Annotated in this window: 58 protein-coding genes; 31 read left to right on the forward strand and 27 right to left on the reverse strand. The window is 67.3% G+C overall.

The annotated features are described in order from the left end of the window. The first annotated feature begins 166 nt into the window (after positions 1-166). From rpsB to BJ987_RS14995, 5 genes are all read left to right on the forward strand, one after another. Positions 167-1024 (forward strand): 30S ribosomal protein S2, encoded by an 858-nt coding sequence (gene rpsB / locus BJ987_RS14975; protein WP_209889756.1) that lies wholly within the window; start codon positions 167-169, stop codon positions 1022-1024. Positions 1025-1119: 95 nt separating this feature from the next. Next, entirely contained in the window at positions 1120-1944 is an 825-nt protein-coding gene (gene tsf, locus BJ987_RS14980; protein ID WP_209889759.1) for a translation elongation factor Ts, read from the forward strand. Between the two features lie 200 nt (positions 1945-2144). Beyond that, positions 2145-2885 carry a UMP kinase gene (gene pyrH, locus BJ987_RS14985; RefSeq protein ID WP_209889762.1) on the forward strand — a complete coding sequence of 247 codons (741 nt, stop codon included), beginning with the start codon at positions 2145-2147 and terminating at the stop codon, positions 2883-2885. A gap of 68 nt (positions 2886-2953) precedes the next feature. After that, complete coding sequence (gene frr / locus BJ987_RS14990; protein WP_209898414.1) at positions 2954-3511, forward strand: ribosome recycling factor; 558 nt, start codon at positions 2954-2956, stop codon at positions 3509-3511. A gap of 67 nt (positions 3512-3578) precedes the next feature. Further along, positions 3579-4502: a phosphatidate cytidylyltransferase gene (locus BJ987_RS14995; RefSeq protein WP_209898417.1), complete on the forward strand. Its 924-nt coding sequence runs from the start codon at positions 3579-3581 to the stop codon at positions 4500-4502. Here the strand turns inward: BJ987_RS14995 and BJ987_RS15000 are convergent. From BJ987_RS15000 to BJ987_RS15010, 3 genes are all read right to left on the reverse strand, one after another. Beyond that, complete coding sequence (locus tag BJ987_RS15000; protein ID WP_245365972.1) at positions 4499-4975, reverse strand: LapA family protein; 477 nt, start codon at positions 4973-4975, stop codon at positions 4499-4501. The genes BJ987_RS14995 and BJ987_RS15000 overlap by 4 nt on opposite strands. A 47-nt stretch (positions 4976-5022) precedes the next feature. Further along, entirely contained in the window at positions 5023-6285 is a 1263-nt protein-coding gene (locus tag BJ987_RS15005) for a lipase family protein (RefSeq protein ID WP_209889765.1), read from the reverse strand. Between the two features lie 147 nt (positions 6286-6432). Then, positions 6433-7977, reverse strand: a complete 1545-nt coding sequence (locus BJ987_RS15010; protein WP_209889768.1) for an acyl-CoA synthetase — start codon at positions 7975-7977, stop codon at positions 6433-6435. Positions 7978-8168: 191 nt separating this feature from the next. On the opposite strand from BJ987_RS15010, the gene BJ987_RS15015 reads away from it, so the two are divergent. From BJ987_RS15015 to BJ987_RS15045, 7 genes are all read left to right on the forward strand, one after another. Beyond that, complete coding sequence (locus tag BJ987_RS15015) at positions 8169-9356, forward strand: lipid-transfer protein (protein ID WP_209889770.1); 1188 nt, start codon at positions 8169-8171, stop codon at positions 9354-9356. Positions 9357-9371: 15 nt separating this feature from the next. Beyond that, entirely contained in the window at positions 9372-10202 is an 831-nt protein-coding gene (locus tag BJ987_RS15020; protein ID WP_209889773.1) for an SDR family NAD(P)-dependent oxidoreductase, read from the forward strand. After that, entirely contained in the window at positions 10202-11389 is a 1188-nt protein-coding gene (locus BJ987_RS15025) for a TetR/AcrR family transcriptional regulator (RefSeq protein WP_209889776.1), read from the forward strand. Before BJ987_RS15020 ends, BJ987_RS15025 begins: the two co-directional genes overlap by 1 nt. 283 nt (positions 11390-11672) lie before the next feature. Beyond that, positions 11673-12785 (forward strand): dual-specificity RNA methyltransferase RlmN, encoded by a 1113-nt coding sequence (gene rlmN / locus BJ987_RS15030; RefSeq protein WP_209889779.1) that lies wholly within the window; start codon positions 11673-11675, stop codon positions 12783-12785. A 182-nt stretch (positions 12786-12967) separates the two neighbouring features. Beyond that, a complete protein-coding gene (locus tag BJ987_RS15035) occupies positions 12968-13765 on the forward strand; it encodes a hypothetical protein (protein ID WP_209889782.1) in 798 nt (265 codons plus the stop codon). A 32-nt stretch (positions 13766-13797) separates the two neighbouring features. Next, positions 13798-14658, forward strand: coding sequence for a fructosamine kinase family protein (locus BJ987_RS15040; RefSeq protein WP_209889785.1), 861 nt, complete (start codon positions 13798-13800; stop codon positions 14656-14658). Positions 14659-14776: 118 nt separating this feature from the next. After that, entirely contained in the window at positions 14777-15970 is a 1194-nt protein-coding gene (locus tag BJ987_RS15045; protein WP_209889788.1) for a serine/threonine-protein kinase, read from the forward strand. Between the two features lie 6 nt (positions 15971-15976). Here the strand turns inward: BJ987_RS15045 and BJ987_RS15050 are convergent, their stop codons facing one another. Beyond that, positions 15977-16390 carry a DUF5997 family protein gene (locus tag BJ987_RS15050; protein WP_209889791.1) on the reverse strand — a complete coding sequence of 138 codons (414 nt, stop codon included), beginning with the start codon at positions 16388-16390 and terminating at the stop codon, positions 15977-15979. 72 nt (positions 16391-16462) lie between these two features. On the opposite strand from BJ987_RS15050, the gene BJ987_RS15055 reads away from it, so the two are divergent. The 3 genes from BJ987_RS15055 to BJ987_RS15065 all read left to right on the forward strand — a co-directional run bounded on the left by BJ987_RS15055 (position 16463) and on the right by BJ987_RS15065 (position 19152). After that, positions 16463-17464 carry a LysR family transcriptional regulator gene (locus tag BJ987_RS15055; RefSeq protein WP_209889794.1) on the forward strand — a complete coding sequence of 334 codons (1002 nt, stop codon included), beginning with the start codon at positions 16463-16465 and terminating at the stop codon, positions 17462-17464. Positions 17465-17592: 128 nt separating this feature from the next. Then, entirely contained in the window at positions 17593-18756 is a 1164-nt protein-coding gene (locus BJ987_RS15060) for a BTAD domain-containing putative transcriptional regulator (RefSeq protein WP_307869615.1), read from the forward strand. 198 nt (positions 18757-18954) lie between these two features. After that, on the forward strand, positions 18955-19152 hold the full coding sequence (locus BJ987_RS15065) for a hypothetical protein (protein WP_209889797.1): 198 nt from the start codon (positions 18955-18957) through the stop codon (positions 19150-19152). On the opposite strand, the gene BJ987_RS15070 is transcribed toward BJ987_RS15065, so the two are convergent. The 5 genes from BJ987_RS15070 to dxr all read right to left on the reverse strand — a co-directional run bounded on the left by BJ987_RS15070 (position 19153) and on the right by dxr (position 25712). Continuing rightward, positions 19153-20943 carry a penicillin-binding transpeptidase domain-containing protein gene (locus BJ987_RS15070; protein ID WP_209889800.1) on the reverse strand — a complete coding sequence of 597 codons (1791 nt, stop codon included), beginning with the start codon at positions 20941-20943 and terminating at the stop codon, positions 19153-19155. It lies immediately after the preceding gene. Between the two features lie 63 nt (positions 20944-21006). Beyond that, complete coding sequence (locus BJ987_RS15075; RefSeq protein WP_209889803.1) at positions 21007-21870, reverse strand: GNAT family N-acetyltransferase; 864 nt, start codon at positions 21868-21870, stop codon at positions 21007-21009. 55 nt (positions 21871-21925) lie between these two features. Further along, on the reverse strand, positions 21926-23080 hold the full coding sequence (gene ispG / locus BJ987_RS15080; protein WP_209889807.1) for a flavodoxin-dependent (E)-4-hydroxy-3-methylbut-2-enyl-diphosphate synthase: 1155 nt from the start codon (positions 23078-23080) through the stop codon (positions 21926-21928). A gap of 129 nt (positions 23081-23209) precedes the next feature. Further along, the gene (locus tag BJ987_RS15085; RefSeq protein WP_209889810.1) at positions 23210-24412 is read right to left on the reverse strand and encodes a M50 family metallopeptidase; all 1203 of its coding nucleotides are present in this window, start codon (positions 24410-24412) and stop codon (positions 23210-23212) included. Between the two features lie 157 nt (positions 24413-24569). Beyond that, a complete protein-coding gene (dxr, locus tag BJ987_RS15090; RefSeq protein ID WP_307869616.1) occupies positions 24570-25712 on the reverse strand; it encodes a 1-deoxy-D-xylulose-5-phosphate reductoisomerase in 1143 nt (380 codons plus the stop codon). Positions 25713-25852: 140 nt separating this feature from the next. Between dxr and BJ987_RS15095 the strand changes: the two genes are divergently transcribed. Then, positions 25853-26140, forward strand: coding sequence for a DUF2631 domain-containing protein (locus tag BJ987_RS15095; RefSeq protein ID WP_209889815.1), 288 nt, complete (start codon positions 25853-25855; stop codon positions 26138-26140). 99 nt (positions 26141-26239) lie between these two features. Here BJ987_RS15095 and BJ987_RS15100 read toward each other — a convergent pair whose 3' ends face one another. Then, positions 26240-26746 carry a peroxynitrite isomerase gene (locus tag BJ987_RS15100; protein WP_209889818.1) on the reverse strand — a complete coding sequence of 169 codons (507 nt, stop codon included), beginning with the start codon at positions 26744-26746 and terminating at the stop codon, positions 26240-26242. Between the two features lie 59 nt (positions 26747-26805). Beyond that, positions 26806-27162, reverse strand: coding sequence for a winged helix-turn-helix transcriptional regulator (locus tag BJ987_RS15105; RefSeq protein ID WP_245365973.1), 357 nt, complete (start codon positions 27160-27162; stop codon positions 26806-26808). A 60-nt stretch (positions 27163-27222) separates the two neighbouring features. Between BJ987_RS15105 and BJ987_RS15110 the strand changes: the two genes are divergently transcribed. Next, entirely contained in the window at positions 27223-27990 is a 768-nt protein-coding gene (locus BJ987_RS15110; protein WP_209889821.1) for an SDR family oxidoreductase, read from the forward strand. 140 nt (positions 27991-28130) lie between these two features. Beyond that, a complete protein-coding gene (locus BJ987_RS15115; protein WP_209889824.1) occupies positions 28131-28613 on the forward strand; it encodes a hypothetical protein in 483 nt (160 codons plus the stop codon). Here the strand turns inward: BJ987_RS15115 and BJ987_RS15120 are convergent. From BJ987_RS15120 to BJ987_RS15135, 4 genes are all read right to left on the reverse strand, one after another. Then, the gene (locus BJ987_RS15120; protein WP_209889827.1) at positions 28610-29098 is read right to left on the reverse strand and encodes an ImmA/IrrE family metallo-endopeptidase; all 489 of its coding nucleotides are present in this window, start codon (positions 29096-29098) and stop codon (positions 28610-28612) included. The genes BJ987_RS15115 and BJ987_RS15120 overlap by 4 nt on opposite strands. Before the next feature lie 62 nt (positions 29099-29160). After that, complete coding sequence (locus BJ987_RS15125) at positions 29161-30570, reverse strand: APC family permease (RefSeq protein WP_209889830.1); 1410 nt, start codon at positions 30568-30570, stop codon at positions 29161-29163. Between the two features lie 84 nt (positions 30571-30654). Beyond that, complete coding sequence (locus tag BJ987_RS15130; RefSeq protein ID WP_209889833.1) at positions 30655-31518, reverse strand: helix-turn-helix domain-containing protein; 864 nt, start codon at positions 31516-31518, stop codon at positions 30655-30657. A 100-nt stretch (positions 31519-31618) separates the two neighbouring features. Further along, positions 31619-32923, reverse strand: a complete 1305-nt coding sequence (locus tag BJ987_RS15135; RefSeq protein ID WP_209889837.1) for a family 1 glycosylhydrolase — start codon at positions 32921-32923, stop codon at positions 31619-31621. Between the two features lie 212 nt (positions 32924-33135). Here BJ987_RS15135 and BJ987_RS15140 point away from each other — a divergent pair, with 212 nt between their 5' ends. Further along, the gene (locus tag BJ987_RS15140) at positions 33136-33561 is read left to right on the forward strand and encodes a DUF6924 domain-containing protein (protein ID WP_209889840.1); all 426 of its coding nucleotides are present in this window, start codon (positions 33136-33138) and stop codon (positions 33559-33561) included. Positions 33562-33582: 21 nt separating this feature from the next. On the opposite strand, the gene BJ987_RS15145 is transcribed toward BJ987_RS15140, so the two are convergent. After that, the gene (locus BJ987_RS15145; RefSeq protein WP_209889843.1) at positions 33583-34494 is read right to left on the reverse strand and encodes a TetR/AcrR family transcriptional regulator C-terminal domain-containing protein; all 912 of its coding nucleotides are present in this window, start codon (positions 34492-34494) and stop codon (positions 33583-33585) included. Between the two features lie 134 nt (positions 34495-34628). Between BJ987_RS15145 and BJ987_RS15150 the strand changes: the two genes are divergently transcribed. Continuing rightward, positions 34629-36029, forward strand: coding sequence for an amidohydrolase family protein (locus BJ987_RS15150; RefSeq protein ID WP_209889846.1), 1401 nt, complete (start codon positions 34629-34631; stop codon positions 36027-36029). A 20-nt stretch (positions 36030-36049) separates the two neighbouring features. Here the strand turns inward: BJ987_RS15150 and BJ987_RS15155 are convergent, their stop codons facing one another. The 3 genes from BJ987_RS15155 to BJ987_RS15165 all read right to left on the reverse strand — a co-directional run bounded on the left by BJ987_RS15155 (position 36050) and on the right by BJ987_RS15165 (position 38046). Continuing rightward, positions 36050-36634 (reverse strand): hemerythrin domain-containing protein, encoded by a 585-nt coding sequence (locus BJ987_RS15155; RefSeq protein WP_209889849.1) that lies wholly within the window; start codon positions 36632-36634, stop codon positions 36050-36052. Between the two features lie 13 nt (positions 36635-36647). Further along, complete coding sequence (locus tag BJ987_RS15160; RefSeq protein ID WP_209889852.1) at positions 36648-37538, reverse strand: manganese catalase family protein; 891 nt, start codon at positions 37536-37538, stop codon at positions 36648-36650. A 166-nt stretch (positions 37539-37704) separates the two neighbouring features. Continuing rightward, entirely contained in the window at positions 37705-38046 is a 342-nt protein-coding gene (locus tag BJ987_RS15165) for a TetR family transcriptional regulator C-terminal domain-containing protein (protein ID WP_209889855.1), read from the reverse strand. Positions 38047-38157: 111 nt separating this feature from the next. Between BJ987_RS15165 and BJ987_RS15170 the strand changes: the two genes are divergently transcribed. The 3 genes from BJ987_RS15170 (at position 38158) to BJ987_RS15180 (ending at position 40385) form a co-directional block, all read left to right on the forward strand. Then, positions 38158-38640: a hypothetical protein gene (locus BJ987_RS15170; RefSeq protein ID WP_209889858.1), complete on the forward strand. Its 483-nt coding sequence runs from the start codon at positions 38158-38160 to the stop codon at positions 38638-38640. A gap of 99 nt (positions 38641-38739) precedes the next feature. Continuing rightward, positions 38740-39132, forward strand: a complete 393-nt coding sequence (locus tag BJ987_RS15175) for a YciI family protein (protein ID WP_209889861.1) — start codon at positions 38740-38742, stop codon at positions 39130-39132. After that, positions 39129-40385: an RNA polymerase sigma factor gene (locus BJ987_RS15180; protein ID WP_209889864.1), complete on the forward strand. Its 1257-nt coding sequence runs from the start codon at positions 39129-39131 to the stop codon at positions 40383-40385. Before BJ987_RS15175 ends, BJ987_RS15180 begins: the two co-directional genes overlap by 4 nt. Before the next feature lie 11 nt (positions 40386-40396). Here BJ987_RS15180 and BJ987_RS15185 read toward each other — a convergent pair whose 3' ends face one another. Continuing rightward, positions 40397-40837 (reverse strand): pyridoxamine 5'-phosphate oxidase family protein, encoded by a 441-nt coding sequence (locus BJ987_RS15185; RefSeq protein ID WP_209889867.1) that lies wholly within the window; start codon positions 40835-40837, stop codon positions 40397-40399. A 268-nt stretch (positions 40838-41105) separates the two neighbouring features. Here BJ987_RS15185 and BJ987_RS15190 point away from each other — a divergent pair, with 268 nt between their 5' ends. Further along, a complete protein-coding gene (locus BJ987_RS15190; protein WP_209889870.1) occupies positions 41106-41993 on the forward strand; it encodes an LLM class flavin-dependent oxidoreductase in 888 nt (295 codons plus the stop codon). A gap of 22 nt (positions 41994-42015) precedes the next feature. Here BJ987_RS15190 and BJ987_RS15195 read toward each other — a convergent pair whose 3' ends face one another. Further along, complete coding sequence (locus BJ987_RS15195) at positions 42016-42333, reverse strand: DUF222 domain-containing protein (RefSeq protein WP_209889873.1); 318 nt, start codon at positions 42331-42333, stop codon at positions 42016-42018. Positions 42334-42732: 399 nt separating this feature from the next. After that, the gene (locus BJ987_RS15200; protein ID WP_209889876.1) at positions 42733-43116 is read right to left on the reverse strand and encodes a DUF1761 family protein; all 384 of its coding nucleotides are present in this window, start codon (positions 43114-43116) and stop codon (positions 42733-42735) included. A gap of 76 nt (positions 43117-43192) precedes the next feature. Here BJ987_RS15200 and BJ987_RS15205 point away from each other — a divergent pair, with 76 nt between their 5' ends. The 3 genes from BJ987_RS15205 (at position 43193) to BJ987_RS15215 (ending at position 45616) form a co-directional block, all read left to right on the forward strand. Next, the gene (locus BJ987_RS15205) at positions 43193-43813 is read left to right on the forward strand and encodes a TetR/AcrR family transcriptional regulator (protein WP_209889879.1); all 621 of its coding nucleotides are present in this window, start codon (positions 43193-43195) and stop codon (positions 43811-43813) included. 255 nt (positions 43814-44068) lie between these two features. Beyond that, entirely contained in the window at positions 44069-44860 is a 792-nt protein-coding gene (locus BJ987_RS15210; protein WP_209889882.1) for a GAF and ANTAR domain-containing protein, read from the forward strand. Positions 44861-44878: 18 nt separating this feature from the next. Further along, entirely contained in the window at positions 44879-45616 is a 738-nt protein-coding gene (locus BJ987_RS15215) for an ANTAR domain-containing protein (RefSeq protein WP_209889885.1), read from the forward strand. Positions 45617-45627: 11 nt separating this feature from the next. Here BJ987_RS15215 and BJ987_RS15220 read toward each other — a convergent pair whose 3' ends face one another. Beyond that, entirely contained in the window at positions 45628-45975 is a 348-nt protein-coding gene (locus BJ987_RS15220) for a Clp protease N-terminal domain-containing protein (protein ID WP_209889887.1), read from the reverse strand. A gap of 220 nt (positions 45976-46195) precedes the next feature. Continuing rightward, positions 46196-48754, reverse strand: a complete 2559-nt coding sequence (locus BJ987_RS15225; protein WP_209889890.1) for a helix-turn-helix transcriptional regulator — start codon at positions 48752-48754, stop codon at positions 46196-46198. Positions 48755-48943: 189 nt separating this feature from the next. On the opposite strand from BJ987_RS15225, the gene BJ987_RS15230 reads away from it, so the two are divergent. Further along, complete coding sequence (locus tag BJ987_RS15230) at positions 48944-49162, forward strand: hypothetical protein (RefSeq protein WP_209889893.1); 219 nt, start codon at positions 48944-48946, stop codon at positions 49160-49162. 43 nt (positions 49163-49205) lie between these two features. Beyond that, complete coding sequence (locus tag BJ987_RS15235; RefSeq protein WP_209889896.1) at positions 49206-50402, forward strand: styrene monooxygenase/indole monooxygenase family protein; 1197 nt, start codon at positions 49206-49208, stop codon at positions 50400-50402. Between the two features lies 1 nt (position 50403). Here BJ987_RS15235 and BJ987_RS15240 read toward each other — a convergent pair whose 3' ends face one another. Next, positions 50404-51657, reverse strand: coding sequence for a cytochrome P450 family protein (locus tag BJ987_RS15240; protein WP_245365975.1), 1254 nt, complete (start codon positions 51655-51657; stop codon positions 50404-50406). 295 nt (positions 51658-51952) lie between these two features. Further along, positions 51953-53002 carry a threonine ammonia-lyase gene (locus BJ987_RS15245; protein WP_209889899.1) on the reverse strand — a complete coding sequence of 350 codons (1050 nt, stop codon included), beginning with the start codon at positions 53000-53002 and terminating at the stop codon, positions 51953-51955. Positions 53003-53011: 9 nt separating this feature from the next. Between BJ987_RS15245 and BJ987_RS38360 the strand changes: the two genes are divergently transcribed. Further along, complete coding sequence (locus BJ987_RS38360; protein WP_209889902.1) at positions 53012-53494, forward strand: Lrp/AsnC family transcriptional regulator; 483 nt, start codon at positions 53012-53014, stop codon at positions 53492-53494. Between the two features lie 64 nt (positions 53495-53558). Here the strand turns inward: BJ987_RS38360 and BJ987_RS15255 are convergent, their stop codons facing one another. Beyond that, entirely contained in the window at positions 53559-53747 is a 189-nt protein-coding gene (locus BJ987_RS15255; RefSeq protein ID WP_209889905.1) for a hypothetical protein, read from the reverse strand. 1191 nt (positions 53748-54938) lie between these two features. Between BJ987_RS15255 and BJ987_RS15260 the strand changes: the two genes are divergently transcribed. Then, the gene (locus tag BJ987_RS15260) at positions 54939-55271 is read left to right on the forward strand and encodes a hypothetical protein (protein ID WP_209889907.1); all 333 of its coding nucleotides are present in this window, start codon (positions 54939-54941) and stop codon (positions 55269-55271) included. The last annotated feature ends 276 nt before the right edge of the window (positions 55272-55547 follow it).

Genomic DNA, 55547 nt, shown 5'->3' on the forward strand with positions numbered 1-55547 from the left:
GAACTCCAGTCATTCTGCGGGTTCGGTCGCGGCAGCGTAATCGCGAAACAGGGAATCGTCGGCTGGTCCCGAGCTCAACGGCCCGGGTCCGACGGTTCGGAGGCGCCAGGGCTTCGGATCACCGATCCGTAGCGTCAACCGGCAAAGAAAGAGAGATACGAGAGCAATGGCTGTCGTAACTATGAAGCAGCTGCTCGACAGCGGCGCGCACTTCGGACACCAGACTCGTCGGTGGAATCCGAAGATGAAGCGGTTCATCTTCACCGACCGCAATGGCATCTACATCATCGACCTGCAGCAGACGCTGACCTACATCGACAAGGCCTACGAGTTCGTCAAGGAGACCGTCGCCCACGGTGGCACCGTTCTCTTCGTCGGCACCAAGAAGCAGGCCCAGGAGTCGATCGCGGCCGAGGCCACTCGGGTCGGTATGCCGTATGTCAACCAGCGCTGGCTGGGTGGCATGCTCACCAACTTCTCCACCGTGCACAAGCGCCTGCAGCGCCTCAAGGAGCTCGAGGCCATGGAGCAGACCGGTGGCTTCGAGGGTCGCACCAAGAAGGAAATCCTCATGCTGACGCGTGAGATGAACAAGCTCGAGCGCACCCTCGGTGGTATCCGGGACATGGCCAAGGTTCCGTCGGCCATCTGGGTCGTCGACACCAACAAGGAGCACATCGCCGTCGGCGAGGCGCGCAAGCTGAACATCCCGGTCATCGCGATCCTGGATACCAACTGCGATCCCGACCTGGTCGACTACCCGATTCCGGGTAACGACGACGCGATCCGTTCCGCCGCCCTGCTGACCAAGGTCGTCGCCTCCGCGGTGGCCGAGGGCGTGCAGGCCCGCGCGGGCCAGTCCTCCTCCGACGACAAGCCGGAAGCCGGCGCGGGCGAGCCCCTCGCCGAGTGGGAGCAGGAGCTGCTGGCGCAGGCTGCCCCCGCCGCCGCCGACGCCCCGGCCGCTGAAGCCGCTGCTGAGGCTCCGGCCGAGGCCCCGGCTGAGACCCCGGCCGAGGCCTGAGTCTCTTAAAACTCTGTTTCAGCGGTGATCATGTTGACCTGTCAGCGTGATCACCGCTGCCCAGTATCCGACTTGAAAAGGGAGGCTCGCCCGAGATGGCGAACTACACCGCTGCCGATGTGAAGCGGCTCCGGGACCTGACCGGCTCCGGAATGATGGACTGCAAGAAGGCGCTCGAGGAGAACGGCGGCGATTTCGACAAGGCCGTCGAGTTCCTGCGCATCAAGGGCGCCAAGGATGTCGGCAAGCGCGCCGAGCGCTCCACCGCCGAGGGTCTGGTCGCCGCCAAGGATGGCGTCCTGATCGAGATCAACTCCGAGACCGACTTCGTCGCCAAGAACGCGGAGTTCCAGGAGCTGGCCAACAGCATCGTGGCCGCCGCCGCGAAGGCCCGCCCGGCCGACCTGGACGCGCTCAAGGCTGTCGACCTGGGCGGCAAGACCGCCGATCAGGCCGTGCAGGAGCTCGCCGCCAAGATCGGTGAGAAGCTCGAGCTGCGTCGCGTCGCGTCCTTCGACGGCCCCGTCGCCGTCTACCTGCACAAGCGTGCCACCGACCTGCCGCCCGCCGTCGGCGTGCTGGTCGAGTACAAGGGCGAGGGCGAGGCCGCCGAGGCCGCTGCCCGTGCCGCCGGTATGCAGGTCGCGGCCCTCAAGGCCAAGTACCTGACCCGTGAGGACGTGCCGGCCGAACTCGTCGCCAAGGAGCGCGAGATCGCCGAGGCCACGGCCAAGGAAGAGGGCAAGCCCGAAGCCGCCCTCCCGAAGATCGTCGAAGGTCGCGTCAACGGCTTCTACAAGGATGTCGTGCTGCTGGAGCAGGCTTCGGTCACCGACTCCAAGAAGACCGTCAAGGCGCTGCTGGACGAGGCCGGTGTCACCGTGACTCGCTTCGCTCGCTTCGAGGTCGGACAGGCCTGACCGCCGCCGCTGGGTCCAATCCAGTGAAAAGACCCCTCACACATTGTGATTCAATGTGTGAGGGGTCTTTTTCTGTTCGTCCGGACGCGCCTTGTACGGGGGCTTGTGCCGTGCTGCTTTCCGGATAGGGCAGGATGAGAACGCTTTGTGTTGCGCACTCGCGCCAGTTGATGATCAATCGCCGAAGGAGACGAGCACCGATGACGGACCCGGGGACCGACCGCCCAGGATATCGCCGGGTGCTTCTCAAATTGGGGGGCGAGATGTTCGGCGGCGGCAAGGTCGGCCTGGACCCCGATGTGGTGCAGACGGTGGCCGAGCAGATCGCCGAGGTGGTCTCCGACGGTATTCAGGTGGCCGTGGTCATCGGTGGCGGCAATTTCTTCCGCGGCGCCGAGTTGGAGGAGCGCGGCATGGACCGCGCCCGCTCGGATTACATGGGCATGCTCGGCACCGTGATGAACTCCCTTGCGCTGCAAGACTTTCTGCAGAAGCAGGGCATCGACACCCGCGTGCAGACCGCCATCACCATGGGCCAGGTCGCCGAACCGTATCTGCCGCTGCGCGCCAAGCGGCACCTGGAGAAGGGCCGCGTGGTCATCTTCGGCGCGGGCATGGGCATGCCCTACTTCTCCACCGACACCACCGCCGCCCAGCGTGCCCTTGAGATCGAGGCCGACGTGGTGCTGATGGCCAAAGCCGTGGACGGGGTGTTCGACGCGGACCCGCGGGTGGTGGAGAGCGCCACCATGTTCACCGAGATCAGCCATCGGGAAGTGATCGAACAGGGCTTGAAGGTCGCCGACGCAACCGCCTTCAGCCTGTGTATGGACAACCAGATGCCCATTCTGGTGTTCAATCTGTTGACGAAGGGCAATATCGCCCGGGCGGTCGCCGGTGAGAAAATCGGCACATTGGTTCGGACCGACCCCGAGGTCTAGGGAAAACCCAAGCCAGGGGTCAGGACGATGACGACGCTGTGGAGCCGGTGTCAAGGAAGGACATGGTCGTGATTGAAGAAGCGCTCTTCGACGCCGAGGAAAAGATGGAGAAAGCCGTCTCGGTGGCGAAGGACGATCTCGGGAGCATCCGGACCGGTCGGGCGAACCCCGGCATGTTCAACCGAATCGTCATCGACTACTACGGTTCGGCGACCCCTATCACCCAGGTCTCCAGCATCACCGTGCCCGAGCCGCGGATGGTGGTGATCAAGCCGTACGAGCAGTCCACGCTGGGCGCGATCGAAACCGCGATCCGCAACTCCGATCTCGGTGTGAACCCCACCAACAACGGTGACATCATTCGGATCTCGGTCCCGCAGCTCACCGAGGAGCGGCGCCGGGAACTGGTGAAGCAGGCCAAGGGCAAGGGTGAGGACGCGAAGGTCTCCATCCGCAACGTCCGGCGCAAGGCCATGGAGGAACTGGGTCGCATCCAGAAGGATGGCGAGGCGGGCGAGGACGAGGTCGGCCGCGCCGAGAAAGACCTCGACAAGACCACCGCCAAATACGTCGGCCAGATCGACGAGTTGGTCAAGCACAAGGAAGCCGAACTGCTCGAGGTCTGAGTTTCCTCGGACGGCGGTTCTTGGCGGGGGATGAACGGAACTAGACGAGTTGAGCGACGGGACAATCGTGGCCGAGAACGCCGCCGCGACCGGTGCGGCCGAGGAGCCGAGACCGGCCAGCGGCACACCTGAATCTGAATACGCCACACCCGCCGCCGCTCCCGCGGCACCCAAGTCGCGGGCAGGCCGTAACCTGCCCGCGGCCCTGGCCGTCGGCCTAGGCCTCGGCTTATCGCTGATCGCCATCCTGCTTTTCGTGCCCAAGGTCTTCATCGCGGTCGCGGGCGCCGGTGTCGGCGTCGCCACCTGGGAGGTGGCCAAGCGCTTGCGCGAGGCCGACGTGCTGGTGCCGCGCGTGCCGTTGATAGTCGGCGGTCAGGCGGTGTTCTGGTTGGGCTGGCCGTTCGGCGCCAGTGGCGTCGCGGGCGCGTTCGCGGCGACCACCCTGATCTGCATGGTGTGGCGCCTGTTCGATCACGGTTTGCAGCAGGCGCCGCGAAACTTCTTGCGGGACACCGCGATCACCGTCTTCACGCTGGCCTGGATCCCGCTGCTGGCGTCCTTCGCGACGCTGCTGCTGCTCGAACCCGACGGCAATCTGCGGGTCCTGACCTTCATGATCCTGGTGGTCTGTTCGGATGTCGGCGGCTATGTCGCGGGTGTCCTGTTCGGCAAACACCCCATGGTCCCGTCGATCAGCCCGAAGAAGTCCTGGGAAGGCTTCTGCGGTTCCCTGGTCTTCGCCGTCATCGGTGGCCTGCTCACGGTAACCCTGTTGCTGCAGGCCAATTCGATGATCGGCGTCGTGCTCGGCGTCGGCCTGGTGGTCGTGGCCACCCTGGGTGACCTGATCGAATCTCAGGTCAAGCGGGAACTCGGCATCAAGGACATGGGCACATTGCTGCCCGGCCACGGCGGCATCATGGATCGTCTGGACTCCATGCTGCCGTCGGCCTTCGTCTCCTGGCTGGTGCTCAGCACCCTGATCTAGTGTTTGACGGCGCGCCGCAACTGCAGGATGCGCAGCCCGCCGACGGTGGCCATCAGCAATGCGCCGCCGATCGCGGACAGCAGCACGGCAATGCCGACCGGGAGATTGAACTCCCAGAACAGCAGGCCCACTCGCACGCTGTTCAGGTTCTGCAGAATGAATACCAGCAGCACGATCAAGATGAACGCACTGACGATCAGTCCGACCCACGTCCATCCGGTGCGGGTGCCGAGTGATTTCTTGGCGGTGACAGTGGACGTGGCCGGTGCTGTGGGTGGTGTGGTCTCGGGGGCGGGCTCCGGAGCGAAGTCCGGACCATGTTTTTCGGTCTCGGTGTGGTAGGGCTCCGGTCCGGGCTGATAGGGCTCGGGCGGGATGCGTTGCGGCGGGGACTCCGGCCGCCGCGGGTCGGGCGAGTATTCGGGATTCAGCGACATGTTCCGGGCATTCCCGGAACCGACCAGGTTACGCATCGCGCCGACCGTCATTCGATCACCGGCTCCGGGCGCGAAATCCCCGCTCAGCAGTTGGTCGGTGCGGGTTTGCCGGCGAAGCGGTCCGCCAAGTAGGCGAGGACCATGGGCAGCCCCGTAATGGTTTCGGTGCCGTGTTCACCGACCGGGTTCTCCGCCAGCGCGACTGTGGCGCCGCCGTCGCAGTACTGTGCGGCGAGTGCGCGGGCCGCGGCGATCGGGGCGAATTCGTCGTTGGTCGCATGATGGAACAGGACCGGCGCGGTCGGGACCCCGGCTCGGAAGAGCGGGCTGGCCTGGCGCGCGACCGTACTGATCTCGGCGTTGTTCGTGATCGAACCGGGCCACGCCTCCAAGTCCGCCGCTTTCAGGAACGGATACGCGAGCACCGCATCGTGCAAGCAGTACGTCTGGCTCGCCGCGAGGACTCGGCGGCCGAAATCGTTGACGTACCGCGGCAGATCCAGCTGCGGGTAGGAGCGCAGCAGGCCGACGAGTCCGATCGCGAGCGCACCGCCGGCGATACTGCCACTGAAGGATCGCAAGGTGGCTTCGTGGTCGGCGACCACCCCGCCGAGGGCTATCGCGGTCAACCGCAGGTCCGGGGCGTAGACCCGGTGCTCCTGGGCCGCGACGGCGGTAGCCAGCGCGCCACCGGAGTATCCCCAGAGCGCCGTGGGCGCGGCCGGGTCGATTTCGGCCGGTGCGAACGACTTGGCGGCGCGAATGCCGTCGAGCACGCCGCGGGCGTAACCGCCGGCTCCGGAGAAATCGGAATTCGGTCCCTGGTAGTCGGGCACGACCACTGCCCAACCCTGTTGCAGCGCGGTGCGAATGATGCCGGTCTCGCTGAGCGCCATGGTCGGTCCGCCGCCGAGCCCGCCGCGCAGCGCGTAGGAGGGAGCGCATTGCGAGCCGACACTGTCCTCGGCGACCTGGTAGGAGAGCAGCGGACGCGGACCAGGAGCGCGCCATTCCTGGCGCGGGACAAGCACTGTGGCGATATACGCACTCGGGCGCTCGTGATTGTCGATCGTCTTGTACTGGATCTGCCATGCGTTGGCCGGCATCGGCAGCAACAGTGCCTGTGCGTCGATCGAGCGGGAACCGAGCACCGTCGCGTTCGGCACGCCGGAGCTGGCCTCCGGCACCGTGTAGAAGGCGTCCTCGTCGGGCAGCGGAACCGCTCCGGCTTCGGCCCGCGCCGGAGTGGCTGGATGCCACTCGGGCGACAGCACTGTCAGCGCATTGCCGCCGACCACGATTCCCACGACAGCGGCCAGCGTCGCGCCGACTCGTAAACCCCACATGCAAAGCCCCCCGGTGACAATGCGCTCGGCTAGCGCTGGAGTGAGACTGTAGTCGCCAGGTCGAGCGGCTGCGGCGGATCGGAACAGTCGGATCCCTTGGGGCCGAGCGTATTTTCGGTCAGACCCAGATGAAGGTGTGCTGTTTCGTCAGTGCACTTGGCGGCCGGTGTCGTCCCAGTATTTCCGGCGGAGTTCGCGCTTCAGGATCTTGCCCGCGCCCGACACCGGGAGCGCGTCGGTGAGCTCGATGCTGCGCGGAGCTTTGTAGCCCGCGATGAGCGATTTGACGTGCTCGCGGATGTCCTCGGTGGTGACGGTGGTGCCGGGCAGGCAGACGATGACGGCGTGCACCCGTTCGCCCCATTCCTCGTCCGGGACGCCGATGACGGCGCAGGCGGCGACGTTCGGGTGGGCGGCGACGGCGTTCTCCACCTCGACGGAGTACACGTTCTCGCCGCCGGTGACGATCATGTCCTTGATCCGGTCGACCACGAAGACATAGCCCTGCTCGTCCATGTAGCCGCCGTCGCCGGTGTGCATCCAGCCGCCGCGCAGCGCGGCTGCGGTTTCCTCGGGTTTGTTCCAATAGCCGAGCATGACGTGGTCGCCGCGCACCTGGATTTCGCCGACGGTGCCGCGCGGGACCTCGTTGTCGTCCAGGTCGGCGATGCGGACCTCGGCGTGCGGCGCGGCGCGGCCGGCCGAGCGCATCCGGTCACCGGTGTGGTCTTCGGGGCCGAGGAGGGTGGCGACCGGGGACAGCTCGGTCATGCCGTAGGCCTGGGTCATTCGCGCGTTGGGGAACGCCTTCATCACCCGCGCCAGGACCGCCTGCGAGATCGGCGAGGCGCCGTAGAGGGCGCGCTCGAGGCTGGAGAGGTCGTGGTCGTGAATCTCTGGATGGTCGACCAGCATCTGCAGCATCACCGGTACGAGCAGGGCGTCGGTCACCTTGTGCTGGGCGATCGCGCGCATGGTGGCCACCGGCTCGAACATCGGGATGATCACATGCGTACCGCCGAGGAACACCACGACCGCCCAGCCGGAGAGGTCGGCGAGGTGGAACATCGGCGCTGCGTGCAGATAGGTGGCGCCGGGCGCGAACAGGTAGCCCGTGGCGACCGAGCCCAGCGCCGAGGAGAACAAATTGTCGTGGCTGAGCATGACGCCCTTGGGGAAGCCCGTGGTGCCGCCGGTGTAGAAGACGCCGGCCAGTTCGCTTCCGCCGCGCCGGGCATCCGGGATGGGCTCGCTGCGGGCGACGAGGTCTTCGAACGACAGCGCACCCTCGGGGGTGGGCCCGTCACCGCAGTGGATCACCGCGACCAAACCGTCGTAGCCCTGCCGGATCACCGGGAGCATCGCGGCGAACGCGTCATCGACGAAAAGCACCGTGGTGCCGGAATCGGCGAAGCTGTAGACGATTTCGGCGGGGCTCCAGCGAATGTTGACCGGATTGAGCACGGCGTTCGCCCACGGGACGGCCAGCAGATATTCGCTGTAGCGGTCGGAGTTCAGCGACAGCATCGCCACCCGGTCGCCGTCGGCGACACCGAGTCCGCGCAGTGCCCCCGCCAGCCGGGCCACGCGCTCGGCGACCTCCGCGAACGTTCGGGTGCGATCACCACAGATCGTCATGATGCCGTCGGGGTTCTGCTGGACCGCACGATGCAGACCTTGGGTGAGATACATCGGCGTCTACCTCCGTGCTTGCGATGTGAATCGATAGCAAGGTAACAGAGCTCATCAAGTTAAGGGTGATTCTGGTGAATTGGCTTCAAAATCCGCTATTACCAGCATGTTTAGGTGTCGCCCTTGACCCCGGATGGGACTGTGGCGCTTAATTAAGTGAATTTTCGATAGTCTCACTTCTTAGGATTGCCATGAATAATCGCGTGGTGGTGGCGGGTGTCGGGATGATCCCGTTCACGACGCCGAGCCGCACCGAGACCTACGACGTCATGGGCACCGAGGCGGCGCGAAAAGCCTTGTCCGACGCGGGAATCGAGTATTCGAGGATCCAGCAGGCCTACGCCGGTTACGTCTACGGTGACTCGACCTGCGGGCAGGCCGTGCTCTACGGCTTGGGGCAGACCGGCATCCCGGTCATCAATGTCAACAACAACTGTTCCACCGGCTCGTCGGCGCTTTTCCTCGCGCGCCAAGCGGTCGAAGCCGGTGTCGTCGACGTAGCGCTGGCGGTCGGGTTCGAGCAGATGCAACGCGGCGCGCTCGCCCTGGGCTACACCGACCGGCCCACGCCGTTCGACCGCTTCAACGTGGTCATGGACCAGATCCAGGAGCGCACCGCCGCGCCGTTCGCGGCGCAGATGTTCGGTGGGGCGGGGCGGCAGTACGCCGAAAAGTACGGCACCGCACCGGAAACCTTCGCCAAGATTTCGGTGAAGTCGCGCAAGCATGCCGCCAACAATCCCTACGCGGTATTCCGCGATCCGCTCACCGTCGAGGAAGTCTTGGCCTCCCCGCACATCTACGGTCCGCTGACCCGGCTGCAGTGCTGCCCGCCCACCTGCGGCGCGGCCGCCGCGGTGCTGGTCAGCGAGAAATTCGCCAAGGCCAACGGCATCGACGCCTCGGTGGTGATCAGAGCGCAGGCGATGACCACCGACCTCCCGTCCACCTTCGAGGCAAAGGACATGGCGAAGATCGTCGGCTACGACATGTCCAAGGCAGCGGCACAGCAGGTTTACGAGGCCTCCGGTATCGCGCCGGCCGATATCCGCGTGGTCGAGTTGCACGACTGCTTCACCGCCAACGAACTGCTCACCTACGAGGCCATCGGACTGACCCCCGAGGGCACCGCGGAGAAGTTCGTCAACGACGGCGACAACACCTATGGTGGCCGGGTCGTCACGAACCCGTCCGGCGGCCTGTTGTCCAAGGGGCATCCGCTCGGGGCGTCCGGTCTGGCGCAGTGCGCCGAACTGGTCTGGCAGTTGCGCGGCCGGGCGGAAGCACGTCAGGTCGAGGGTGAGCTGAAAGTCGCTCTGCAGCACAACATCGGGCTCGGCGGCGCGGCCGTGGTGACCCTGTACGAGAAGGTGAGCTGAAAGGTCTTGACACACATGGGAACTCTGGCAGGCAAGGTCGCCCTCGTCTCCGGCTCCGGCCGCGGCATCGGCCGTGAGGTCGCGCTGAAACTCGCTTCCGAAGGCGCGAAAGTGGTGGTGAACGACCTCGACGCCGAACCGGCGAAGGCAACCCTCGCCGCCGTCGAAGCCGCTGGGGGACAGGCGGTGTCGTGTATCGGCAATGTCACCGACGCGGATTTCGGCGAACGGTTCGTACAGACCGCGGTGCAGCACTTCGGCGGGCTGGACATCATCGTCAACAACGCCGGCTACACCTGGGATTCGGTGATCCAGAAGATGACCGACGAGCAGTGGGACGCCATCCTCGACGTACATCTGAAGGCGCCGTTCCGGATCTTGCGCGCCGCGCAACCGGTGATCAGCGGGCTGGTGAAACAAGCCAGGGCCAACGGCGAGGCGGTGCCGTGCCGCAAGGTCGTGAACATCTCCTCGATGGCGGGCACGGGTGGCAATGCGGGACAGGCGAATTACTCCGCGGCCAAGGCCGGTCTGCTCGGTCTGACCAAGACCATGGCCAAGGAGTGGGGCCGCTACAACGTCACCGTCAACGCCGTCGCGTTCGGCATGATCAAGACCCGGCTCACCGAGGCACCCTCCGACAGCGGCGGCACCATCGAGGTGCAGGGCAAGGAGATCAGGGTGGGTGTCAATCCGCAGCTGGCGGCCGCCATGGAGCAGATGATTCCGCTGGGCCGCGCAGGTACCCCGGCCGAGGCCGCGGGCGCGGTGTACCTGTTCTGCACCGAAGAGTCGAACTACATCAGCGGCCAGACCGTGGTGTGCGGCGGCGGTTTCAACATCTGATGGCAAGGGTGAACGGGCCGGGCGTAATCCGGCCGGCCCGCGGCACCCGCCCGGCGAACCGGCGCGAACTGATCGTCGCCGCGGCCAGCGACCTGTTCTACCGCAAGGGGTATGCCGCCGTCGGCATGGGCGAGGTCGCCGAAGCGGTGGCGATCGGCCCGTCCGCGCTGTACCGGCACTTCCGCGGCAAACACAATCTGCTGGCCACCGTCGTCGCGGGCGCGTTGCAATCCCTGGACGACGCGCTCGCGGCCTCCGCGGACCGGCCGGAGCAAGCCGCCTCGACGCTGGCGGCCGGTGTACTGGCCAACCGCGGCGCGGGGGTGCTGTGGCGCCGCGAGGGCCGGTACCTGGTGGACGAGGATGAACGCGCCGCGTTCCGGGAACTGGCCCGGCGGATCGGCGCCCGGATGGCCGAACTCGTCGGCGCGACCCGTCCCGAGCTGGACGCCGCGCAGCGGGATCTGCTGGCTTGGGCGGCGCTGTCGGTGGCCAACAGCGTGTCCTTCCACGGCTTGTCGCTGCCCGAAACCGAATTCACTCGACTGCTCAGCGAACTCATCGCGCGCACACTCGAGGCTCGGATACCTCGACTGGGCCCACGCCGCCCACCCACGCCGCCGGGGCCGCTGGCGGCGTTGTCCCGGCGCGAGGCGATTCTCACCGAGGCGACCAAACTCTTTGCCGAGCAAGGCTTTACAACTGTCAGCGTCGAAGACATCGGGGACAGCGTCGGTATCGCGGGCGCGAGCGTCTACAACCACTTCGCGAGCAAGGCCGACATCCTGCTGGCCGCCATCGTCCGCGGCGAGGAGTGGCTGCGCATGGGCGTGCACCGCGCGCTCGCCCACGCCGTCGACCCCGCCGACGCGCTCACCCGAATCCTGGACAGCTACAGCGCCGTGGTCTTCGAGAACCCGCATCTGATGCGGACCCTGGTCTCGGAGACGCGACACCTCCCGCCAGCGCAGTTCGATCGCGCCCGCACCGGCCAACTCGCCTACATCGCGGAATGGGTGCATCTGCTGGGCAAAATCCATCCCGCCTGGGATCCGGTGGCCGCCCGCATCCGGGTGCAGGCCGTGCAAATGATGATCAACGACACCGCGTTGACCCCGCACCTGCGGGCACTGCCGGACATCGAAGCGGTGTCCGCGGCGATCGGTGCGCAGATCCTCGATATCTAGTGGCCGTTGCCGCGCGGATCCGTGGCGCAGGGGCTGGCTGCGCTGCCGTGACGCAGGCCGTTCCGCTGCTCTGGCGGGTTGGGCCACTGGCACCCTGGTGGAGATTGGCCCGCAGCGCTCAGTGTGGGTGGGGCCGTGGCGCCGGCGCAGGCTCCCGCTGCGCTGACGAAAATCGTTCCGCCGCGTGACGCAGGCTGGTCCGCTGCCGTGACGCAGGCCGACGGTCCCAGGGCTCGAACGGCCCGGATGGGCCAAGATCTCGGTATGGGACACTGGAGGCACTATGACCGCCGTCCCCGTACCCCTCGTTTTCGATGCCCCGCGCCGGGGCATGCCGCCCACCCATCTAGCCGATCTCGACGCGGACGGGCGTAAGAAGGCGGTCGAGGAGTTGGGGCTGCCCAAATTCCGGGCCGACCAGATCGCGCGGCAATACTACGGACGGTTGCAGGCCGATCCGGAGCAGATGACCGATCTCCCCGCACCGGTGCGGGAGAAAATTGGCGCTGCGCTGTTCCCGCCGTTGCTCAATGTGGTGAAACACATCACCTGCGATGCCGGGGAGACCCGCAAGACGCTGTGGAAAGCCGGCGACGGCACCCTGCTGGAGAGCGTGCTCATGCGCTACGCCGACCGCAATACGCTGTGCATCTCCAGCCAGGCGGGTTGCGGCATGGCCTGCCCGTTCTGCGCGACCGGCCAGGCGGGCTTGACGCGCAACCTGTCCACCGCCGAAATCGTCGATCAGGTGCGCTCGGCCGCGGCCGCTCTGCGCGACGGCGACGTCGCCGGTGGCCCGGGGCGGCTCTCCAACATCGTCTTCATGGGCATGGGCGAACCCCTCGCCAACTACAAGCGCGTGGTCGCGGCCGTCCGCCGCATCACCTCGCCGGCCCCGGACGGTTTCGGTATCTCCCAGCGCAACGTGGTCGTCTCCACCGTCGGCCTTGCCCCCGCTATCCGCAAACTCGCCGACGAGGACCTGTCGGTGACTTTGGCTGTCTCCCTGCACACTCCGGACGACGAACTCCGAGACACGTTGGTACCGGTCAACAATCGCTGGCCGGTCGCCGAAGTCCTCGACGCCGCACGGTATTACGCGGACAAGTCCGGCCGCCGCGTCTCCATCGAATACGCCCTGATCCGCGATATCAACGATCAGCCGTGGCGTGCGGACATGCTCGGCAAGAAGCTGCACAAAGCCCTGGGCTCCCGAGTGCACGTCAACGTCATCCCGCTCAACCCCACGCCGGGCAGCAAATGGGACGCCGCACCCAAACCTGTCGAACGCGAATTCGTCCGCCGCGTCAACGAACAGGGCGTGCCCTGCACCGTCCGCGACACCCGCGGCCAGGAGATCGCGGCTGCCTGCGGTCAGCTCGCCGCCGAAAATTGACGCTCGTGCTGTGTCGGCGGCGCATATCCGGTGTGCGCCCGCCATCCGAATAGCCGGTGACGTCGCAGGGCGTGATCGTTTCTCAGTCGCAATATGAGCGGGGCTCGGCTGGGTGCGGCTGGCGGTACTGTCCATGAGAAGTGTGTCTCGATCTCAGTGTCGCCCGCGCAGAGGAGCACCGTATGACTTCGTCCGGTTTCGATCCCCAGCAGCCGCACGACCCGAATGAGCGGCGGTACGAGGAGTACCCCGCGCAAGGTGGGCAGGAGTACGCGCAAGGACCGGGCGCGGGGATGGGATACGGCGAGCCGGTGCGGTTCTCGGCGAGCAACGCGGTCTCGTTCGCTTGGCGGCGGTTCAAGGCGAATCCGGTGCCGTGGGTGGGTGTGACGGTGCTGTTCGGGATTCTGCTCGGAGTGGCCACCGGGACGACCGGGGGATTCGACAGCGATGTCGAGACGGCCGGTGTGCTGACGGTGAGCGCCGTGCTGGCCTGGTTGCTGACGACGCTGTTCTGGAATGTCTTCACGCAGGCGGCGCTGGCCGAGGTGGCGGGGGAGCGACCCGGTCTCGTCCGGTTCACCACGCTGAAGAACTTCGGGCAGTTCTTCCTCGCTGCTGTCGTGATCGGCATCCTCGGGGTCCTCGCGCAGGTGTTCTTCGGCATCGGCGGTGTGGTGTTCGCGATCCTCGGTGTCCTCTGCGGGATCGCCTCGATCGTGGTCGCGTTCCTGCTGCAGTGGACCTATATGTTCATCATCGACCGGAATCTGCGGGCGGCTGACGCGATTCGGGCCAGTGCCGCCGCGATCCGCGCCGATCTCGGGCCGATACTGCTGCTGACCATCACGCTGGCCGCGCTCAACGTGCTCGGCGCGATCCCCTGCGGGCTGGGTCTGCTCGTCACCATTCCGCTGTCGGTGATCGCCTCGGCCTGGGCGTACCGGACACTCACCGGTGGCGCCGCGACCGCACCATGACCGCCGGGTCCTTCTGCTCGTAGTCTCTGCGCATGGATATCGCGTGGCTTCGCGCCAACCCGCGGCAGCTGGGAATGATGCTGGAACATCAGCGTATTCGGGTGACACCCGTTCCCGGCGGCGATATTTGTGTCGCCGAACGGCTGACCCTCGACGATGGACACGAACTGTTCGCGAAACGGCGATCGTCGCCGCCGCCGGACGATTTCTTCGCCGCGGAAGCCGCGGGCCTGCGGTGGCTCAGGGTGCCGGGCGGGCCGGCGTTGCCGGAGGTGATCGCGGTGGATCAGCGCGTCATCGCCATGACGTGGATCGCCCATGGCTCGCCCAGCGCGGCAGCGGCCGAGGACTTCGGTCGCCGGCTGGCGGCACTGCACAAAGCCCCGTGTCCGGCTTTCGGTGCGGAATGGCCTGGGTACATCGGCACCGAGCCCCTGGACAACACACCGCCCGATGCGGGTACCGGCTGGCTGGAGTGGTATCGCTCCCGGCGGATCGAGCCGTATCTGCGCCGGTCCAGAGATAACGGCGCGCTCACCGGCGGGGCGGTCGCGGCCGTCGAGGCGGCCCTCGACCGGGCCGAGGCGCCCGTGGAGCCGCCCGCCCGGATCCACGGCGATCTGCACCCCGGCAATCTGTTGTGGGGCCGCGATCAGGCGTGGCTGGTCGACCCCGCCGCGCACGGCGGACACCGGGAGACCGACCTGGCGACGCTGCGCATGTTCGGCGGCGCACCGTATTCGGACCGAATCCTGTCCGCGTACCAGGAGCACTATCCGCTCGCGGCGGGCTGGATGGACCGGATCGGGCTGCACCAGCTGCATTTGGCGCTCGTGCACACCGCGTTCTTCGGCCGCGCGTTCGCGGATCTGGTGCGCGCCGCCGCCGGGTAGGTAGCGTGCGAAGGGTGCGCCGGAGCCCGAGCCGACCGGGTAGCATCCGAGCGAACCGCCCGGAAGCTCGAAGAGTTGCACGGATCTCCGCCTGCGCTCGATGGGGAAGGAGAATTACGTGCTGGAGCCTGGTGATGTCTTCGCCGGTTACACCATCGAACGACTACTCGGCCGGGGTGGCATGGGGTCGGTGTATCTGGCGCGGCATCCGCGCCTGCCCCGGCAGACGGCGCTGAAACTGCTGAGCCGGGAGCTGTACGAGGACGAGGAGATCCGGGCCCGGTTCGAGCGGGAGGCGGATCTCGTTGCGCAACTGGATCATCCGAACATCGTGACGGTGTTCGACCGCGGCCTGGAAGACGAGCAGCTGTGGATCTCCATGCAGTACATCGACGGAATCGACGCGTCCTCGGTGGATCCGCGCAAGCTGCCGCCGCAGCGCGCGGCGCAGATCGTCGCGGAAACCGCTACGGCACTGGATTACGCGCACCGGATGAACGTGCTGCACCGCGACGTCAAACCGGCGAACATCCTGCTGGCCAAGGGCGTCGGCCGGGAACGCGTGCTGCTCACCGACTTCGGCATCGCCCGCCCGCGCGAGGACACCAAACAGCTCACCCAGACCGGAACCTTCACCGCCACACTGGCTTACGCCGCCCCCGAGCAGCTCACCGGCGCGAAGCTGGACGACCGCACCGACCAGTATTCGCTGGCCTGCAGCCTGTATTGGCTACTCAGCGGTTCGGTGCCGTTCGAATCACCGCACGCGGCCGCCGTCATTCAGGGGCATCTGCAGCAACCGCCGCCGCCGGTGAGCGGCCTGCGACCGGATCTGCCGCCCGCGCTCGATCAGGTGATGGGCCGCGCCCTGGCCAAACGCCCCACCGACCGCTACGACTCGTGCGTCGAATTCGCGGCGGCGGTACAGCGGGTGCTGTCCGGCGCCGGCGCCGGACACCGTCCCTCGACCGGGCCCACACCCATGCCGATGCAGGTCGCCGCGCACACACCGCACCCGATGCCGACCGCGGCGCCGATCACCGGCCAGCAGTCGCAGCCGCATCACATGCCCACTCCCCAGCCGTTGCCCTATCAGCAGGCACGGCCCCAGCCGACCGGAAACCAGCTCCCCGCAACCGGTTACGGCCCGCAGCCCGGCTATCAGTCCGGCCCCGGATATCAGCCCGGCGGCTACCGCCCACAGCAGCCACCGCCCCAGGGCATGGCCTCGAACATGAAGATTCTGCTGAGCATTCTCGGCGTGGTGGTCTTCCTGACCATTATCGCCCTGATCTGGGCCATGGCCGCCTGAGCGCGGTCAGCCGCGGTTCTTGGCCGGACGGTTGGAGGCGGCGCGCCGCTCGGCTTCCTTGGCTTCGAGGCGCTTCGCCTCTTCGCGGACGGCGACGAAATTGGCGCGCTCGCGGACCAGCCATTCCGGCGGGTCGGCGAGCAGCGACTCGATCTCGTCGGCGGTGAGGGCATCGGAGACCTCGGCGCGCTGCAGGCCGCTGTTGGAGATGCCGAGTTTGCGGGCGCTGATATCGCGCGGGAACGGGCCGGTGCGGCGCAGTTCGGTCAGCCATTCCGGGGGATCGGCGCGCAGGGCCTCGAGCTGTGCGCGGGTGAACGAGGAATTCCGGAATTCCTCCGGGGTCGCCGGAAGGTAGATGCCGAGCTTGTTCGCCGCCGTCAGCGGCTTCATCGTCTGCGAATTCTTCTCCTGGCTCACCGGACCAGCATAGTCGGAGCTACCGGGGGTGGTTCGCAGGTGACCCGGTAGGGGTGCAATACGCTGAACCGAATGAACCGGTTTTCCTCGATCGATGTAGAGCGGCTGCGCTGGTTTGTCGCGGTCGCCGAGGAACTGCATTTCGCGCGGGCGGCCAAGGCGCTGCACATCGCGCGGCAGCGGTTGAGTCAGACGGTCATCGAATTGGAAGCGGAACTGGGCACGAAACTCTTTGTGCCGGGAGCTTCTCCGACCCAGTTGACCGATGACGGCCGGGAACTGCTGCGCGCGGCGCGCGAGCTGATCGTGCGGGCCGAAGCGGCAAGCCAGGAACAGACCTCGGATGCTCCGGCGGCACTGCGGATCGGGTTCGTACCAGGGGTCACGGTGTCGAAGTGGACCCGGATCTGGAGCGAACGATTCCCGGACATTCCGCTGCGGGTGGTCGCGCTGGCGGCCGCCGATCAGGTGACGGCGTTGCGCGAGGATCGCGTCGACATGTGCTTCGTGCGACTGCCGATCGATCGGGACCACTTCAGCGCGATCCCGCTGTATCACGAGCTTCCGGTGGTCGTGGTGCCCAAGGAGCATCCGATCTCGCTGTTCGACGAGGTCACCATGGCCGACCTGGCCGACGAGAAGATGCAGGACGCGAGCGATATCGATGACGCGGCCGTCATCCTGGAAATGGTGGCCGCCGGCGTCGGCCAGGCTGTCGTCCCGCATTCGATCGCTCGCCTGCATGCCCGGCGCGATTTGGTCTACCGGACCGTCACCGACGCCCCCGACACCGAAATCGCCCTGGCCTGGCCGAGCGACGGTACGAACGAATTGACCGAGGAATTCGTCGGTGTGGTGCGTGGCCGCTCCGAACGCAGCTCGCGGTCACCATCCGGACAGAGCAAAGCCGCCAATGGCCGGGCGAGCACCGCGAAGGAACCCGGTTCCGCCGGAAAGCCTGCCCCGGCGCGGAAATCCGGCTCCGCCGGAAAGCCCGCCGCGGCGCGGAAATCCGGTGCGGGCGGCAAACCTGCTACCGCCAAGAAGAAGCCGGTCAAGCGGCGCGGGCGCTGATAACGCGAGGGCGTTTGTCGGCTGGGCTGCGTATGCTGGACGCACTCGCGGAAAGGGCAGGCCGCGAGAAAGATTCGCCCCCGCCTCGGGCGGATCGGCCACGGTAGCGCGGTTGGGAGGGAGCTCCGGTGGAGTCGACCATCCACGATGAGACGATGCTGGATGTCCGGGTCCTGGGGCCGGTGCGGCTGTTGTTCGGCGGCAAGGAAATTCCGGTGCCCGGGGTGAAGCTGCGCGCCCTGCTCGCGATCCTGGTCATCAACCGCCGCCGCGCCGTCCCGAAAACCGCTCTGGTGCAAGCACTCTGGGAAGAGGATCAACCGGCGCGCTCGGTCGACGGACTGTACGCGTACGTGTCGAATCTGCGCACGGTACTCCGCGGGGCGGGCGTCGACGATCGAGCCGTGCTACGCACGGTCCCCGCCGGGTACCTGCTCGAGATCCGCGACGAGGAATGCGATGTCGGGCGGTTCGAGCAGGCACGTACGCAGGGCGCGATGGCCGCCTCGGCCGGCGACTCCACCACCGCGGCAAGGCATTTCGCCGCCGCGCTGGCGCAGTGGAGTGGGGAGCCGGTCGCCGGACTGCACGAGTTGCGGTTCGCGGGAAACTTCGCCACCGATATGGCCGAACGCCGTTTGAACGCGCTCGCCGATCGGTTGGAAGCCGATATCGGGTGCGGACGCGCCGGGGCGGTCATCGGCGAACTCACCGCACTGACCGCCGAGCACCCGGTGGACGAGCGGCTGTGGCGTTCGCTGATCACCGCGCTGTACCGCGCGGGCCGCCAAGCCGACGCGCTCGCGGCCTGTCTGCGCATTCGCCGCAACCTCGCCGACGAGCAGGGCATCGATCCCGATCCGCGCACGGTCGCGCTCGAGGAGGCGGTGCGCGGCCAGCAGCAGTTGCACACCGAAGGGCAACGTCCGGGCGCGACGACCCGGGAGGTGCCCGAGATCCGCCGCCGGGCCTGGCTGCGAGTCGACGGGAACGAGCCGGTGCCGATCCCGCCCGCCGGTTTGCGGATCGGCCGCGCACCGGACAACGACGTGGTCCTCGACGACAACCGGGTCAGTCGCAAACACGCCCGGATTCTGCACCGCGAAGGCGGCGTGTTCATCCGTGACCGTGATTCCGCCAACGGCGTGTACGTCAACGGCGCGCCGATCGGAGCGGATACGGCACTGGCCGACGGCGATGTCATCCGGCTCGGTTCCACCACGCTGCGTTTCGAGCTGCATGTCGAGCGGCCGGTCGCGCCGCAGTGGGACAGCTACGGCTCGCGCCACTGAGATCGGCGCCGCTTCCCGTTTCGCGATCCACGCGCGGGGTATCTGCCGACCATGAGCATCGGCTTGGGCATGGCGCGGTCACGGATCGAGCACAGGTCTTGGCAGCAACAGCAAACGTCTGGCAATCTTCGTCCAAGCTGCTTTCGCGCGTTCGCTCCGGAGTCATCTTCCCGACTCCCGAATCTAGGGAGACCGATCATGAAGCGGTACACCACTCTGCTCGCCACGGCCGGCCTGCTCGCCGGTGGCACCATCGCCGTCCAACTCCTCGGGGGTGGTGAGGACGGTGGACGATTGCCCTTGATCCTGGAGGCGCCGAACAGTCGCGTCGAGATGTCGCACAGCGATCAGGCCGACAACCCGCTACCGGATGCGTGGGGCCTGCTCTACCGCTGACTAATACCCGGCCGGTAGTGCGGCGAGCATGTCCCGGGTGACCGCGACCGCGTTGTCCGAACTCCCGCCCCGCACCAGCAGCGTCGCGAACGCCATGTCGCCTCGGTAGCCGACGAACCACGAGTGCGATCCGCCGCCCGCTTCGGCCTCCCCGGTCTTGCCGTAGACCTCGCCCTGATCCGCGATCCGCTCCGCGGTGCCATGGAGAACCACTTTGCGCATCATGGTCCGCAATCCCTGCACCACCTTCGCTTCGATCGCCGGCGGCGCGTTCTCGACCACGGTCTCCCGTCCGGCGATCAGGTACGGCACCGGCACCGATCCGCGCGCGACGGTCGCGGCCATCAGCGCCATGCCGAACGGGCTCACCAGCACCCGGCCCTGGCCGATGCCGTCCTCGGTGCGCTGCACCAACCCCGTTGCGGGGGGCACGCTTCCGGTGATCGTCGGGATGCCCAGCACCGTATAGTCCGGGCCCACACCGAGGGTGGCGGCCGCGACATGCAGCGCGTCGGCGGGCAGCGTGCTGGCCAGCTTCGCGAAGGCGGTATTGCAGGACCGCTCGTAGGCCGCGCTCATCGGTGCGTCGCCGATCGTGAACAGGTTGTAGTTGGGAATCATGCGCTCACCGATGGTGATTCGGCTCGGGCACGGCAGCACGGTGTCGGGCGTGGCGGCACCGGCGGCCATGGCGGCGGCGGCGGTGACGGTCTTGAACACCGAACCGGGGGGATAGGCGCCGATGGTGGCGACCGGACCGTCCCGGTCGGCCGCGGGGTTCTGCGCGACCGCGAGAATCGCGCCGGTGGAGGGTTGCAGCACCACCATCATGGCCTGCTCGGTGCGCGCGTCCACGGCGCGCTGGGCGGAACTCTGCACATTGCGGTCGATGCTCAGCGCGAACGACGGCGCGGGCTGCGCCGGTACTTCGGCGAGCACGTCGGTCTCCAGGCCGTTGGCGTTGCGAGTGACCACACTCCAGCCCGCCTTGCCGTCCACCTCCGCGATCACCGTCTTGCGGATCTGGGCCATCAGGTCCGGAGCGAACCAGCGGTCGGTGGGCAGCAGATCCCACTGCTCGGTGATGTGGACGCCGGGCAGTCCGGTGAGATCAGCGCGCACCCGGTCGAATTCGGTGTCGCTGAGTTCGGCCACCGGGTACGGGCCTTCGGTGGCCAGCGCGGCGTCCCGGATGGTCTCGGCGGTGAGCTTCGGGTCGAAGCGGCGCAGCGCCGAGGACAGCACGATGGCCACCCAGCCCGGATCGGGAGCTTCGGCGGCGGTGAAGGTGACCCGGGAAACCTTGCCGGGCACCAGCACATCGGTGCCGGACTGCTCGTTGACCCGCGCCCGCGGCGCCGGGTTGTCGCGCCACTGCATGGTCTGGGTGTCGCCGAGCTTGGGATGGATATCCGAGGCGCTCCAGCGCACTCGCCAAGTGCCCTCGGTGCGGCCCATCTGGAGCTGGCCGGTGTAGGTCCAGACCCGGTCCTTGGGCAGGCGCCAGCGGTAGGTGTAGTCGACGGTCCCGGCGTCACCGTTGATCCGGACCGCGCCGGTATGCGCGGTGAGTTCCTCGGCCTGCAGGTGAGTCCAGGCGGAATCCATTGCGGCCGCGGCCTTCTCGGGCAGACTGGTGAGCTTCGCCGCCCGGGTCAGGTCACGTTCGGCGAAGGCGGTGACGAAGGCCTCGGCGGTCGCGACCGGTCCCTGCCGGCTCGTCGAGCAGCCGCCGGCCGCCAGGGCGATCGCCACGATCACCCAGGGGATCAGAAGTCGTGTCGATGACATCGGCTCGAATGGTAGCGCCCTGCTACAGCAAACGAAGGTGGCGCACCGTGAACCGCTTGTCGGTCAGTCGAGCAACACTGTGGCGAAGGTGGCGATCTGCCGGAATCCGATGCGCCCGTAGGCTCGCCGGGCAACGGTGTTGTAGTCGTTCACGTACAGGCTGGCGGTGCGCCCCGAGGCGACCACGGCGTTGGCGATGGTGGCGGTGCCCGCGGTGCCGAGTCCGTGGCCGCGGCGATCCGGGCGCACCCACACGCCCTGGATCTGGCCGGTGCGCCGGGACAGCGATCCGACCTCGGCCTTGAATACGACCGCACCGTCTTCGAAACGGGCCCAGGCCCTACCGGATTCGATCAGGTTCTGGATGCGGCGGCGATAGCCGCGGCCGCCGTCGCCGGCCCGGGGATCGACGCCGACCTCCTCGATGAACATGGCGATCGCCGCTTCGAGGTAGCGGTCCAGCTCGTCCGGCCGGGCCCGGCGGACCAGTGGGTCGGGAGTGGCCAGGGGCGGCTGGCTGAGCGCGAGCAACGGTTGTTCCCCGCGCACTTCACGTTCCGGGCCCCAGCGCACGGCCAGCATTTCCCACAGCGGCAGCGCCAGCTCCTGCCGGCCGACCACCGAGGAGGCGATGCGCGGCCAGCGGGCGGCACGGTCGGCGAAGGCGCGCAACGCGTCCTGATCGCCGCGCAGCGGCACCAGATTGGCGCCGGAGAAGCAGAGCGACTCCGCGGGCGTGCCGCGACTCCACAGCTCACCCTGCCCGGAGCGGGTGTCGATGCCGAATTCCTGTAATCGCGCGGCGACCATGCACGATGCCACCGGATCGGCATCGAGCACGCGCAAGACCTGAGCCAGGTCACGGTTCGCGAGCTGACGCGCGGGCAGATATCTCGCCCGACGCGCCGGCTCCAGCAGACTCCGCACATCGACAGCCTGCCACGTGACCGGCCCATCTGGTACGGCTATGTGAAAACGTGACTTAGCTGATCGTCACAGTGGGCTCGCCGGAAGGGACGCCTTCCATCTCCTCGGCGATACGCATGGCCTCTTCGATGAGCGTTTCGACGATGAGGTGCTCGGGCACGGTCTTGATGACCTCACCCTTGACGAAGATCTGGCCCTTGCCATTGCCGGAGGCCACACCCAGATCGGCTTCGCGGGCTTCGCCCGGACCGTTGACCACACACCCCATGACGGCCACGCGCAACGGCACCTCCATGCCTTCCAGACCGGCAGAAACCGCGTTGGCCAGGGTGTAGACATCGACCTGGGCGCGCCCGCAGGACGGGCAGGACACGATCTCGAGCTTGCGGGGCCGCAGGTTCAGCGATTGCAGGATCTGACCGCCGACCTTGATCTCCTCGGCGGGCGGGGCCGAGAGCGAGACCCGGATGGTGTCGCCGATGCCCTCGCTGAGCAGCGCGCCGAACGCGACCGCGGACTTGATCGTGCCCTGGAACGCCGGACCGGCCTCGGTCACGCCCAGATGCAGCGGGTAGTCGCACTGAGCGGCCAGCTGCCGGTAGGCCTCGACCATGATCACCGGGTCGTTGTGCTTGACCGAGATCTTGATGTCGCCGAAGCCGTGCTCCTCGAACAGCGAGGCCTCCCACAGCGCGGACTCGACCAGCGCCTCGGGTGTGGCTTTGCCGTACTTCTCCATCATCCGCTTGTCCAGCGAACCGGCGTTGACGCCGATGCGGATCGGAATGCCCGCCGCCCCAGCAGCTTTGGCGACTTCCTTGACGCGGCCGTCGAATTCCTTGATGTTGCCGGGATTCACGCGCACGGCAGCGCAACCGGCGTCGATCGCGGCGAAGATGTACTTGGGCTGGAAGTGGATGTCGGCGATCACCGGGATCTGCGACTTGCGCGCGATGGTGGCCAGCGCGTCGGCGTCTTCCTGACGCGGGCACGCGACGCGCACGATGTCGCAACCGGAGGCGGTGAGCTCGGCGATCTGCTGCAGCGTCGCGTTGACGTCGTGGGTTTTGGTGGTGGTCATCGACTGCACAGAGATCGGGTGGTCGCTGCCGACGCCGACATTGCCGACCATCAGCTGACGGGTCTTGCGTCGGGGCGCGAGAACGGCGACCGGTGCGGCGGGCATGCCTAATCCGATTGTGGTGGTCACTTTCGGCTGCCTACTTTCCTGCGTTGACGTGCGGGCCGTTCGCCTCCCGAGCTTAGTCGGGCAGGCGTGCGAGAACTGTGTGACGACGGTGACATGGTGGTGGAGACAACCTCTGGTGAGGGTACCGGCTCAGGGGAACAGCTTCACCGGATTCACGATGTCGGCGGCCAGGGTGAGCAGCATGTACGCGCCGCCGATGACCACCGCGACATAGGTCAGCGGTAGCAGCTTCAAGTAGTCCACGGGCGCGCCCGGGGCCAGACCCTTCCAGCCGCGCAGCGTATTGCGGATCTTCTCGTAGATCACCACCGCGATATGGCCGCCGTCCAACGGCAGCAGCGGCAGGATGTTGAACGCGCCCAGGAAGAAGTTCAGGCTCGCCAGCATCAGGATGAAGACGCTCCACAGGCCGCGCTCGGCGGTCTCGCCGCCGATCCGGCTGGCGCCGTACACGCTGACCGGGGCCTCCGGGTCGCGCGGGCCGCCGGTGACCGCGGTCCACAGCGCCGTCACCTTCTCCGGCATCTGCATCAGGGACTGGAAGGTGCGCACGAACATATCGCCGGTGAAGACGAGCGAGGCCGGAATCGAGGACAGGACGCCGTACTGCACGGGTTCGTAGAAATCCTGGCCGACGCCGACGGCGCTGACCTCCTTGGGTTCCGCGCCCTCCTGCGCGTATCGCACGGTGCGCTGCGGGGTGACCGGCACGGTGAGCGTCTGCCCGTCCCGGTCGATGGTGTAGGTGAAAGGCTGGGTCTGCTTCTGGGTTTCCTCCTGGAACTGCTTCCAGGTCGTGACGGGGACGCCGTTGACGGCTTTCACCACGTCACCGCGCCGCAGTCCGGCCTGCTGGGCCGGGCCCTGGCCTGCGCACGGCTGCATGGTCCGGTCCGGGTTCATGGCCGCGACACAGCCCATCGAGCCGAGCGCGGTGGCCGGCGGCTGATCGAAACGAGGCAGGCCCCAGCCGATCGCCAGCACCACGATCAACAGGAAACCGAGCAGGAAGTTCATCGCGATACCACCGGACATCACCAGCAGCCGCTTCCAGGTGGCCTGGCGGTACATGGCGCGGTCCAGGTCCTCGGGCGCCAGTTCGTCCAGCGCCGTCATGCCCGCGATATCGCAGAAACCGCCGAGCGGCAACGCTTTCAGGCCGTACTCGGTCTCACCGCGGCGGAAGGAGAACACCTTGGGCCCGAAGCCGACGAAGTAGCGGCGAACCTTCATGCCGGTGGCCTGGGCGGCCCACATGTGCCCGCACTCGTGCAACGCGACCGAAATCGTGATGCCGAGGGCGAACAGCGCGAACCCCAACGCGAACACCATGTGTTTGACAGCCCTCCTGCGTGACGCAGACCTCGATGACAACGGCCCAGGAAAGCCGGACCACGCCCGACCACACTAACCGCAGCCGGGCAACCCTCACGCCACAGTCTGCCAGGCTCCGTTCCCGGCGTGCGTCGGGATGACCCTGTGGCCGGGATTATCCGCTGGTGATCAGGGCCCTTGCATAGTCGCGCGCCCAGCTGTCGGCGGCGAGCACGTCGGCCAGATTCTCCGGCTCGGCCTGCCATCGGCCGGCGGCGTCGACCGTGCGCTGGACGGTGCGGACGATGCCCGGGAAGCGCAGGTGGCCGTCCAGGAAGGCCTGCACCGCGATCTCGTTGGCGGCGTTGTACACCGCGGTGACGCTGCCGCCCGCCGCACCGGCCTGCCGGGCCAGCTCGATCGCCGGGAAGACGGTGTGGTCGACCGGTTCGAAGGTCCAGGTCGAGGCGGTGCCGAAATCGCAGGCGGCGGCCGCGCCGGGGACGCGGTCGGGCCAGCCGAGCGCCAGCGCGATGGGCAGTTTCATATCCGGCGGGCTGGCCTGGGCCAGGGTGGAGCCGTCGGTGAAGGTGACCATGGAGTGCACGATCGACTGCGGGTGCACCGTGACATCGATGCGGTCGTAGGGAACTCCGAACAGCAGGTGCGTTTCGATCAGCTCCAGGCCCTTGTTGACCAGCGACGCGGAATTCAGCGTGTTCATCAGACCCATAGACCAGGTCGGATGTGCTTTGGCCTCGGCCGGATTCACCGATTCCAGCATCTCGGTCGTCCAGCCGCGGAACGGGCCGCCCGAAGCGGTGAGCACCAGCCGGTCGACTTCCTCGGCGCGGCCCCCGCGCAGACACTGGGCCAGCGCCGAATGCTCGGAATCGACCGGAACGATCTGACCGGGCGCGGCAGCGCGGGTGACCAGCGAACCGCCCGCGACGAGGGATTCCTTGTTGGCCAGCGCCAGACGGGTGCCCGACTCCAGGGTGGCCAGGGTGGGTTCCAGGCCGAGCGAGCCGACCAGCGCGTTGAGCACGACATCGGCTTCGGTGCGCCGGACCAGCTCGGTCACCGCGCCGTCACCCCCGAGCGTCAGGTCGAGGTCCCGCGCGGCGGCCGGATCGGCGACCGCGACATTGCGAGTGCCCGTGGCCGCCATCTGCTCGGCGAGCAGCGCGGTGTTCCCGCCGCGCGCGGCCAGTCCGACCACCTCGAACTTTTCGGGGTTGGCGGCGATCACCTCGAGGGCTTGGGTACCAATGGATCCGGTGCTGCCGAGCAGCAGGACTCTCACGATGTCGGACACGACGCTCATTGTGGCGTACTCGAGACCGGGGCGACCGGCCCGGCCGACTTCCAACGACACACCGTCGTATGTCACGATTACGGGCAATAGCCCCAATCGATGTGTACCCGCGAGGTACCCGAACCAGCTGAGGAGCGATCGTGGCCGCCACGGAACTCGAAACCACCACCACCGAGCGCCGGATCGTCACCCACGTGGACACCGCCGAGGTCCCCTCGGCCGCCTGGGGGTGGAGCGGCGAATCGCCCCGCACCTTTCGGATCGCGGGCCTGGTCGTCGCGCTGATCCTGCTCGGCATGCTGTTCGAGGGCCCGCAGGGCAGCTCCTCCGGCTCCGGCAATATCGGCTACATGTTCCTCGTCGGTTTCGCCGCGCTGCTCGGTGTGATCCTGCTTCGCGACGCGTTCACCCGGAACAAGCCGCGCTAGTTCGTATTCGGACATAGTCTTCGCCGCCCCGGCCATGCCGGGGCGGCGAAGTTCGTTCAGGAGGCGTGTCTACGCCTGGGGATCGCGGTGCGGCTGTGCCTATGCGCTGGGGTCGCGGCGCAGCGTCGCCGCGAGATGGTGTTGCAGCGGTTCGCCGACCGCGGCCATCCGCAGCGTGTAGTCGATGGTGTCGCCGCAGACCCGCAGCGAACGACCCAGCGCCGTCACGGCTTTCGCGGTGCTGGAGCGGCCGATGCTGGTGGAGTCGAATTCCATGCGCAGTTCCCCGTCGGCGACGGTGAGTCCGCCCTCGCAGATCTCGGTGATGCCGGTGGGGTGGGCCAGGATGAGTTCCAGGTGGTCGGGCCGGGGACAGCGGAGATAGCCGGTTTCGGCGTGCATGGGCCGGCTGCCGTCGGCGGCGCGGGTGCGCTGCCGGTAGGTGAGAAACGGCCGGCCGAGATGGCCGAAGGTGATCTCCTCCAGGTAGTCGAAGGGCTGGATCGTGGGGTACTCGCCGTGCCCGGGACCACGCCAGGTGCCGAGCAGTGGCGCGAGCGGCGCGATATCGGGATGCAGGGCGACAGACGGCTGAGGTTCGACCACGGCCGACAGCTTAGGCGCGTGTTCGCCGGCGGTGGTCGCGTACCACCGAATCGGCCCGGTCAGTGGTCGTCGGAATCGGTGCGGCCGAGGTGGCCGGACCAACGCTGTGACCAGGACCAGACGGGTTCCAGGGCGACGCTGAGTTCCACGCCAGCGGGGGTCAGTTCATAGGTCTTGTCGGCGTTCTTCGCGATCAGTCCGGTGGACTGCAGATGGTGCAGCCGGGTGGACAGCATGCTGGAGGAGCACTGGCCCATCCGGCGGCGCAGTTCGAGGAAGCCGAGGTTCCCCGGTTGCAGCTCCCACAGCACCCGCAGATTCCAGCGTTGTCCGAGCAGGTCCATGGCGGCCAGCATCGGAGTGTGGGCCGGGTCGTCCTGCCCCCGAGGTGGTTTGGCTCCGCTTGCACTTCGCATTGGGAATCACCATAGTGATTCTAAATCAGAAGCATTGGGTCGGGGCGCGAGGAAGAGACAGTGCAACCAACGCAGCGGGTCGTTCTCATCACCGGATCGTCGCGGGGGATCGGCGCCGAAACGGCGCGGGTCCTGGCCGCTCGGGGCGATCACGTGATCGTGAACTACCGGGAGAAACGCAAACGGGCCGCCGTGCTCGCGGCGGAGATCGTGGCGGCAGGTGGGAGCGCCTCGACCGCCGGGGCCGATATCTCCGATGCCGAGTCCGCGCGCACCCTGATCGACGGCATCGCGGACCGGTTCGGCCGGCTGGACGTGCTGGTGCTGAACGCGTCCGGTGGGCTGGAGCGCGACGCCGCGCCGGACTACGCGATGGCGCTGAATCGGGACGCGCAGGTGCGCTTGGTCCGACTCGCCCTGCCGCACCTGCCCGCTGGCGGTCGGATCGTTTTCGTGACGAGTCATCAAGCACATTTCCACGGCCGCAAGCCGGTGCCCGCCGACTATGTGCCGATCGCCGCGAGCAAGCGCGCCGGGGAGGACGCGCTGCGGGCGCTGATCCCCGAGCTTTCGGCTCACGGGATCACCTTGCGGGTCGTCTCTGGCGACATGATCGACGGCACCACCATCGTGCTGCTGCTGCAACGGCGCGACCCTGGCGCGGTCGCGGCCCGCAAACACCACGGCGACCTGCCGACCGTCGGTGAGTTCGCCGCCGCGGTGGCCGAAGCCGCTACCGGCACAGCGGAATCCGGCCACACCGACTATGTGGGCGGCGCGGACTATCTCGATGCTGAAGGGTTGCCGCCGGTCGGCGACGGCCCGTAAAACTGCTCTTGCCCTGCGATTTCGGCGATCCCGGCGCGGTGTGCGGACAATCGAGGGACCATGGAGTTGTCCGCTTCCGTTCTCGGCGCTGGTCAGGGAGGGTCTAGTCAGAACTGGGTGGTCGGTGGGAGGCCGATGCGATGACCGATGCGAGGGACAACTGGATGATGCCCGGTAAAGAGCTGCTGCTGGCGGCTTGCCGAGGGCTGCCGCACGACGACCATCCGATGTTGGACGCCGCCGGGGAACTCGCACAGCTGCATGTCATCCGGGAACGCACACCGGTCTGCGAAATGGCGAAAATCGATCGACGGCGCACGCAATTGGTGCGCTCGATCGATCGGTGGGTCACTCTCGTCACGCCGGTGCCGCTGGACAACGAGTACATCCACTGCGAATCCGTCGGGCAGGTGGTAGACCGGCTGGCGGAATTGACGTCGCAGGCCATCCCGCTCGCGCACGCGCCGGAACCGGTCTTCTACGACACCTGGCTGCGCGTTCGGGAAATGGCCGACACCTACCAGGATTTGGTGGACGGACTGTGCGCCGGTACCCGCAGACCGCCGCTGCGCGGCTACTGGCTGCCGCCCGACCCGTTCGAGCGACCGGCGAACAGTCGCTAGCGGCGGCCGAACAGGCGCAGGCCGCGACCACGCCGCCGCGGGAGCGTCGCGTACACCATCGTCATATCGGCGAACACCTCCGCTTCTTGCTCGCGCTCGGCTCCGAATTCGTTGCGACCCAGCACATGCTGCACCGAGAGCGACGGTAGGAGAGCGGCCAGCATGGGCGGCAGGGTGGCCGACGCTTCGATGTCGCCCTTGCCGTGCCCGAGCAGCATGTGCCCGATTTCGTGCAGGATGATGTGATCCGCGTTGCGGTCGGTGGTGGCTTCGTCGTAGACGATGATGTCGTCGTGCTTGCGGGCCACCCACAAACCCTTTCCCCGGCAACCCTTTTCGCTCAGCATCTCCGCCGGGACCGGACGCAGCGAGATGGATCGCCCCCGGTAGGCCGCCACATCGGCGAGATATGCGTTGAGGCTCCACGGATTCGGTAGTGGCACTGTCCGGGTAGCGTCACCGAAGCGGGCTTCCATGCTGGTCATCGGGGCACACATTACCCACCCGTCAGCCCCGCGTCACGTCCGTGATCGTTCGGGGGCGTACGTCAGAGCTCCGGAGCCGGGGTGATGTCCGCACGCGGTTTGTCCGGCGGCGGCGCGGAACCGGAGAAGCGCAGCACGAGATGGTTGACCACCCACAGCCCGACGCCGATGGCCAGCAGCACGCCCGCGATGGCGTACTGATCGGGATTGCGGTCGGTGTAGGGCGTCACCAGGAATCCGCAGGTGAGCGCTCCGACTATGGGCAGCACGGTGGGTGTGCGGAAGTGCTCGTGCTGCACCGGATCTCGGCGCAGCACCAGCACCGCGATATTCACCACGGTGAACACCGCGAGCAGCAACAGGGCGGTGGTACCACCGAGTTCGGCGACCCGGCTGACGAAGAAGATCAGGCCCAGAGCGAGCGCGGTGGTGAACAGGATCGCGACGTGTGGCGTGCGCCGGGCGTGGTTGACGCTGCCGATCGGGCGCGGGATCACTCCCTGCTTGGCCAGGCCGTACAGGAGCCGGCTGGCCATCAGCATGTTGATCAGCGCCGTATTGGCGACCGCGAACATCGAGATGACAGCGAAGATATGCGTCGGGAAGGCGGGTGCGCCGATCTCGACGACTTGCAGCAGCGGAGTGTCGCCTTGGGAGAGGTCCTCGACCGGGACCAGCGCGACCGCGGTGATCGAGACCAGCACATAGACCAGCACGGTGATCAGCAACCCGGCCAGCAGCACTTTCGGAAAGATCCGCGAGGGCTGCTTGCATTCCTCGGCCATGTTCACCGAATCCTCGAAGCCGACCATCGCGTAGAAGGCGAGCGTGGTCGCCACGATGACACCGCCCATCGCCGAGCGATCGCCGGTGTCGAATTCGACGACGCGGCTGAAATCGCCGTTGCCGAACCCCAAGGCCCACAAGCCGATTCCGATGACGATCAGCAGACCGGTCAGCTCCACGCAGGTGAGCAGCACATTGATCTTGACGCCTTCGGAGACGCCGCGCAGGTTTACCGCGGCGAGCACCAGCATGAATGCCAGCGCCACCAGCGTCACGCCCATTCCGGTGCCGAGATCGAAGTCGAAGGCCTCGGCGAAGTTGGCGGCGAAGGCGCGGGCCGCGGTGGCGGCGGAGGTGATGCCGGAGCTCATGACCGCGAAGGCGACCATGAAGGTGAAGAAGTGGATGCCGAACGCTTTGTGCGTATACAGCGCGGCCCCGGCGGCCTGGGGGTACTTGGTGACCAGTTCCAGATAGCTGAGGCCGGTGACGAGCGCGATGAGGAACGCGACCACGAACGGCACCCAGACCGCGCCGCCGACATGGCCGGCGACCTTGCCGGTCAACGAATAGACGCCGCTGCCGAGAATGTCGCCGACGACGAAGAGCAAGAGCAGCCAGGGGCCCATCACCCGTTTGAGCGACGGTTGTTCCCGGGTGGTGGATTCAGCGGTCACATCGGCCATGAGGGGTGCTCCTCGGTACGACATCCGGACAAAGGAGACTACCCGTTTCGCGCCGAAACTAGTCGCAGGTCAGGCGGTTTCGTGTCATGACCGCATGCTCTCGGCGATGTCCTCGATCAACGCCGAGGAATCGCGCGGGCTCAGCGCCATCGCGCGCAGCTGGTCGAAGATGACGCCGAAGCGGCGGATCTCGGTATGGCCCTCGATGAGCTCGTCGCCGGCGATGCCCTCGACGTAGACCAGTTCTGGATCCTCCGGCTTCGGGAAGTCCACCAGGGTGAACGAACCGGCCATACCGGGATGCGCACCCGCATTGAACGGAAGTATTTGCAGGATAACGTTTTTGCGCTTGCTCTCCTGCAGCAGCTTCTGCAGTTGGCCGTGCATCACCTCGGGGCCGCCGACCACGCGGCGGATCGCGGCTTCGTCGAGCACCACCCACAGTTCCAGCGGGTCGTCCTTGCTGAGCACCCGGGCGCGTTCCATCCGGGCTTGTGCGCGGCTCTCCATGATGGAGGCTTCGACCTTCGGCATGGTGGTGTCGATGACGGCCATGGCGTATTGCTCGGTTTGCAGAAGTCCTGGGATATAAGAGGTCTGGTAGTGCCGCGCCGAGAGCGCTTCGGACTCGAAGTTGATGTACGCGGCGTAGACCTCGGTCAGGTTGCCCTCCCACGGGCGGGACATTCCGGGTTTCTGCGCGTCCGACAGCAAATCCAGGGCATACTTGCGTCGTTCCTGTTCCACCCCGTACAGATCGAGCAGTGTCATCAGGGTGCGCCGCTGCGGGCGGGCTTGGGCCGCCTCGATGCGATACAGCGTGGTGACATTGATTCCGGTCTTGCCGCTGACCTCTTCCTTGCTGAGCCCGACACCTTCCCGCATCTCGAACAGCAGAGCGGCCAGGCGGCGCAAGCCCGCGGTGAGGACGGTGCGCTTGCCTGCCATGCCAAGATCCTTTCCCGTGCAAACGTGAGAGTCCACTCAGTGCAGCAGATTCGCACAGGAAAAGTAGTCGTATCGCCCGAGCGGATGGCTACCGGGGCGGTTACGGCACCGTGACGGGGGAGTCGCAGCTGGCGGGCGGGTCCACCAGGGAGCAGTCCGCCGGGGTGCGCACCGGCACATAGCCGGCGGGGACGCCGCCGTGGGTGATGATCCGGCGATAGGTGTCGACCGCGTCGGTGGGGCGGCGCTCGAGGTTCAGGTCGGTGCGGGCGTCGACGGTGTAGAGGCCGAAACGCGGTGTGTAGGAGCTCCACTCGTAGTTGTCGGTGATCGACCAGTAGTTGTAGCCCAGGATGTTCATGCCGTCGGCCTCGGCGCGTTGCAGCCAGTAGACGGTGTCGCGCAGATGGTCGGACCGGGTGTAGCCGTCGGCGCGTGGTTTGCCGTCCTCGGTGGGCATGCCGTTCTCGACGATCCACAGCGGTTTGCCGGGATACAGGCGCGAATAGTGTTGCAGGGCAAAGTAGATGCCTTCGGGGCGGATCGGCAGTTCCCACAGGTCCCTGGGCGGATCGCCGGCCTCGGCCGGTTCGTGACCGTAGTAGTAGTCGACGCCGATGAAGTCGAGTTTGGCCGCGATGCGCTGCATGAGCGGGCCGTTGACCTCGGTCTCGGCGCCGGCGACATAACCGACATTGCTGGTGACCAAGGCGTCGGGCTGGACCTGGTGGATGTAGTCGTAGACGGTGTTGTGCGCCTCGGCGACGCGGTCGAGCATCGCCGCGGCGTCGGTGTCGTTCTGGCGGACCTCGTGCATGATGTAGGCGACCGGCTCGTTGATGGTGACCCACACCGGCTTTCGCGCCGCGAAGCGGTCCACGACCATACGAGCGTTGGCCAGCCATTGCTCGACCATGCCCGGATTACGCCAGCCCCCTTGATCGACGGCCCAGCCGGGATACACCCAGTGGTCGAGCGTCAGCATGGGATGCATACCGGCATCGACGATCGCGTCCACCACCTGCTCGTAGAAGACGAACCCGTTCTCGTCCCACCGCTCCGGAGTGGGCTGTAGCCGGGCCCATTCGATGCCGATGCGGAACACCTTCGCGCCCAGCCCGGCGGCGAGCGCGATGTCCTCGGTGTAGCGGGAGCGGAAGTCCACCGCGTTCTGGTATCGGTCCCAGTCCGGATTCGCCTCGATGTAGCGCAGCCAGTTGGAGTCCGGCGCGTTCCCCTCGGATTGGAACCCGGACGCCGCCACACCCCACCAGAAGTTCGGACCGAGACCGCCGTCGACGCTGGTAGCGGGAACGAGCGGAGTCGCGGAGGAGGTGGTGGCGGTCAGTATCGTCGTGACCACGGCCAGCCCCGCCAGGGCCAGCCGGTGCAACTGGGTGCGCACGAGAATCCTCCTCCGGACGAAGGTGTCGTGAATGTCCGAATGGAGGGTAACTGCCGGTTAGCTAATTCTCGGGCAGTGCGGCGGGTGTCGCAGGTATCGGTATGGCCATGGCGTAGCTACCGCCTCCGCCATGGTGCGTCGACGACGGCGGTATGTGATCGTGCGACGAGCACGATGCCGATGGTCGGTTGCCTTGGGGCACAATCGGGCAGATGGCACGAACTCTGCCCGAGGGCGAATCGCTTCTGGTGCGTACGGATTTCAGCGACGATGCGGCGTGGGCCCAAACCCTCGCGGCGGTCATCGCCTCCTACGACGAAGACGCGATGTCCGAGCTGACACCGGTCGACGACGTGAACTTCGACGGGCTCACCCTCGCCGACCTGGGTGAGTTGGTCGACGGCCAGACCTACCTGTTCCTGGCCGACACCACCACGATGACCGACCCCGAACACCCCCTGCTGGCGGTCGACACGAGCGACGAGGACGCCCGAGGGGAGGACGCCCCGGTGTTCCGGATCGCGCCGATCGCCATGGCCGAGGTCGAGGTCAACCTCTTTCTGGCCAACATGGACTTCGAGGACTACGCCGGCGGAGTCGGCGAGGATGGTGTCTTTCGCGGTTTCGAGGACCAGTAGCAGCATCGACGGCTGGAGTAGCTAGTTCCGCACCGGGTGCTGACCGGCGGCGAGTCCGTCCAGGTAGTGCTGGAGCGCTAGTTCGAAGGTCTCATCCAACCCGGTGAGGCCGAACGTTTCGGTGGGCAAGGCGCCCAGTTCGGTGAGCCGGGGGAAGTTGGCGTTGTGCAGCAGTTCGGTGGCATCGGCCTCGATGGTGGCCCACCACTCCGCATTTCGCAGACGGCTCTGACGCTCGGCGCGTATCTCGTGCAGGGCCGCGAGTGCGAGGCCATGGACCAGGGCCGGTAGGGCCAGCGCGGTGCGAACGCGTGTCGGCAGGTCGAGTCGCAGTTCAGCGAGCGCTTCGAGAGTCCACTCGGTGTGCAACATCGCTTCCGGGGCGAGCGGGGGCCGGGTCACCAAGGTCAATTCCGCCAGCCAGGGATGGGCTCGGTACAGCCGCCACTGCAATCGATAGACCGTTTCGAGTCGCGCACGCCATCCCGCGGGCATCGGGTCGGGCAGCGGACTGGACTTGAAAATGGCGCGAACCATCATTACCTCCAACTCGTCGCGCCCCGCGACATGCCGGTACAGCGACATCGGAGACACTTTCAACACACCGGCGAGTTGGCGCATCGACACCGCTTCCAGTCCTTCGCGATCGGCGATCCGCACGGCCACGGCGAGGACGCGGCTTCGAGTCAGGGGCGGGCGGTGGGACCCGTGGGCGGTGCTGACCACCGTCCCCGATCCGGTCCGAGTGGTCACCAAGCCCTCGTCTCGAAGTATCGACAGGGCGCGGCTCGCGGTCGCCATGGCCACCCCCCAGTCCCGGACAAGCTGGCGGGTGGACGGAACTCGATCACCGGGTTTGAGCTGTCCGCTGCGGATTCGCTGCCGCAACGCCGCCGCGATTCGCTGCGATGGCAAGTCATTCGATTCGGCCACCCGACAGAGCGTACTAGTGCACCCCATGGTTGGACAGGCGATGACCTTGAGGGTATAGGCGCGAAAACCGCACCGGGACAAGCAAGTGCACTGTTCGACCTAGCGGAGCGCTAGTGCGCAAATACGCTGTACTCATGACCGGTTCCGAAATTCACGCATATGTCGGCGCGACGGTGATCGACGCCACCGGCGCTCCGCCTCGACCCGACCAGACCGTGGTCGTCATCGACCGTGTGATCACCACGGTGGGACCCGCGGCGCAGGTTCCGATTCCGGTCGAGGCGCTGGTGCATGACCTCCGGGGCAAGTACCTGATCCCGGGTCTCACCGACATGCATGTGCACAGCGAGTCGGAGACGGACGACCCGAGACACTTCGCCAGTTTGTACATCGCCAACGGCGTGACCGCCGTCCGGGAAATGTGGGGCCGGCCCGGGCTGCACCGGATTCGCCGGAAGATCCAGTCCGGCGAGATTCTCGGTCCACGGATGACCATCGCCAGCCCGCTCTTCGACGGTGTGCCCGGCCTGTGGTCCGACGTCCCGGACGCACCGATCGTGACGATCAGCTCACCCGAACAGGCACGCCGAGCCGTGGCCGAGGCGATCGACTCCGGCGCGGATTTCATCAAGGTGTACTCGCGGCTCGCCCCCGAGGCCTACCGGGCCGTCCTCGCCGAGGCGCACCGGCGCGACATCACCGTAGCCGGTCATCGATCGGACAACGTGGCGTTCCTGGAGCAGATCGACTCCGGCCAACGCTCTTTCGAGCACATGTTCGGTGTCTGGACCGCGACATCATCGGATGTCGACCGGCTCGAAGCGGCGCTGGCCGGCATCGAGACCGCTCCGGAGTTCCACCTCGGCAGCTGGCTGAAGCAGGTCAGCACTGTCGAGTGGGACGCGGTCGCCTCGTATGACGGCGCCACGGCGACTTCGGTTTTCGAACGGCTCGTTGCCGCCGATGTCGCGTGCACACCGACCCTTGCCGTGCACGCGGTCGTCGATCGGCCCGAGTCGATTCGGCTCGAGGACGAGCGAATGGACTACCTGGTACCCGGTACTCCGGAGTCCTGGCAGTTTCTGACAACGCATATCTACTGCGGCGGCGGGCGGTCGACCGCGGAAACCGCACAGCATCGCGATCTACTCGATTGGCGGCGCGCGACCGTGGGCGCCATGGACCAAGCGGGGGTACGGATACTCGCCGGCACAGACTCCGTCGGCCCCGGCCTGTTTCCGGGTTTCAGTTTGCATTTCGAACTCGAGCAGCTCGTTGCCGCCGGTCTGACGCCCCTGCGGGCTCTGCAATGCGCGACCCTGGAACCTGCCAGGTTCCAGGGCCGCGAGCAGTGGTCCGGCACTGTCCGAGCGGGCCGGGTGGCGGATCTGGTGATCTTGGACGCCGACCCCTCGGCCGACATCCGCAACACCCAGCGAATCCACGCCGTCGTGGTCGACGGGTACTTCGTCGGACCGGAGGAGCGTGCCGGTCTGTTGGCGACCGCGAAGGAGATCGCGGGCGCCGGCCGCTGAGGGTTCGGCCGGCCACGATCTCAGGGCGCGGGCGGATCGGGTGGGTTGAGCCTCGATCGCCCCCTCACCATGTCGCGCACCTTGTCCGCGGCCGCCGCCACCAGGCCCGCTGTCTTCAATGCGGCGGGATCCGACGGCGTGTCCGGATGTGGCCTGGTCGGTGCCAGCTTCTTGGCCGCGGCCATCTTCTGCCCCAGCCTCTCGAGCTCCTGCGGGGTCTGTGCCGCGGCGAAACGTGGCCAGACCTCGTCCTGCTCGAAGGTGATGTGCGCACGTGCGGCGGAGATGAACTGCGTCAGCAATGCCTGGAAGTAGTCACTGCCGACTGGCTGCTGCTCGAGTTCCTGCAGCAGCACCTTGGCCCGGTCTTCCTGGTCGATCGCGGTGTCGGCGAGTTCATCGCCCTCGGGCAACGCTCGGCGCACCGCGGGCCAGAAGTACTGCTCCTCCACCGCCTCGTGCTGCGACTCGGCGATGATCAGACTCGTCACCATCTCGGAGTACAAATCCTGCTGTCGCCGGCTCTGGGGAGTGCCGCGCTCGAGTGATTCCAGCATTCCCAGCACGCTTTCGTGGTCCCCGCGCAAAAATGTCAACGCGTCCATCGGGCTAGACCCCTCACTGTGGTCCGTGCTGTTCGTGGGTGAACGGCTTGCTGCCCTGCACCGCGGGCGCGCCTTCGGGGTTCATTTCCGGGCCCCGGTTGACGCGTTCGTCACCGGCAAGCCATTCCCCGGACGGGTCGTCGATGTAGTGCCATTCCATGCCCTCGGGCCACGGTCCCTGCCCCTCGTTCCACGGGCCGCGCGCGCTGCCCGCGCCGTCGGACATGTTGAAGGCAAGATTCTGGAAGCGGTCGTCGCCGGGCAAGACTCCCGGCGGGAAATTCACCGGCAACTCGTTGAGTGCGGCAGTGAACTGCTGGAAATGCGCCACCTCACGGCTCATCAGGAAGGACAACGTGTCCTGCACACCGGGATCGTCGGTGAACTGCTTCAAGTATTCGTAGACGATTTTGGCGCGCGACTCCGCGGCCAGGTTGCTGCGCAGGTCCACCGAGGGCTCGCCATTGGAGTTCACGTAGGACCCCGACCAGGGCACACCGGCGGAGTTGCCGACATCGGGACCGCCGCCACGCAGCCCGAAGAACAGCGGGTCCACCGCGACCTGGTGAATCGCCTGTTCACGGCCGTCGGCGGAGGCGATCACCGGCATCCAGTCACAGTGCTCGTTGGCCTGCTTCAGGTCGTCGTTGAGGCCGTCGAGCAGCATGGTGATCATCGAACCGACGATTTCGAGATGACTGAATTCCTCGGTCGCGATATCCATGAACAGGTCGTACATCTTCGGATGTTTGCGCCGCAGTACGAAAGCCTGGCTGAAGTACTGCATCGCCGCCTTCAATTCGCCGTTCGCGCCGCCGAACTGCTCTTGCAGCAGGGTCGCGAAGCGTGGATCGGGCCGCTCCACCCGAACCTCGAACTGAAGGTCTTTGTTGTGGACGAACATGTTTCTCCTCAGATCGTCGGGGCATGATTCCGCTGGTCTACCCGGCATGGTGTGCAGCAAACAGTCAGCTTTCAGTGACTTGGAACAACTGGGCGCAGGGATCACCTGGGTTGACGCCGCTGGTTCTGTGCGGGTGCGTCCAGACTTCCCAATCCATAGCAATCGGTCAGCACGATGCGCGGGGCGGGCCGGAGGATTGCCTCGCCTGGTTCTTCTCATGCGGCGACGAAGTCGGAGCTGTCAGGACAGCGGCAGCCGGGCTGCGCACCGCATGGCCGCTCGTCCTTGTTGGTCGGTCGGCGAGCAGTTGGATTTCCTGGTTGACCGCCATGGAAATGCCGATGACTACGGTGGCGATCTCCTCGCAGGGTCGATCCGCAGTGGTTGACACCTTTTGTGCCGCAGCGACTTCGGCGGTGCGGACGGCGCGCCAGTCGGCGACGATGTCACGTAACCGGTCCCGTACCGTTCCCGGCATTTCGGACAAAGGGGTGAGCTCGATAGGCATCCAGTTGCGTACTGCTGGTTGGACTTCCGAGGCCGGCGATGGTCGGCTGGCTCGGCGCGGCCAACGCTGGTAACGGACGGTTCCCCGGAGTTCGGCTCTACCAGTTGGCAATTGCGCGTCGTGCCGACACACCGATCTGACGGCGGGCTGGCACTCGGCACGGCAGGCTCCCGGTTTGATGTCGGGATGCACCGTATCCGCAACCGATCCCGTGGTCGGCTCGGCATTCTGGCATTGGCATCGACGCCCCTGGCTGTTTCCGTCCAGGCGTCGGCGGCCGGGAGCGTCGTGCTCACCAACGCGGACTCCGCCAGGTCGATAGTCGCCGAGGTCGGCCACGACATCGAGGTCCGGCTCAGTAGTTATCGGGAGAACGGGGTCACGTACACGTGGCAGCTCCCGGTCTCCAGTGACTCGTCGATCCTGCCGCGCGTCTCCGCCGGTGTGACGCCCGCCGGTGGCGCCGCGGCTGTTTTCCGGGTGGACAAGCCCGGCGACAGCGTGATCAGCGTAGAACGGAATTGCCGACCTGATCCGGACCGCGACTGCCCCTCCGTCATGCTGCCGTGGAAAGTCGCGGTGCGCGTGAAGTAGCGGATGGGTTCGACGGAATGTAGACATCATGGCGTCGGCTCCGACGTTCCGGGTAAGGATGGGCCATCGGGGCGCATCCGTGATCGCGAAGGAGCCATGATGAAGTACGTCATCCTGATTCACTCCAATCCGCAACCATGGGGCCATCCCACCGGCGACTATCTGCCCGAATACCAGGCGATGTCCCAGGAGGAGCGCGACCGGGTCAACTCCGATTTCGAGAAGTTGCTCGGGGAGATGCACGAAAAGGGTGAGCTGCTGACGGGGGAGGCACTCGGAGCGCCGGAGTCCTCGCGGCTGTACCGGTGGAGCGACGGCAGACCACTGGTGACCGACGGTCCGTATTCGGAGGCCAAGGAGCATTTGGCGGGGTTCTTCCTGATCGACGTCGAAAATCATGCCCGCGCGGAGCAGATCGCCGCGCAGTTCGCCGGTCCCGGGGAAACCGTCGAATTGCGGCCCGCGATGTGGCCGGGCGGCGACGACCAGTGAGCCAACGGGTGGTGCAGGACGCGTGGCGGCGCGAGTCGCCGCACGTCCTGGCCGCCCTGCTGCGCCGGCACGGCGACCTCGGTGACTGTGAGGATGCCGCCCAGGAAGCGGCCGAGGCGGCGACGGTGCAGTGGGTTCGCGATGGGGTGCCCGCCAATCCGCGCGGTTGGCTCATCGCGGTGGCGGCACGGCGTTTGATCGATCGGGTGCGGGCCGACCGGGCGCGGGCCGGACGCGAAGAGGCCGTGGCCGCCGCACAGCCGAGCGACGCGCACTCGGTGCCGGCGGTGGATCAGACGGCAGACGACAGCGACGACATGCTGCGGATGCTGGTGCTCTGCTGTCATCCGGCTCTGAGCCGCTCTTCGCAGGTCGCGTTGACCCTGCACGCGGTAGGCGGATTGGGAACCGGTGAGATCGCCGCCGCCTACCTCGTTCCGCCACGCACCATGGCGCAACGTCTCACCCGGGCCCGGTCGACTTTGCGGTCGGCCGGTGCGATGTTCGAGCTACCGAGCCCCTCGGAGCTACCCGCGCGCATCACGTCCGTCCTCGATGTGTGCCATCTGCTGTTCACCGAGGGGCACACCCGTTCCGCCGGCGGCGCACTGGTGGATTGGAGCCTGACCGAGGAAGCGATTCGCCTGACCCGCCAATTACATTCCGCGATACCGGAGCACGACGAGGTCGCGGGAGCGCTGGCCCTCATGCTGCTCACGCACGCTCGAGCGGCGACCCGGTCCGCGGACGGCAACCTGGTACCGCTGGCCGAACAGAACCGTGCCCGGTGGGACCGGCAACTGATCGCGGAAGGCGTCGGCATCCTGGAGCGGGTCCTGCCGCGCGGCCATGTCGGCCGGTTCCAGTTACAGGCGGCGATCGCCGCGGTGCACGCGGAAGCATCCGACTGGGAGCGCACCGACTGGCCGCAGATCAGCATCCTCTACGCCATGCTCGACCGCGTCGCACCCAGCCCGTTCGTGACGCTCAACCGCGCCGTCGCGGTCGGCATGGCGGTCGGCCCACAACACGGTTTGGACCTGATCGCGCCCCTGCTCGACAACACGTCGATGCGACGTCACCATCGCACCCACGTGGTGCGCGCCCACCTGCTGGAAATGCTCGGCGACCGGACCGCCGCCGTCGACAGCTATCGCCGGGCCGCGCAACTCGCCACCAGCGTCCCCGAACAGCGGTACCTCAACGATCGTCTGCGTCGCCTCGCCGACCCAGAGCGCACATCGTGCGAGTAGGTCGCCACCGATCAGCGCCTGCGGGTGACTGTCACACCGCGACCTGGACGCCAGTGTTCGACAATGAGCAACTCCGCCGCCGCGTCGACAGAGGTGAGAACCGCCTCGGTGAGGTCCAACCGGAAGTCCAGGACACCGGGCGGCGAGCCGAGGGGAGCTTTGGCCGGTCCGGTGATCTCGACCGCGACACCGCTGACCTTGGCGTCACCGTCGCCGGGATGAGCGTGGATAGCGCACCGTCCGTCCCGCAGCAGGTCATCCGCCTTCCTCGCGGCGGGCATGGAGCCGAACATCAGGTCCGGGCCGATGAACTCCACTTCTGATCCGCTCACCCGCGGCGCGCCGTCCCTGCGCAGGGTGGCCAGTACATGTGTCTTGTGAGCCTCGAATCGAGACCTCACCTGTGCGGCCAACTCCGGTGCCTCACTCGCGAACTGCTGCCATGTCGCCATGGGAGCAGGATGCCACCGCTCCGTGACAGCCCTTGTCAGGTTTTCCGCATGCTCTGGCAGAAGAGGCGTGCTGCCCTGCTCGGCGGGGTGCTCAGCTGGCGTTGCTGCGGCCGAACCGCGTTGAGCTCCTCGGTCTTTCGGGACATGGCGACCGTTGGTTCGCTCAGTCCGGTATGCAACCAGTGCCGTGGATGTGGCCGACACCCGGTGCGCCATCGGAATCAGTGATCGCCTGACCGGGGCCGGGTCGGTCTGAGAGGGTCGCCACATGAAGATCGGTGTCGCGCTTCCGCAGATGGCTCCCGGCTACGGACCGGGTACGACGCTCGACTGGGCCCGGCGGATCGACGCGGGCCCGTTCTCGAGCGTTTCGGTGGGCGAGCGGGTGACGTTCTCGAACCCGGAGATGGTGGCGACGCTGGGCGCTTGCGCCGCGGTGACCGAGCGGGTGCGGGTCCTGGCGAATCTTTGGGTGCTGCCGCAGCACCCGATGGCGATGGTCGCCCAGCAGATCGGCACCCTCGACCAGCTCGCCAACGGCCGCCTCGAGGTAGCCGTAGGCGTCGGCGGTCGCGAACACGACTATCGCGCTCTCGGAGCCGACTTCAAGGGACGGCACCAGCAACTCGACGACAAGGTCGCCGAATTGAAGTCACTGCTGGCGGGCAAGCCGCCGTTCGAGGGCGCGGATCCGGTCGGGCCGCCGTGCGTGCGGCCGGGCGGGCCGATCATCCTGGCCGGTGCGATGGGTCCGAAGGCGATGCGCCGGGCGGCGCGGTGGGCCGACGGTATCTCCGGCTTCAGCATCCCCGGCGCCGCCGAGCAGATCGCCGAGGTGAACGAACTCGCCGAGCGGTGCTGGGCCGAGGCCGGTCGTACGACCACCCCGCGCAAGGTCAGCGGCTGCTTCACCGCCCTGGGCGGCACCGACGCACCCGCTGCGCTGCGCTCCTTCACCGCTCGCTACCTCGGCTTTCTCGGACCCAGGACGGCCGAGGCGGTCGCCGCCTCGGCGCGGGCGTCGAGCCCCGAGGTGCTCGCCGAGATCCTCGACGGTGCGGAGCGGGCCGGGTGCGACGAGTTCATCCTGGTTCCGGCCGTCACCGACCTGAACTTCCTCGAGGTGGCGACCGAGGTGGTGGCCGCACGGCCTTGACGCTCGAGGCCCGGTTCCGGGCTCAACTCGCTGCCGCCAGCACCCGCCACACTTTTCTGGAACGCGCGCGGACCTGTGGAGCCGCGTATTCGATTCGCCGGCGCGCTTCGTGCGCACTGATCCGCAGCAGATCGGTCAAAAGCTCCACGGTGTCCCGATACCCGGTGTCCGCGGCGAGGTCACGGCGCTCGGCTTCGGCGACGGCCGCGCGCATGGCGGCATCCAGCTGCCTTCGGCGGCGCTCGGTTTCGACGAGGATACGCAGCAGGTCCACATCGGCCAGTTCGGCCCAGCCTGACGTTCGAGCATCCGGCGCCAGCGCGGTCGAATGTATTTTCACGCGGGCAGCCTATCGCAGAATAGAACGTATGTTCGACAATTCGGCCTGGCATGCCTGAGCCGCTGTCACGGCCGGTGGGCTAGGAACCCAGGGCGTCCAAAGCTGGTGCGACGACGGCGAACGCCGCCTCGGTCAACGCGGCGGGGTCCGGGTCGCCTGCGCTCCACCGCTGGAGCACGGTACCGAAGGCGCTGAGGGTGATTCCTGCGGCGAGCTGCGGGTAGGGGTCGTTCGGCTCCGGATCCTGAGCGCCAACGTGGACAGTGCGACAAGTGATCCGAGGGCGAGCCCGGCAACGCTCAGGAGCAGCGCGAGCAGATAGTTGCGCCAGCGAAATTCCGCCACGAACGCCGCTCCTCGGTCATCACCAGCGCTCTCGATCGGTCCGGTCGGCTGAGCTCAGATGAACAGTCCGAGCACGGCACCGCTGACGACCAGCTTGAGGATCCAGTCCGCCATGTGCACCAGGGCGGTCGGGATCGGAACGTTCTCGTGGACGATCGCGCCGCTGAGAATGGTCACCGGAAGTATCGCGACGATCGCGCCCAGGGCCGCCCCGGCCCCGGCGCCATGCCGGTCTCCGGCGAGCAGCAGGGTGGCCAGCACCGCGGCCGCCACCAAGCCACGCAGCACCACGGACGCCATCTGCACCGGCAGGCCGAGCCCGGGCCGTGGCGCACTCGTCCGTGCCACCAGCGCGGCGACCGGGGGCGCCGCGTACAACACGGCACTGATGACGAAGGAGACAACCGCCGCGATGACGATTCCCGCTGCGATATTCATGAGCCACTCCTTTAGTACTGGTTAGTACTAAAGGTAGGAGGCCGGGTCAGTACTGTCAAGTACTAAAATGTCGTGCATGAACTCTCCCGAGGGACGCCGGGGCCGACCGCGCGGCAAATCCGGCGCCGAACTGCTGGCCGTCGCCCGCGAGGTATTTCTGGAGTTCGGTTTCGCGGGAACGTCGATGGACGAGATCGCCGCGCGTGCCGGGATTTCCAAGGCCTCGCTCTATCGCGAACACCCCTCGAAGGCAGGTCTGTTCGCCGCGGTTGTGGCGGATTGGACAACCGCCGGCCGGCATGCGATGCGGCCGGCCCTCGCACGGCTCGAGGCGGCCGAGGATATCCGCGAGGGACTACTGGCCTGGGCGCGAGGTCTGCTGGCGGGTGTTCTCTCGTCGACCGTGGTCGAAATGCGCCGCCTGGTGACCGCCGAGGCGGCCCGTCAGCCCGCGGTCGGAAGAACCTATCTGCACCAGAGTTGGATCAGGAACATCGCCGATCTCGCCGAGACGCTCCGGGTACTGGACGCCCGCGGCATGCTGCGGATCCCTGATCCCGAGGCGGCCGCCGAACAACTCACCTGGCTGGTTGTCGGCGCACCGCTGAACGCTCGGATGCTCGACCCCACCGCGACGCCGACCGATACGGCCGATGCGGCGGTCGACCTGTTCCTGGCTGCTTACGATCGGGTGTAACCACCTCCGTGCTGGTGAATTCTGTACCTGCCGCTCGGGCCGTGGGACAACCGAGTCCATCGAACTCGGTACGGTCACCGACCGGGTTGGTGTTTAGATGGCTTGCACGCCAAAGGATCTCGTCGGCGCCTATCATTGAAATCGATACTTCTCGCGTCTGAGTCCGCGACGCGGGAGCTGCACTGCGCCGAGGCAGGGCCCACTCGAGAGCGGACGAGACAGGCGTGGTGGCGTGAGCTTCCCTGATCGCCTCTGATGTCCGCATTCGCCGAGGTGACCACCCGATTCCTGACGGTTCTTCAGCAGGGGGACTATCGGATGAGCGAGTTGTGCACCGCTGCGGCGGAGGTGCTTTCGATCGAGCGAGCCGCGATCGCGATCGACGAGCTGGACGCGGGTCTGCAAGCGTGGTGCGCCACCGACAGCACCGCCGCCGCTATCGAAGAAGTACAAGCCGCGCTGGGCGAGGGCCCCGGTGTGACCGCGATCGAAGACAGCTCCCCGGTCCTGGTCCGGGACCTGCGCGCCGACAACAAGCGGTGGCCGGCATTTCTCGGTGTCCTCGCCGACCGGAGGATCAACGGCTCGATGCTCGCGCTGCCGTTGCAACTCGGGGTCGTGCGGTTGGGTGTGCTCGATCTCTACTGCGCCCGACCGCGCGATCTGGACCGGAACACCCTCGCCGCGGGACTGCACGTCGCCGACCTGGTGACCACGCTGCTGCTCTCCAGCAGTCCGCGAAGCGGCGGCGGGCCCGCCCGCGATTCCGGGGGACGCGTCTGTGAGGTTACGCCGCTCCGTGATCTCCTACTGACCGACCAGGCTGCCACCGAAACAGGTGGCGGGTTCGAGTGGTGGTGGCAGGCCGGGGCCGCCAACCGCGCTGTCCACCAAGCCGCCGGCATAGTGATCGCCCAAGCCGGTGCCTCGGCTCGGGGCGCTTACGCCCTGCTGCGGGGATACGCCTACGGGCAAGGGCTTTCGCTGACCGAGGTCGCCGAGCGGGTCGTGGCCCGCCGGTTGCGGTTCGGTCCCGAGAACATCTGAGAAAGGGAGCCGTAGACCATGGAATCCCGAGAAGGACCCCTGCTGAACGCCTTGGTGCGGCTCGCCGACACCTCGGCCGCCGACTACGACATGGCCGACCGCTGTCAGCAGTTGGTCGAGGCCTGCGTGCGGTTGCTCGACGCCGCTCAGGCCGGGCTGCTGCTGTCCGATCACCGCGGAGTGTTGCGGGTGTCGGCCGCGACCAGCGGGCAAACACATCGACTGGAACTGTTCCAGCTCGAATCCGCCCACGGCCCGGGTATACAGTCCTGCCACACCGGCATCCCGGTTCCGGTCCACGACCTCGCCGCGGCCGCGTTCCGCTGGCCGGAGTTCGCGCGCCGCGGTCTGGACAACGGTTACCTCTCGGCGTATGCCCTGCCGCTGCGGCTCCGCACCGAAACCATCGGCGCGCTCGACCTTTACGGGACGAGCGCGTCTGCCCTGGGCCACGCGGACCTGCGGGTGGCGCAGGCGCTGGCCGATGTCGCCTGCATCGGCATCCTGCAATCCCGGGTGCTCGAGCGCTCCAAAACCCTGAACAGCCAACTACGTTCGGCGTTGAACAGCCGGATCGTGATCGAACAAGCCAAGGGCGTGCTCGCCGAGCGCGGGCAACTCGATATGGATCAGGCATTTCATCGGCTGCGCGAGCACGCGCGCAGCAACAACCTGCGGCTGGCCGATGTGTCCGCCGGCGTGGTCTCGGGTGCGGTGGACACCGGGACGATCCTGACTCGGCCACCCACCGGGTAGCCGCTGCGCGCTCAGCCGCGCAAGGATCGCCAGCAGAAGATATCGGTCACCTGTCGGGGCTGATCGCGCTCCACCTGCCGGGCGGGCAAGGCCTCGAACAGTGCCTTCGTCCATTGGGTCACGGTCAGTGCGCCACGCCAGTCGGCGCGGACCGAGGAGCCGGAATCCTCGAGCATCGCCAGCGCCACGTGTTCGACGCGTAATTGCCGGTTCCCCGCGGCGTTGGCGATGTCCACCGCCCGCTGCAGCACCTGCTCGAGTTCGGCGGTGATCCATCCTTCGACCTGGGTGACGTTCTCCGGTGGTGTGGGATCCGGGGACACCGGGTCGGTGGTGGGGGGCGGTGCGGTTGTCGTCATTGTCGCCTCCGGTCTCATGGGGTTTCGGTGTGGCTTGCCGAGGGCCGGGGCAAGAGGGTGGCGCTGCGCCGAGGTAACGAAATCGGCTGGCTGGCTCTGTAATTCACCATTGTCCGTCCAGATCGTCGAAAACCCTACAAACAAACCGCAAGGCCGCGCGACAGCGCGCGAAAGCAGGCGAGCCGCCTCTTTGCGGGAACGGGAATCGTGACATCGCGGTTCATGCGCCGCCACGCCCGCCGGTACGGGTGCCGCGCGGTTCGCGTTCGCGTTCGCGTTCGACTCGGTCGCGCTGCTCGGCCGGGACCAGGGCAAGGATGTCGTCGCGCGAGCGGATCATCAGTTTGTGCAGCACGGCCGATATTTGCGCGTCGACGGTGCGATACGAACTGCCGCGACGGGTAGCGATCGCGGTGTTCGACCAGCCCGCCGCCGCCAGCACCGCCACATCGCGTTCGGCGTCGGTGAGCAGCTGCCAGGGCGTGGGATTTCCTCGGCGCGCCGGCCGGTCGGCCGGGAGTCGTGGCAGCGTCAGGTCGCCCAGTGCCAGCAGCGGCACCTCGGTCGGCGACGGCCGCAACGCGGCGCCCTCGTCCCACGCGGTGTCGAAGTCTTTCTGCCCCAGCACTTTCCGAGTGAGGTCGGCGGCGCGCTCGGTCTCGGTGGCGAACGGGCCGAGATGCGCGATGTCGACGCCGAGTTCGTGCCGCAGCGCCGCGGCCCCGCCGAGCAGTCTCGCGATCTCGACCGCCCGGTCGGTGGCCCGCTCGGAGTCGGTCCGCCCGTCGGTGGTGAGCAAGCGCGCCAAGGTCCACGCGCGAATGTGCACGGCCCACACCGTGCCCCAGGAGTCGCGCATCTCGACCTGCCGAGCGAGGGTGGTACGCCCGCGTGTCAGTGCCGCGTGCGGATCACCGTGCGCGGTTTCGGCTATGGCCCAGGCGAGTTCGGCCCAGGACCGCGCCCATTCCGCGCCGGAGCGGGCCGCGGCGTCGAGGTGACGACCGGTGACCTCGAGCGCCTGCGCGGGCGTGCCGAGGAAGGCCGCGGCGAGCGCCTCGAACATCTCACTCATCGTTGCGCTACCGAAATCGTTTGCCGCGGTGAACTTCTCGCGTGCCCGCGCGAGCACGGTCAGGGCGCGAACGTCCAGGTGCGTGAGCATCAGGGCGCATCCGGAGGCGAATTCCACCGGCGCGGGCAGCCCGACGTCGGTCACCGGATCCGCTCGCCAGGCCGCGGCCCGGCCGGGGTCGGGCACACAGGCCGCGACGCATCGCTCGAGCATCTGCCCGGCCTCGCCCGTCAGCCCCTGGCACAGGCTGAGGAAGGCGATCGACGCCATCACCGACACTTGGAGATTCGCCGCTTCCGGTCCGGCGCCGCGGGTGGCCGCCAGCGCGCGTTCGGCCAATCGGCGCGACTCCCGCAGCGACCCTTTGAAGAAGGGCACGCGCAGGCGGATCATCCCGGCGACGGTCTCCAGACCGACCACCGCCTCGCCGGGCGTGGCCAGACTGCTCTCGACCGCGAGTTGCAGGTTGTCCCAGGCGGCGCGGGCCCAGGCGAGCAGCGTGTGCTCGCGGTCGCTGAACCAGTTCAGCGCGGCATCGGTGACCCGGTCGCGGTAGTAGCGGCGATGGCGGTCCGCCAGCCGGCGCGCCTCGTCGGTGGCGTGGTGCGCCAGCCGCTGCTGCGCGTATACCCGGAAGCTTTCCAGCAGCGAATACCGCACGGCGTCGGCGGCCAGGTGCGTCGACACCAGCGATTGATCGACGAGGCGTTCCAGCAGACCCTCGATCTCCTCGCGGGCCAGCTCCGCGCCGGTGCCGTCGGGGCCGGAGCAGATCGTTTCGATCGCGTCCAGGTCGGCGCCCACGTCGAGGCCAGGTCCGTCGTCGGGATTGTTGTCGTACCCCGCGGCGAACACCGATAGTCGCTCGAACAGCAGCCGTTCCTTCGGGCCGCACAGATCGAACGACCACGCGATGACATCCGCGATCCCGTGGTGCCGCTCGTCCGCGCCGGTCCGGGCGACGGCCGACCAGCGCAGCCGGCGATCGCTCGCCGCGCCGGTGAGGTCGCCGAGGATCATCGACAGCGATTGGCGGCGCAGCCGGGCCGCAGCGAGCCGGATGTGCAGCGGATAGTTGTGCAGGTGCGCGCAGATCTCCTCGACCACCGCGTCCTGCGCCTGGTCGAGGATATGGCCGGTCAGCGCGGCGCGGCGGCGGAACAGGGTGACCGCCTGCCGTCGGGTGAGCGGCGGGATCGCGACCAGTTGTTCATCCACCCAGCCGATGGGTTCGCGGCTGGTGGCGACGATCGTCAGCCGCGGCACCGTGTCGAGCAGTTCGGTGATCACAGTGCCCGCCTCGGCCAGCACGTGCTCGCAGTTGTCCAGGATCAGCACGGTCTGGGCGGCGCGGCCGACGCCGCGATCGAGCGTGTCGATCAAGGCCTGCCACGCCGATCGGCCGGAGAAATCGGTTTCGACCACCGACCGGGCTACCTCGTCCTCGACGGTCGCGATGTCCGTGCCGCGCGGCAACCGGGCCAGGCGGACCCAGTGCACCGGGGTGCTGCGAGCCTTGTGGAATCGCTGCGCGGCCTCGACCACCAGCCGGGTCTTGCCGATGCCCCCAGCACCGATCACGGTGATCAGCCGCGCGGAAGTCAGTAACAGCGTCGCGATCTGTTCCAGTTCACGCTGGCGGCCGATGAACTCGGGTGCGGCGGTCGGCGGAGTTCCCACCCGGTGCGGACGGTGCGGTGGCATATCCGGCCACTTTAGTCGGCAACCACCCGGCGCCGCCGACGGAACAGGCAGCCGCGGAGGGGAACGGATACCTACCTACGTGCCCGTGCCGGATCTACCGATGTCCGCGGCGCGCCGCCGGGCCACTATGCATGGGTCGCCGACCCCCGGCGGCCACGAAACTCGAAGCCGAACAGTGAGATACGCGCAGTGGTTGCCGGAACGCCGCATCCGGGCGGCACCAGCCCGGACTCGTGTCACATCCGAGTGCGGTTCGACAGCCCGCCCATCGTTTTCGACTATCAGGACGATCGGGCGGTGGCTGCCCGGTTCTCCGCCGCCGTGCGGAAAGCCGGTGCGAGGGTGACGATCGATTCGGACCTGCGTGACAATCTGCCGCCGCTGCCGTGCCGGCGGCTGTGGACCTGAGCGAGCGGCGGCATTCGGCCCGATGACGTCGAGAGGAACCGAGATGAGACGAATACGGATAGTGGGCGCCGGTGAGTGCGGACTGCCGCTGGCCCACCGACTGCTGGCCGGTGGCGCGGAGGTCACCGTGGTCACCGACCGCGACAGCGAGGCGGTCCTGTCCGGTTCGATCACCAGCACGCAGGTCAAGTTCCCGCCGGCACTGGACCTGGAATCGGCTGCGGGACTGGACTGCTGGCGGTCGGCCGCGCCGCAGATCGCCGGCATCCGGTTCACCATGGTGGTCGATCGCGCGGTCGCGATGCAGTGGTCCGGGCGATTCACCCGCCCGGCGCGCAGTGTCGACCAGCGCACGGTCTTCGGCCGCTGGTTGCGGGCGTTCGCGGATGCCGGCGGGAAGCTGTCGATCGCCACGCCGACGGTCGCCGAGATCGACCGCGGCACCGCCGATTACGACCTCACGGTGGTCACCCGCGCGGATCGCGAGCTGGCCGCCTGCTTCCCGGCGGACTCGGCCTGGGGGCTGCCGCCGCGCCCGCAGCGGCAGCTGGCGGCGCTGTATCTCGACGGCGTCGTACCCGACCCGGACGAGCTGGGTACGTATGTGACGCTGCCCGGAACGGGCGAGGTGATCTCCTATCCCGGCCTGACCGGTCGGCCGGGCACCGAACGCCGGTGTGAGATGGTGCTTATCGAGGCTCGGCCCGGCGGCCCGATGGATGTGTTCGGTGGTGTCGGCGATCCGGGCGAGCGGCTGCGGCTGGCCCGAGGGCTGCTGGATCGGTTGCTGCCGCCCGCGCTCGCGGACCGTTACCGCGAGGCCGAACTGACCGACGCCGGTGCCACGCTGGTCGGCGCGGTCACTCCCGTAATGCGCCGACCGGTGGGCACGCTGCCGTCGGGCGCCGTCGTGCTGGGCGGCGGTGACGTGGTGTGCCGCATGGATCCGGGCGGCGCGCAGGGCGCCAACAGCGCCGTGCACTGCGGATTCCGATACGGCGAGGCGATCCTGCGGCACGCGCACGGTCCGTTCGACCGGGACTGGATGATCGCGGCGGCCGAGCCGTGGCTGACCGATACCGCCTACCCGGCCGCGCGATGGACGGCGACCGTGCTCGACCCGCCGGGCCCGATGCAGGAGTTGATGCTGGCGGCGGCCGAGGATTCACGGCTGGCCGACGGCTTCGCCGACACCTTCGCCCGCCCGGCGAACATGACCGAACTGGCCGTCGGCATCTGACCTACCCCGGCGGCCGCGCGGGCGGGAAGACAACCGGCAGTGCGGTCAGGGCCCGGTGGAAAGGCCCTGGCCGCCAGGTCAATTCGGCGGCCGGGACGGCGAGCGCGAGGTCGGGCAGCGCGTCCAGCAGTTGGTCGACGGCGTCCTGCGCGGTCAGATACGCCGCCGAGCGCGCGGGGCAGGCGTGCGGGCCCGCGCCCCACGCCAGATGTGACCGATTCCCGGTGTGGTCACCCGTGCTGACGAGCGGGTCGTTATTGCATCCGGCCAGACTGACGACGACCGGTTGGTGCGCGGGCAGCCAGTTGTCGTCGATCAGGATCGGCTGACGCGGATAGGTGACCGAGAAGTTCGCCATCGGCGGATCATCGAACAGGACCTCGTCCAGCGCGTCCCGGGTGGACAGGCTGCCACCGATCACGTGACCGGCGAAACGGTCGTCGGTGAGGATGAGCCGCAGCGCGTTCCCGATCAGATTCTGCAGTGGTTCGATGCCCGCGCCGTACAGCACGACGATCTGGTGGATCACCTCCGCGTCGTCGAGCGCGGCGGGATGCGCCAGCAGCCGCGAGGTGATGTCGTCGCCGGGCTCGCGCCGTTTCAGCTCGACCAGTTCCAGTACGGCCGTGGCCAGCAGCTTGTTGCCCTGTTCGGCGTCGTCACCGTCGAACACCGCGACCGTGGCCGCGGCGATCCGCTCACCGATCTGGGGCGGGCAGCCCAGCATCGCGTTGATGACGGCGAACGCGAGCGGAAACGCGTACTGCGCCACCAGATCCGCCGACCCGGCGGCCTCGAATTCCGCGATCAGCGCGCTCGCGATCCCCTCGACCGTGGCGTGCAGCGCGTGCAGATCCACCGCGTCGATGCTGTCGGTATTGACACGGCGGTAGCGGTCGTGCTCGATGCCCGTGCTGCGCATGGCATTCGGCCGCCACTGCAATACCGGCAGCACCGGGCAGTCGGCCGGGACGGTGCGTTCCCAGCCGCGCGGATCGGCGGGGAAATGCTCCGGGTCGTGCAGGATCCGGATGGCGGTGCTGTAGCCGATGACCAGGGTGGCCGGTACGCCCGGCGCCAGCTCGATCGGCGCCAGCGAACCGTACCGGGCGCGCATCGACCGGTACGCCGCGTGCGGGTCGGTGGCGAACTCGGGTGCGTACAGCGGCACCCGCTCCCGGTCGAGCTGGACCGGCGAACCGTGGTGCGAAACCGGTTCTGTGGCAGGACGGTTCGATGAACGTGGCACTGTCAACTATGGCTCCGATATGGTGCGAATTGCCCGACGCGGCAGCGTATGCACGCCGTCCCCGGATGGGCATCGGTAGGTGATAGGTGTGTCATGCGCATCGGCGGCGGGTCCGCGCTGGTCATCCGGGCGCGGCTGCTCGGGCGGAGCAGACACGAACATGCGGGCAGCGTCGCGGCCGTCACGCGAATTCGCCCGCCCAACAACCGACTGCTTCTATCGGTTGATCAGCGCTTCGAATTCGGTGGCTGTCGGGTCATTCAGATGCCGGTCGCGCCACTGATGCCGATTCGCAGCGTTGTCATCGGGCCTCCGAACGGCCGTCTTTCGCACTGGAGTGCAGCGAAGGATGTCGATTGGATCCTGTAAGGATGGTCGCGACGCGGTCACCTTTGGCTCGCCCGGTAAGAACCGCAGCGATCGCGGCGGCTCCAGCAGGCTCCACCATCAACGAGAGATGGGTTTCGATGAGTCTCATACCGGCGCGTATGTCCTCGTCGCTCACCAGGACGATGTCGTCAACGGCGTGGTGGATGCGTTCCAGGGATTCACGGTGCGGCCGCGGGATGGTGATGCCTTCTGCGAACGTGCTCGTCGGCTCGATCGTGACGGGCTGGCCGGTGCGCCAGCTGTCGTGTACGGCGCGAGCCGCGGCCGCGTTGACCCCGATGATCCGCGTGCTCGGCCAGTGGTGTCGCGCCCACAGTGCTATACCGCTGATCAAACTTCCGTCACCGATCGGTGCGATGAGCGCGTCGAAGGCTCCGGCATGGCCGAGCTCCTCGGCGATCGTCGCGGCGCCCTCGGCGATACCTGGGTCGATTCCGTCCACTACCAAGCGGGCGCCTGTGGCGATGGCCTCCTCGTGTGCGGCCCGCCGTGCGTCCTGAAGACCACCGTCGACGTCGATGACGTGCGCGCCGAATCCGCACATGCGTTCCCGCTTCACGGGATTGACACCCGAGGGCACGAATATTCGAACCGATGCGTTTCGGATGGCGCCGACATACGCGACCGCCTGCCCGAAGTTTCCGCTCGAGGAGCACACAACGATTTCGCCCGGGGAGAGGTCGCGCAGGGCAAAACTTACACCGCGCCCCTTGAAGGATCGCAGCGGATTGAGTGACTCCACCTTGACAATCACTCGACCACCAAGCGCCGAGTTCAGCAGTTGGTCCTCGAACTGGGGAGTGTCGAGGAACTCCCGTGGAATCACCTCGCGCGCTTGATAGGCGCGGTCGAGCGACAGGGCATCAGTGTGCGAATTGCGTTGCGGCGGCGAGATACTCATGTCACCCAACCTAAAACTAAGCGCGGTGGAGCCGATTGCAAAATTCGCGTGGAAACGCAAGAATATTGCGTGCCTCGATCCACTCTGAACTTGGACGACATCGACGTTCGACTGCTCGACGCGTTGCAAGTCGACGCCGGCCGAACTCTGCGCGCTCTCGGTGATCTCGTGGGGTTGTCACCCAGCGCGGTGCAACGCCGGTGCCAACGATACCGAACCGCAGGGTTGATACGCACTGTCGCCCAAGTCGATCCCGAGAATGCCCCCCACCTCACTCGGGCACTTGTCATGCTCACCTTGACGCACGAGTCACCCGAGCATCATCGGCGTCTGTCCGAAACCCTCCGCGCGCACTCGTCGGTCCAACAGTGCTTTCTGCTCTCGGGCCGCTGGGACTACGCCGTTCTGGTCGCCGCGTCATCGGTGCGCGAGCTACGCGACCTCGGGAACCACCTGTTCAAGTCAGACGACAATATTCGTCGCTACGACACCATGTTCATCCACGACACCGTGAAACAAGGAACATTCCTCCCCGCCGAACTCCTGATCTAGTCGTCGAGATAGACCTGGGGCCGTGCCGGTGACTCACCGCACGCGCGCTGCTGCACAGAGCTGATCACCCTCGCGCCGGTGGTGGCGGGTCGCTTGTGGCTGGTACCGGGAGGTAGGGCAGCGGAGCCAGTTCGATGGTCGGGTCGTCGAGCAGGTAATGCAGGTAGGCGCAGAAGGCATCGATGCTGCCGTAGCGGGCGAGGATCTCGCTCAGCAGCCGGTGGGTCCCGATGTCGTAGCGTTGCCTTTCCATATCGTCCCCTGTCCGGTGTGTCCGCGTGGTAGGCAACTCGCTTCTGGGCCGGTCTATCCGGATGTCATCGAGGAGCCGTCTGCGCGTCACGCTCCTCGATGACACCACCCTTATCCGATCATGGCCTGACAGCTCGTGAAACACCTGGCCCCCGACTAATTCGGTGCCGCGTGGGTGCGGGATGGGCGGCGACGAACCGGCTTCACCGACTCAGCGGTCCAAGACGACCTCGTAGGTACGCAATACCGCTACTGCCGCTGTGCGCGCCGAACAAAGCTGTCACTGCACGACGCCCCGTGGACCAAGACGGCTGCCGCTCAGGACTTCCGCTGTTGCCGACTATGTGTTGATCACCTCGAGCTATAGACGAACACAGCGGCCGGGAGCACCGGGCCCGGGTGGGGGACAACAGCTTCGGTTGCGGCAACACCACATCAAGTCGCGGCCGCGGACGGTGATTTCGGTGCATTGCCAGCCGCGTGCGCAGACGGAACGGCCGCTGGGGCACTCGGACTTGTCCTCGGCAACCGCGGCGCCGGTTTCGGAACTATCGCCCGGTGTACTGGTGGGGTCATCCGCGCCACACGGTTCGCCCGACTCTTCAACGGGCTCGTCATCTGCTCGAGCAGGGTCGGTCATCTCGCTGCTGCCGGAGGGCAGGTTGAGGCCGGTAAAGGGGAGCAATGGTTCGGCGGTCGCGGCGCCGGGCGCCATCAAGATTGCCGCTATCAGGGCGAGGGCAGCGAGAGTGCGCACTCCGCCGGACCGATACGCGCGGTACTGCCGCATACAGTGCCGAGGGCGTGCTGCGGTGAGGTGGTAGACCCCAGGCTGTATCAGGGCTCTGCGCGCCGGTGGTGACGCCGCCTCGGGGCGGGTACCGACACTGCGGGCATCGGCGCCAGCTCGATGGTGGGATCGTCGGACCAACCTTTCGCCAACCGTTCACAACAGGCCACTCACTGTGCCGCAACCGAATCAGAATCCCCGAATCGGTCGACCGACCTTGTGCGACACGGCCGCCAGCCGCTCTCACCAGCGCGAATGCGGCAGGCGATCGATCTAGAGTTACCGGCCATGGGACAGCGTCGGCCAAAACGCCTGGATTCCGCAGCAGTGGCCCGAGTGACCGAGACCGCGCGATCGCACCCCGAAAGTCGCACTGCGCGCACAGGGTTCGCCGATCGCGCCGTGGACCACCCGCGGATTCCGGCATGGATTCTGTGGCTGTACGAGCGCAGCCCGGGCACCGCGCAATTCTGCTACCAGCTGCACTATCCGATCGGTGTGTTGCCTGCCGAGTATTGGACCCGGGACCGGGCGTTCCGGACGGAATCGGCCGCCCGCTCGGTGGAACGCGCACGGCGCTTCCACGCCGGCAGGGTCCCCTTTGCCAGCACCCCCGACCTGCCCGACGACGACGCCTTCTACGCCACCTGGAGCGCCGAGGCCGACTGGACCGGGCACTGGTACTCCCGCGACCCCGCCGAAGCTTGGGATCTGGCCGAGCCCGACGCAATCTGAAATGTGGAACCTGCGTGCCGGATCCCGCGAGCTGAACGGTCCTTGGAGCGACCCGCGACGACCGGTAATGCCGATTCGGTACGGGATCAGGATCGGGGCCAACGCACTGTACTGCCGCTGTCCGTGCTGAACGCGCAGTCACACATTACGCTCAAAGATCAACGGGCCGTGATCATCTCGCGGCTCGCCAACCCACGGGATTGCCGATTGCGTCGTGCCAGGGATTTCACCGTCTGCGGAGACTGCCGAGCATCACTGCGAAGGCCATCGGTTGAG

Source organism: Nocardia goodfellowii, from assembly GCF_017875645.1.
GTDB classification, from domain to species: domain Bacteria; phylum Actinomycetota; class Actinomycetes; order Mycobacteriales; family Mycobacteriaceae; genus Nocardia; species Nocardia goodfellowii.

Bases quoted from the DNA above. Each gene is read 5' to 3' on its own strand.
- rpsB (WP_209889756.1), top strand. From the start codon at position 167: ATGGCTGTCGTAACTATGAAGCAGCTGCTCGACAGCGGCGCGCACTTC.
- tsf (WP_209889759.1), top strand. From the start codon at position 1,120: ATGGCGAACTACACCGCTGCCGATGTGAAGCGGCTCCGGGACCTGACC.
- pyrH (WP_209889762.1), top strand. From the start codon at position 2,145: ATGACGGACCCGGGGACCGACCGCCCAGGATATCGCCGGGTGCTTCTC.
- BJ987_RS15000 (WP_245365972.1), bottom strand. From the start codon at position 4,975: ATGCGTAACCTGGTCGGTTCCGGGAATGCCCGGAACATGTCGCTGAAT.
- BJ987_RS15005 (WP_209889765.1), bottom strand. From the start codon at position 6,285: ATGTGGGGTTTACGAGTCGGCGCGACGCTGGCCGCTGTCGTGGGAATC.
- BJ987_RS15010 (WP_209889768.1), bottom strand. From the start codon at position 7,977: ATGTATCTCACCCAAGGTCTGCATCGTGCGGTCCAGCAGAACCCCGAC.
- BJ987_RS15015 (WP_209889770.1), top strand. From the start codon at position 8,169: ATGAATAATCGCGTGGTGGTGGCGGGTGTCGGGATGATCCCGTTCACG.
- BJ987_RS15020 (WP_209889773.1), top strand. From the start codon at position 9,372: ATGGGAACTCTGGCAGGCAAGGTCGCCCTCGTCTCCGGCTCCGGCCGC.
- BJ987_RS15025 (WP_209889776.1), top strand. From the start codon at position 10,202: ATGGCAAGGGTGAACGGGCCGGGCGTAATCCGGCCGGCCCGCGGCACC.
- rlmN (WP_209889779.1), top strand. From the start codon at position 11,673: ATGACCGCCGTCCCCGTACCCCTCGTTTTCGATGCCCCGCGCCGGGGC.
- BJ987_RS15035 (WP_209889782.1), top strand. From the start codon at position 12,968: ATGACTTCGTCCGGTTTCGATCCCCAGCAGCCGCACGACCCGAATGAG.
- BJ987_RS15040 (WP_209889785.1), top strand. From the start codon at position 13,798: ATGGATATCGCGTGGCTTCGCGCCAACCCGCGGCAGCTGGGAATGATG.
- BJ987_RS15055 (WP_209889794.1), top strand. From the start codon at position 16,463: ATGAACCGGTTTTCCTCGATCGATGTAGAGCGGCTGCGCTGGTTTGTC.
- BJ987_RS15065 (WP_209889797.1), top strand. From the start codon at position 18,955: ATGAAGCGGTACACCACTCTGCTCGCCACGGCCGGCCTGCTCGCCGGT.
- BJ987_RS15070 (WP_209889800.1), bottom strand. From the start codon at position 20,943: ATGTCATCGACACGACTTCTGATCCCCTGGGTGATCGTGGCGATCGCC.
- BJ987_RS15085 (WP_209889810.1), bottom strand. From the start codon at position 24,412: ATGGTGTTCGCGTTGGGGTTCGCGCTGTTCGCCCTCGGCATCACGATT.
- BJ987_RS15105 (WP_245365973.1), bottom strand. From the start codon at position 27,162: ATGCGAAGTGCAAGCGGAGCCAAACCACCTCGGGGGCAGGACGACCCG.
- BJ987_RS15115 (WP_209889824.1), top strand. From the start codon at position 28,131: ATGACCGATGCGAGGGACAACTGGATGATGCCCGGTAAAGAGCTGCTG.
- BJ987_RS15120 (WP_209889827.1), bottom strand. From the start codon at position 29,098: ATGACCAGCATGGAAGCCCGCTTCGGTGACGCTACCCGGACAGTGCCA.
- BJ987_RS15125 (WP_209889830.1), bottom strand. From the start codon at position 30,570: ATGGCCGATGTGACCGCTGAATCCACCACCCGGGAACAACCGTCGCTC.
- BJ987_RS15130 (WP_209889833.1), bottom strand. From the start codon at position 31,518: ATGGCAGGCAAGCGCACCGTCCTCACCGCGGGCTTGCGCCGCCTGGCC.
- BJ987_RS15140 (WP_209889840.1), top strand. From the start codon at position 33,136: ATGGCACGAACTCTGCCCGAGGGCGAATCGCTTCTGGTGCGTACGGAT.
- BJ987_RS15150 (WP_209889846.1), top strand. From the start codon at position 34,629: ATGACCGGTTCCGAAATTCACGCATATGTCGGCGCGACGGTGATCGAC.
- BJ987_RS15155 (WP_209889849.1), bottom strand. From the start codon at position 36,634: ATGGACGCGTTGACATTTTTGCGCGGGGACCACGAAAGCGTGCTGGGA.
- BJ987_RS15160 (WP_209889852.1), bottom strand. From the start codon at position 37,538: ATGTTCGTCCACAACAAAGACCTTCAGTTCGAGGTTCGGGTGGAGCGG.
- BJ987_RS15165 (WP_209889855.1), bottom strand. From the start codon at position 38,046: ATGCCTATCGAGCTCACCCCTTTGTCCGAAATGCCGGGAACGGTACGG.
- BJ987_RS15175 (WP_209889861.1), top strand. From the start codon at position 38,740: ATGAAGTACGTCATCCTGATTCACTCCAATCCGCAACCATGGGGCCAT.
- BJ987_RS15185 (WP_209889867.1), bottom strand. From the start codon at position 40,837: ATGGCGACATGGCAGCAGTTCGCGAGTGAGGCACCGGAGTTGGCCGCA.
- BJ987_RS15190 (WP_209889870.1), top strand. From the start codon at position 41,106: ATGAAGATCGGTGTCGCGCTTCCGCAGATGGCTCCCGGCTACGGACCG.
- BJ987_RS15200 (WP_209889876.1), bottom strand. From the start codon at position 43,116: ATGAATATCGCAGCGGGAATCGTCATCGCGGCGGTTGTCTCCTTCGTC.
- BJ987_RS15205 (WP_209889879.1), top strand. From the start codon at position 43,193: ATGAACTCTCCCGAGGGACGCCGGGGCCGACCGCGCGGCAAATCCGGC.
- BJ987_RS15210 (WP_209889882.1), top strand. From the start codon at position 44,069: ATGTCCGCATTCGCCGAGGTGACCACCCGATTCCTGACGGTTCTTCAG.
- BJ987_RS15215 (WP_209889885.1), top strand. From the start codon at position 44,879: ATGGAATCCCGAGAAGGACCCCTGCTGAACGCCTTGGTGCGGCTCGCC.
- BJ987_RS15220 (WP_209889887.1), bottom strand. From the start codon at position 45,975: ATGACGACAACCGCACCGCCCCCCACCACCGACCCGGTGTCCCCGGAT.
- BJ987_RS15225 (WP_209889890.1), bottom strand. From the start codon at position 48,754: ATGCCACCGCACCGTCCGCACCGGGTGGGAACTCCGCCGACCGCCGCA.
- BJ987_RS15235 (WP_209889896.1), top strand. From the start codon at position 49,206: ATGAGACGAATACGGATAGTGGGCGCCGGTGAGTGCGGACTGCCGCTG.
- BJ987_RS15255 (WP_209889905.1), bottom strand. From the start codon at position 53,747: ATGGAAAGGCAACGCTACGACATCGGGACCCACCGGCTGCTGAGCGAG.